This window comes from Streptomyces sp. NPDC001348 (assembly GCF_053597535.1).
This window is the reverse complement of sequence record NZ_JBSFIK010000026.1, coordinates 83,537-125,776: the sequence shown is the minus strand read 5'-3', so window position 1 is coordinate 125,776 and position 42,240 is coordinate 83,537. Positions and strand designations below refer to the sequence as shown.

Sequence of the window (42,240 nt, the reverse complement as noted above, 5' to 3'; positions counted from 1 at the left end):
GCGCTGCAGGGTGAGGGCCGCGACTCGTTCGCGGGTGAAGCGCCGGGCGTTGTCCAGGCAGACCGCCGCCCTCGCCACCAGGTCCTCGGCGAGGGACAGGTCGTCCTCGTCGAAGCTCTCGGGGGTCTCCCGAAGGCGGGTGAACCACACCACGCCGAGGGTCGTGCCCCTGGCCTTCACCGGGACGAGGATCCATGAGTGGGTGCCGAGCCGCCGGACCTTCGCCTGCCGCTCGGGGGTCTGGTCGATGTAGCTGCGGATCGGCGGGGCCGCGTTGGTCCGGTACAGCGCGGACCGGCCGGTGGCCAGGCACAGGGCGGCCGGCGAGTTCGCGAGGTACACGTCCGCCTCGCCGGCGGCCTCCTGGGCCGTGGTGACCCCCTCGGACAACGTCAGTTCCGCGATGCGTCGCAGTTGCGCTGGGCCGGCCAGCGGCCCGGGAGCGGGTTCCTCGCCCCGCAGTATGAGCTCCAGCAGATCCACGCGGGCCTTGTCGGTGAACCTGGGTACGGACACCTCGGTGAGCTCGCGTGCGGTCTGTGCCATGTCGAGGGTGCTGCCGATGTGCAGGCTCGCGTCGTTCAGCAAGGAGAGCCGCTCGCGGACACGGCGCCTCTCGGTCACATCACCCACGAGAGCACAGACCCCGAGTGTGTGGCCCTCCGCGTCTCGCAGCGGCGTCGCCGAGACGCTGAACACACGGGATCCGAGCCCGGTCAGGGCGGTGCCCTTGAGCTCGCTGACCTGCTCCTCCCCCGTGGCCATGGCCAGCCGCATCCGCTCCTCCCACTCCACGGCGTCGGGGCCGGCGAGGACCTCCGTCAACCGGCGCCCGCGTCGTGCCTCGTCCGGCAGGCCGCTGAGGCGGTGCATCGCGGCACTGTGCCACACGCTGCGCAGATCGGTGTCGTACACCGTGAGGGCCAGGGGCGAGTCCTGCAGGACCCAGCCGGACAGCGACTGCCGCAGGCGCTCCGTTTCCGGCCCTGAAGGCGGAGCGATGAGCAGGACGGTGCCGGACTCTCCGCCGGGACCGTCCGGCCCCGGGGCGAGGGGGTGGCGGGTGACGGCCACGGCCAGCCGGTGCCCGTCCTTGTGGCGCACGCGGTGCTCCTGGTGCCGCCCGCCGTGCTCCGCGGCCCCCTCGCCCCCGGCGGGCTCCCCGCCCGCGAGCACGGAGGCGTCCAGGAGCTCCGCGACGGACCGGCCGCACGCCTCGGCGCTGGTGTGACCGAGTAGGCGTTCCGCTCCGGGCGTCCACCCGATGACCAGGCCCCGCCGGTCGATCACGACCACTCCGATCGACGGATCGACATCCATGCAGTCAAGAGTCGCGCCGGAAATGTTCATAATCAACCAGAATGGCCACCAGTGGCGTGATGGGTACACGCCGCTTCGCTCCATGTGAGCTCGGTGCGGGCCAACGTGATGAGGGCGGCCCCGACGGCACGGGCCTGTTCGGTGATCAGCCGATCGCAGGTACGTCCCGTCACGAACCGCAGTGTCTGGTCCGGATCGAGGGCGAACCACGCACCGACGGTGCGCAGGCCGTGCGGGGTCAGCCGCCAGAGCTTGTCGGCGTCCTTCACCACGGCGTCGTCCAGGTCGAGGGCGTCCCGGCGGGTGTCGTGCCCGTCGATGATGGCGACGATCCGCTCGATGTCCCGCGCCGGGTGGCCGACATCGGCGAGGATGCGGGCGGCGATGGCGGCGCCCTCGGTCTCGTGCCTGCGTATCGTCTCGTGCCCGGTGGTTCCGGACCGCCCCGCGATGGCGGGCAGGATGTCCGCGGGGTCCACCGTCTTCCAGCCGGTGTCGTGCAGGAGGACGGCGGGCAGGACGACCTCCTCCCGTGCGCCCGGGAGGGTGTCCACCAGCGCGGCCGCCAGCGCGAAGGCGTACAGCGAATGGGCGTCGTTGTCGCGCACGTCCAGGTAGGGAAGGGCGCGGTCCCAGATCTCCCGCCGGACGCCGGTCAAGGGCACGCGTGAGAGAAGCGTGTGGCCCGGGGGGATCTCCGAGGAGGCGAGTGGAAGCGTCGACAGCGGCTCGCGGGAGGGACTGTCGGAAGTCATGACGTCTCCTGTTCGTAGGCGCGGTCAGCCGGTCAGCCGGTCAGTCGAGAAGGGTGACCGTGCCGGCCGTGCCGTCCACACGGATCCGCCGGCCGGACGCGATGCGGGTGGACGCCGAACCCGTCCCTGTGACGGCGGGCAGGGAGTACTCGCGGCAGACGATGGCGGCGTGTGACATGACTCCCCCGATGTCGGTGACGGTCGCGCGGACCTTCCCGAAGGCCGCCGCCCAGCTCGGCGCCGTGACCGGCGCGACCAGGATGTCCCCTTCCTGGAGGAGGTCCAGCTCGTCAGGGCTGCGGATCACCCGGGCCGTGCCCTCGGCGACGCCAGGAGAGGCGGCCATGCCGGTCAGGTCGCCCAGGTCGCCGGGGGCTGCCAGCCATGACCGGACCCGCTCACTGGTGATGCCCCACAGCATGACGCTGAACGGCTCGGTGATCGCTCGCGGTGGCTCGTTCAGCGCCGGTTCGGGGTTCTGCCGGGCGAGCGTGGCCACGATCCGGCGTCGCCGTTCCACCTCCGGTGGCCAGAGGCCGGGACCGACCGGTTCGACGCCGATCGCCCAGCTGGACGCGTGGTCGAACAGCGCGGTCCGGACTTCGTCACGCGTGAGGTAGAACATGTCATCGGCGCCGGGCCAGAACCCCGCCCGGTGCAGCAGGGCGGACAGCTCCCTGGCCTTGCGCCAGAAGACGCCCATCGTCCAGTGCTCGATGTAGAAGTTGTGGTTCTCCACATAGGGGTAGACCTGGCGGGCGAGGCCCAGTTTCGCCTCGAAGTCGGCACGCGCCGGGGAGTCGAGCAGGGCCGCGTACTCGCCGGTGACCCGCTCGCGCTCGGCGGCGAGTTCGGCGAGGCGCCGGTCGATGGCCTCGCCCCGCCGCAGGCGCAGGATGTAGTCGCGGACGTACCCCAGGGGAAGCGAGGGTGTGTCCCTCCAGTACCGGTCGTCGCTGTAGAGACCGTTGCCCGAGGTGAAGTTGAACCAGGGATCGCGGGCGGCGTTCCAGGCGTCGAGCCATTCCCGGCCGCCCGGATCGCGGCTGAGGAGGTCCAGGGTGTGCTCCCCCGGATCGGGCACGGTCAGTGCCTTGTCGACGCCCAGCCGGACAGCGAGTCTCGCCAGCTTCCTGAGCTCGTCGTCCGGGCGGAACAGCTCCATCTCCACGCCCGTGACCATCGCCGCGATGCCCTGGTCCGGGATGTCCGGGAACCACTGCTTGCAGAACTGGAAGAAATCCAGGTAGGCCGCGTAACCGAGGTTCAGGAACTCGAAGTGGTACTGCCAGGCGTGGTGGCACAGGGCGAGGAGCCGGTCGTACCCGTCGAGCAGGGCATCGGCGGCACCCAGGCCACTGCCCGCTTCGATGTCCTCGTACGGCTGGACCTCCGGCAGTTCGCCGAAGCTGATCGACTCCAGTTCACGGATGGTGCCGAGGACCTTGCCCTTCCAGTTCTCCAGCAGGCTGTCCCAGTTCGCGTAGTAGTAGCCGGCGCGTTCCAGGAACTGCGGCACGCGGGCGGGGATCCGGCTGTCCGGCGCGGCCACCGGGCTCAGGTAGACGTAGCCCTGGTGGATGCGGAACATGACGCCGTACGCGGGCGGTACGGCGAAGTGGCGGGTGTTGAACTGGCCCAGTCCCTTGAACGCGAGCTCGGTGACGACCGTCTCGAACGGCTTGACCACGGTGGGCCAGTGCTGGCTGTCGCGGAACCAGAAGCGTCCCTCCTCGGCCGAGCGCCGCCGGGGCTGGAAGACCATGTAGTACGGGTACAGCTCCTCCCAGCCCTCCGCGCCGGCGGGGGTGGGCATCGTGTAGGGGCTTGGGAACGCCGTGCGTGAGGCCGTTGTCATGACGCTGTTCCTTCTTCGCCGGCGGGCAGCCTCCCGGGGCCGAGCAGGGTGCCGACGATGCTGGAGACGCCCGCGCCCCGGCCGATCGGAGCAGGTGTCCCCAGCCGGCTGGACCACACCGTCTCGGGCCGAGTCTGGAGCAGTACCACGCCCGCGGAGGCCCGCCGGTGGCGGCCGATGGCCCACTCGATGTCCTGAGCGAAGCCGTAGTACCGCTCGACGGTCTTGGCCAGGCGGGCGACCTCGACGACCTCCGTCGGATCCAGGCAGGGGATCCGCCGGCGGCCCTCCTCGACATCCCGCCGGACGAGCCCGTGCCCGTCGGAGGCGGGGACCAGTTCCTGGTGCTTCGGCGACACGGTCGTCCGTACCGTCGTGAGCAGCACCTTGTCCACCAGGTAGGCGTCCGGGGTCACCTGGCCGGACACCATGAGCTGCCCCAGCCCCCAGATCGCCTCCACGACGATCTTCGAGGGGTCACCGACGGCCGGATTGACGGTCACGGCGGCGCCGGAGGTACGGGCGTCGACCATCTGCTGCACCCCGACCGCCATGCGCAGCCCTCCTTGGCGCATCCCGTGGATCGCGCGGTAGACGATCGCGCGGTCCGTCCACAGGCTCGCCCAGCAGCGCCGAACGGCGTCGAGGACGGCGTCGGCGCCCCGGATCCAAAGGAACGTGTCGTGCTGACCGGCCCAGCTCGCGTCCGGCGAGTCCTCCTGCTCGGCGCTCGACCGGACGGCCACCGCGGCGTCCGGGCAGTCGACGGACCGGCAGAATTCCTCGTACGCGGCCGTCACCGCCGACGCGACCGGAAAGGGCACAGGCGCCTCCGCCACCATGCGGCGGATCTCGGCCCCGCGCGCCGCCGCGGCACCCGGATCGGCATCGAGCCCAGCGACGGCGGCGTCGAGGGCCCAGCGCAGCCCGTCACCGTCGAGCAGCGCCTCGAAGGCGTCCGTGGTCACCACGAAACCGGGCGGCACGGGAGCACCGGCCCTGGTCATCACGGCCAGCGCGGCACACTTGCCGCCAAGCCTGTCGGTCCCGGACCGGGCGTAGGCGTCGAACGCGACGGTGTATGGAGGGCTCACGGCTCTTCACCCCGCTGCCACGGATCGCGTGCCGTCGGCATCTGCCATGCCCACTGCGCTGAAGGCATGGCCCTGAACGCCAGCCTAGGGCGCCCGTCGCTCTCCCGCACCAGACCGTGCCCGGGCGGTGCGGGGTCAACCCCACGCGGACCGCCTACGACGGAAGCCCACGGCATGCACTGGTGCATGCCGTGGGCTTCCTCTGTCTCACCGGTCGGCGAGACCGCCGGTCAGTACACCGGCTTGTCCGGTTCGATCTGGTTGACCCAGCCGATGACGCCGCCGCCGACGTGGACGGCGTCCGAGAAGCCCGCCGACTTCAGGACGGCGAGGACCTCCGCACTGCGGACGCCCGTCTTGCAGTGCAGGACGATCTTCTTGTCCTGCGGAAGGCCCTCGAGGGCGGTGCCCATGAGGAACTCGTTCTTCGGGATCAGCCGGGCGCCCGGGATGGAGACGATCTCGTACTCGTTGGGCTCGCGGACATCGATGATCTCGATGCTCTCGCCCTCGTCGATCCACTCCTTGAGCTGCTTCGGAGTGATCGTGGAGCCGGCGGCCGCCGCCTGGGCCTCCTCGGAGACGACGCCGCAGAAGGCCTCGTAGTCGATGAGCTCGGTGACGGTCGGGTTCTCGCCGCAGACGGCGCAGTTCGGGTCCTTGCGGACCTTGACCTGGCGGTACTGCATCTCCAGGGCGTCGTAGATCATCAGGCGGCCGACCAGCGGCTCGCCGATGCCCGCGAGGAGCTTGATGGCCTCGTTGACCTGGATGGAGCCGATGGACGCGCACAGCACGCCCAGGACGCCGCCCTCGGCGCAGGAGGGGACCATGCCGGGGGGCGGGGGCTCCGGGTAGAGGCAGCGGTAGCAGGGGCCGTGCTCGGACCAGAAGACCGAGGCCTGACCGTCGAAGCGGTAGATGGAACCCCAGACGTACGGCTTGTTCAGCAGCACGCACGCGTCGTTGACCAGGTAGCGGGTCGCGAAGTTGTCCGTGCCGTCGACGATCAGGTCGTACTGGCTGAAGATGTCCATCACGTTGTCGGCCTCGAGCCGCTCCTGGTGAAGGATCACGTTCACGTACGGGTTGATGCCCTTGACACTGTCACGCGCGGACTCGGCCTTGGAGCGTCCGATGTCGGACTGGCTGTGGATGATCTGGCGCTGCAGGTTCGACTCGTCGACCTCGTCGAACTCCACGATGCCGAGCGTGCCGACGCCCGCGGCGGCCAGGTACATCAGCGCCGGCGAGCCCAGGCCGCCGGCGCCCACACAGAGCACCTTGGCGTTCTTCAGCCGCTTCTGCCCGTCCATCCCGACGTCCGGGATGATCAGGTGGCGGGAGTACCGGCGGACCTCGTCTACGGTGAGCTCAGAAGCGGGCTCGACCAGGGGTGGCAGCGACACGGGGACTCCGTTGGTCGGTCAAACAGTACGGTTGTTCTTCCCGTAACACTGCCACGGCCTTTTTCATTCCGAGACACCCGTTCCGACACGCGAGACGATTTCGTCCCAGTAACCGGGCATGCCCTGCCAGGGGTCGGCGCGGCCGCCGCGGTCCGTGCGATCGGTGAACCAGATCGTCGCCGCGCCCTGCCAGCGGGCGATGCGCAGCGCCTCGTCCAGGTGGCCGCGGGGCACACCGTGCACGAAGTGGCAGAAGCGGTCCGGCGGGTAGTCGGCGGTCCACTCGGCGACCTGCGACCAGCGGTAGTCGCTCCAGGCTCCGGAGAAGGTCACCAGCTGGTCGGCGTTCTCGGCGTAGCCCGGATACGGATGGGTGCCGTGGCCGAGGACGATGTGCGCGTCGTCGCGGATCACACGGAGGGTGGTGACCGTGCGGCGGACCCCGCCGAGCGCGGCGCGTTCGGCGGGGCAGCGGTCCAGCAGGAAACCGTCGGTCCGGTACCAGTCGAGGAAGCGGTGCGCGTCGGCGATCAGCTCGCCGAAGGCGCGGGCGCCGTACGCGAGGTCCAGGTGACCGAGGACGCGGACTCCGGCGTTGCGCAGCCGGCCCGCCGCCTGCAGGCAGTCCGGGTCGGGGCGGACGCCGGGGCCCTGGGCCACGTCGAGGACGACCCAGTCCAGGGGCGTGCCGGGCCGGGTCAGTCCGGCCCACTCGGTCCGGGCGACGAGGGGGTGGGCGTAGCCGGGCACGCCCAGGCCGGTGCGGACGCCGGTGCTCGCCGTGCCCGGCCTGGTGCCGGTCACATGCGGCATGCCGCCTCCATCCAGATGTCGGCCAGGGACTCCTCGAGGTTGATCCGCGGCCGCCAGCCGAGCCGGTCCCGTGCGGTCCGCACGTCGGCCTGCTGCCAGCTGCCGCAGCCGTCCGGGTACGGGTACGCGACCGGGGAGTGGTCGCCGTCGGGGCGGGGGTGGCCGATGGGGGCCCGGAGCGGTCCGGGCGGCCCGTCGAGTTCGTGCAGGGCGCCGCCGTACCCGGCCACCCGGGCCAGGACGGAGGCGGCGTCCCTCAGCCGCACGGCGCGACCGGAGCCGATGTTGATGACTCCCTGCGCGGCGGACAGCGAGGCGGCGTGGACGGCGCGGGCGACGTCGCGTACGTCGACGAAGTCCCGCTGCACACCGAGGCCGCCGAGCTTGAGCTCGCCGTCGCCGGACTGCATGGCGCGGCGCATCGCCTCGGCGAGGCGGCCGAGCGGGGAACCGGCCGGCGTACCGGGGCCGACGGGCGAGAAGACGCGGAGCACGACGGCGTCGAGGCCGGAGCCGAGGACCAGTTCGGTGGCCGCGAGCTTGCTGACGCCGTACGGGCCGCCGGGGCGGGGCACGGCGTCCTCGGCGGTCGAGGAGCCGGGCTGGCTGGGGCCGTACTCGGAGCCGCATCCGATCTGCACCAGCCGGGCCACGCAGCCGCTGCGCCGCATGGCTTCGCAGACCGTGGCGACGGCGACGGTGTTGTGCCGGGTGAGCTCGCGGGCACCGCCGCGGGTGGCGCCCGCGCAGTTGATGACGACGCCCGGGTGAACCGCGTCGAGGAAGCGGGTGAGGGCACCGGGGCTGCCCGTGGCGAGGTCGAAGCGGACGTCGGCGTCGTCGCCGCGGCCGAGTGCGGTGAGCTGGACGGCCGGGTCGGCGAGCAGGCGGTCGGCGACGAAGCGGCCGAGGTAGCCGTTGGCTCCGATCAGCAGGACTCTCATCGGGCGGCTCCCGGGGTGCGTGCTCCGGATGCTCCGGTGGCTCCGGACGCTCCGGGTCGGGAGGTGGTCATCTGGTGTTCTCCTTCAAGGGGGTGGTGCGGTTGCCTCCGGCGGTGGGCCGGCGCCTGCGGCTGGGTGGTCAGAGCACTGGACGGCCTCCATGGGGCGGGAGCCGGTCGTGGGTCCGTCATGTCCGGTGTCGGGTCCCGTCTGCCGTCGGGTTCTCCGTCCGGCCCGTCGGGTCTTCCGTCCGGCTCGTCGGGTGTTCCGTCCGGCCCGTCGGGTGTTCCGTCCGGCCCGTCGGGTGTTCCGTCCGGCCCGTCGGGTCGTCCGCCGGTGCGTGGGCCGAGGCCCGGGTCAGGGTGCGGCCTGCGTGGACCAGCAGGACCAGGGCCGCGATCGCGCAGGCGAGAGTGGGTACGCCGCCCGGGCCCCAGGTGTCCACGAGGGACTCGACGGGGGCGGCCAGGAAGGGGCGTCCGGTCAGGCGGCCCGCGAGGACCAGGACGGGGGCCGCGGCCTCGGTCGCGGCCGCGACGGCCAGGGCGAGGGCCGGGGCGTGGCGGTGGCGGTGGACGGCGAGCAGGCGGGCCGGCAGGAGGAGAGCGCCCAGGGCGAGGGCCTGGGGGTGGTTGGCCGGCTGGTGCAGGGCTGCGCCGCAGAGGGCGAGCAGCGCCGCGAGGGCGGCGAGGTAGAGGACGAGCGTGCCGAACAGCAGCGGTCGCGCGGCGGCGGAGAACTCCTCCAGGCCCCGGCTGGCCGCGAGTCTGCGGCGGGCCCGCACGGTGAACAGGTGGGCGCACCAGGCCGCCGGGGCGCAGCTCAGGACGAGGGCCAGGACGGGTGCGGTGGCCAGGAGCCAGGGGCCGTCCGCCGTGCCGTTCGGCAGCCCGTCGGGGCCGCCGTCGAGGGCGGCCCGGAGCAGCCCGTCGCCGAGCAGGGCGTAGGCCAGCAGCCAGGCGGTCGACAGACGTGTGCCGGTCGCCGTGCGCCACGCGCGCGTGCCGGCCGGTGTGCTCAGCGGGCCCCGGCGCAGGGCCGCGCGTAAGGCGAGGAGCACGGCGAGGAGTCCGGCGGCGGCGACCAGGAGACGCGGCCGGTCAGGGGTGAGCTGCAGTCCTGTCACCAGCGCCGCGCCGAGGGCGCCGGGCAGGAGGGTGAGCAGCGCCCAGCCTAGGCGGGCCCGGGGAGGGGTGGTGGCGCCTGCGGGCGGAAGGGTTTCGCCGTCGCGGGACACGCGCGCGAACATCTCCTCGGCGAGGGAGAAGACGTCCCGGTGCCGGAAACGTGCGGCGGTCCGGTCGGTGACGCCGTGTGCCTCGAGGCCCGCCGCGATCTCCAGCGGGTCCACGGCCCCTTCGCACAGCTCCCGGTGACGGTGCATCAGCGTCTTGACCGGGTCGGCGGCCCCCCGGCGACGGGCCGGCCCGCGGCTGCCCTCGTCCTCGGCGCCGCCGTGGGCCCATGCTCCGGGGCCGTCGGGGACTGCTGGGTGGTCCAGTTCCTCCAGGCTGCTCATCGCGCCCCCTCCGTCGCCGCCGGCCCGGTGGCCTGTGCCAGCGCGCGGCCGTCGGGCCGTCCCGGGCCGCCACGGCCGCCGTCACGGGCCGCGGGGTCGGGCCGGCGGACGGGCACGTGGGCCTCGGCGGGGACGGCGAACGGGAGGGGGTCACCGGTCCTGTCGAGCACCATGCGGCGCACGGGGCAGTGCGCGACGATCTCCAGGTAGATGCGGTGGAACGCCGCGATGTTCTGCTCGACGGTGAACAGTTCGAGTGCGCGGGCGCGGGCCGCGGCGCCCAGGCGCGCACGACGCTCGGGGTCGCGGAGCAATGCCACGCATGCCTCGGCGAGCGCCCGCGGATTGCGTGGGGGGACGACGAGTCCGGTGCCGCCGACGGCCTCGACCACCGCGCCGACGTCCGTGGACACCGTGGCCCGGCCGCAGAGCATGGCCTCGACCAGGCTGATCGGGAAGCCCTCGACGACGCTGGAGAGGACGACGACGGTGCCCGCCGCGTAGGCGTCGGCGAGGGTGGGCGCCTCCGGAGCGCCGATCTCCTCGAAGGAGACCGGGTTCTCGCCGACCGCGTGGGCGCCCGTCGCCTCGTCCGGGAAGAGCTGGGCGGCGAGCACCTTGCAGTGGCCCAGGTATTCCCGGGCCTCGTGTCCGGTCGCCGCGCCCACGATGCGCAGCCGTGCCTCGGGCTCGGTCCTGCGCACCTCGGCGAAGGCGTGCAGCAGCGACACGAGGTCCTTGGCGGGGTCCACCCTGCCGACCCAGACCAGCGTGTCGGGGTCGGCGCGGTCCGGGGACTCGCCGGCCTCCGCGAAGCGGGACGCCTCCAGCCCCGGGTAGACGGTGCGGATCCGGGCGCGGTCCGCGCCGCAGCGCTCCTGCCAGCGGCGGGCGTGTGCGTTGCCGGGCGTGATGATCGCGGCCCGCCGGTAGACCTCGGTGGCGAGCAGCCGGTGGAAGGCGGCGAGCAGGGATCGTACGGCCGGGGCCGCGGTGCCGGGGCCGGCGGCCAGGTAGTGGGAGCGCAGCTGTACGCCGTACTCGGTGACCAGCAGCGGCACCTCGCAGAAGTGACCGGCGAGGAGTCCGGTCAGGGCCGCCGGGCCGCCGGTCGCCGCGTGGCACAGGTCGACCGAGCCGAGGCTGTCGTCCGCGTACCAGTCGAGGGAGAGGGGGCGCAGGATGCGCTCGAGACGGGCGGCGACAGTGAGCAGTTCGGGAACGCGGGCCTCGCGCGCCGCACGCTGGGCGCCGGGCGCGCGACAGGCGCGCTCGAGGGCGCGCACGGCGGTTTCGGAGCGCAGCGCGCCGGGTAAACCGCCCTGCTCGCGGGCCAGTTCGGCGAGTTCGAACAGAGCATTGCCGAAACGGTCCGTCAGGTGAGTCGAGGCGGCAGAGGCGGCAGAGGCGGCAACGGAGATCCCGTCGGAGGCCGTGCCCAGGGCCGCACCGGAGGCAGTGCCCGGGGCGGCGTCGGAGGCGGCGTCCGGCCCGGCGCAGACGGCCGCGGCGAGTTCGCCGTAGCACTCGGTGAAGCGCCGGCGCGCGCGCCTGCCGTATGCCACCCCGTCGCCCTCGGCGGTCCACAGCGGTGCGGTGCGCACCCGGCTGACGTGCGGTGGAAGCGGGACCCACCCCTCGTCCTCCTGCCGCCGGCTGCGACTGAGCGCGTAGATGTCGAACTCGTGCTGCCCGAGCCCGCGCACGAGCCGGTCGCACCAGAGTCCGGCGTCACCGCCCACATACGGGTAGCCACCCTCCGTCAGCAGTCCGATGCGCACGTGTGCACCCCCGATCTCACGTCTGGCCGGCCGCCGTCGTCCCGGCGGCTCGCAGCGGGACGAACGTATGCGGACAAGCCGGTGGCGCGACGGACGGTTGTCCATCGCGCCACCAAAAGGGGTGAACGGGCGTAACTTTCCCGTGCGGGTCGCGTTCTGTCGCGCTAGGAGATCGGCCGGACGCGTTCGGTCATGCCGCGGCCGGTTCCCGGCGGGCGGCCCGCCGCTCGGCCGCGACCTCGGGGTCGAGGGCGGGTACGGCGGCCAGCAACTGCTCGGTGTACGGGTCCTGCGGGTTGCCGTACACCTCGTCGGCGGGTCCGGACTCCACGATCCGCCCGCGGCGCATCACCGTGACCCGGTCGCTCACCTGCCGTACCACGGCGAGGTCGTGCGCCACGAAGACCAGCGCGAGTCCGAGTTCCCGCTGCAGCTCACCGAGCAGGGCCACCACCTGGGCCTGGGTGGTGACGTCCAGGGCGGAGACGGGTTCGTCGCAGACGATGACGCGCGGGTCGGCCGCGAGCGCCCGCGCGATGCCCACGCGCTGGCGCTGGCCGCCGCTGAACTCGTGCGGGTAGCGGTCGTAGTGCGCCCCTTCGAGCCCCACGCGTTCCAGCAGTTCCGTCACCCGCCCGCGGATACGCTCCTCGTCCCGGTCCCCCCGCGCGCGCAGCGGGTCGGCGATGGACTCGCCCACGCTGCGGCGGGGGTTGAGGGAGGAGACGGGGTCCTGGAAGACCATCTGCACGGCCGGGTTCACACCACGAACCGCACGGCCCTCGAAGCGGACCTCGCCCGCCGTCGGTTCCAGCAGTCCCACGAGCATGCGCCCGAGGGTCGTCTTGCCGCTGCCGCTCTCACCGACGACGCCCAGGGTCTCGCCCCGGCGGACGGTCAGGGACACGTCGTCGACGGCCGTGACGGCACCCTTGCCCCGGCCGAACTCGCGCCGCAGGCCGGTCGCCTCCAGCACGACCTCCTCGGTCGCCCGCGAGGCGGCGCGCGGCGCGTCCACACGGGGCACCGCGCCGAGCAGCTCCCTGGTGTACGGCTCGGCGGGCGCGGTCAGGACGGAGCCGACCGAACCGTGCTCGACCGCCTTGCCGTGCCGCATGACCAGCACCTCGTCGGCGCTCTCGGCGGCCACGCCGACGTCGTGGGTGACGAGGAGCAGGCCCATGCCGGTCTCCTGGCGCAGGCTGTGCAGCAGGTCGAGGATCTGGGCCTGGACGGTCACGTCGAGGGCGGTGGTCGGCTCGTCGGCGATGAGCAGCTCCGGCTCGCACGCCAGTGCCATGGCGATCAGGGCGCGCTGGCGCATTCCGCCGCTGAACTCGTGCGGGCGGGAACGGGACCGCCGTGACGCGTCCGGGATGCCGACCCGGTCCAGCACCTCGACGGCACGCGCGCGTGCCGCCCGCCGTGACGCGCGCGTGTGCACGCGGTACACCTCGGCGATCTGGTCGCCGACCGCGTAGTACGGGTCGAGCGAGGACAGCGGGTCCTGGAAGACCATGGCGGCCTTCGCCCCGCGCAGCCGCCGCAGTTCCTCGTCCGAGGCCTGCTGCACATCGGTACCGGCCACCCGCACCGAGCCGCCGACCCGGGCTCCCGTGCCCCGGTGCAGGCCCAGCAGGGCGCCCGCGACCGTGGACTTGCCGGATCCGGACTCGCCGACCAGGGCGACGGCGGCACCGGGCTGCAGCCGGAACGAGAGCCCGTCCACGGCCCTGAGGGACCCGAACGCGACGGTCAGGTCCGTCACTTCCACCAGGCTCATGCGAGCACCACCCGTCGGTCGGCCACCGCGTACAGCACGTCCGCGACGGCGTTGGCGAGGACCACGAAGAAGCCGACGACCAGGACCATGCCGACGACCACCGGCAGGTCGACGACGTTCACCGCGTGCACCAGCTCCTGGCCGATGCCGGGCAGGCCGAAGAGGGTCTCGGTGAGGACCGCGCCACCGATCGCCGAGCCGACGTTGTTGGCGTTCAGCGCGATGACGGGCGCCAGCGCACCGCGCAGCGCGTGCCGTCCGACGATCGACCGCTCCCCCACGCCGTAGGCGCGGAAGGTGCGGATGTGGTCCTCGGCGAGCGTCTCCAGCATCGCCGCCCTGGTCAGGCGGGCGAACGCGGCGGCCTCGATCAACGCGAGCGACAGCCAGGGCAGCAGCAGGTTCCACGCCCACTGCTCGGGGTCGTCGGTGAGGTTCACGTACTGCGGGAAGGGCAGCAGCTGGAGTTCGCCGCAGACGACGATCATCAGGATCAGGCCGATGACGAAGACCGGCGTGGCCCAGCCCGCCAGCGTGAGCGCGGTCAGCACCCGTTCGGTGAGCCTGCCGCGCCGCCAGGCGGAGAGGACGCCGGTGCCGACGCCGAGGACGAGCCAGATCACCATCGCGCCGGCGACCAGCGACAGGCTGACCGGGAGCTTCGTCAGGATGATGTCGGTGACCTGCTGGTCGGTCTGGTACGACAGCCCCAGGCAGGGCGCCGGGCAGTGCGCCACCGACGTTCCAGTCGAATAGTCCTGGCCCGCGACGAGGCCCACCAGGAAGTGCCAGTACCGCAGGTACAGCGGGTCGTCGAGCCGGAGCTGCTGGGCGACCTGGTGCACCTGTTCCGGCGAGCAGCGCGGGCCGCAGGTGATCTGGGCGACGTTGCCGGGGGTGGCGTAGAAGACGACGTAGACGATCACCGAGATGGCGAGCAGGGTGACCAGTGCGCCCACGGTGCGGCGCAGCACGAAGCCTGCGATGCCGTTCATGCCTTCCCCTCCCGTTTCCGGCCGGTGCCGACGCGCAGGCGGGAGGCCGCGCGCGGGTCGAGGGCGGTGCGCACGCCGTCGCCGAGGACGGTGAGGGCGAGGACGGTGACGAACAGCGCGCCCGCGGGCAGCAGCAGGTACTGGGGCGCCGCCTGGTACCAGACGTCGGCGGCGGTGAGCATCTGCCCCCAGGACGGTGTCGGCGGCTTGACGCCCACTCCGAGGAAGGACAGGGCCGCCTCGATGGAGATGTTCGTGGGGACGAGCAGCGCCGCGTAGGTGATCACGGGGGCGGCGAGACCCGGCAGGAGTTCGCGTCGGGCGATGTGCCAGGTGCCCCAGCCGCTCAGCCGGGCGGCGGAGACGTGGTCGAGCCCCTTCAGCGTGAGTGTCTGGGCGCGCACGATCTTCGCGGTGTTGCCCCAGGCGATGAGGCCGATGACCAGCGTGACCAGGACGGGCCGCGGGAAGCTCGACGGGACGATCGCGAGCAGCGCCAGGGACATGATCATCAGCGGCATGGAGACGATGATGTCGGTGGCCCGGCTCAGCAGTTGGTCGACCCAGCGGTTGCCGAGCGCGGCGGCCACCCCGATGGTGACGCCGAGGGCGATCTGCACGACCGTCGCCGCCAGCGCGACCCCGAGGGACACCCGCGCGCCGTACACCAGCCGTGCGAACAGGTCGCGACCGGTCTGCGGCTCCACGCCGAGCCAGTGGTCGGCGCCGGCGCCGCCGAACGTGCCGACGGGCACGCCACCGCGCGCGGAGTCGATGAGGGAGGGGTGGTACGTGGTGGGGTCCTGGCCCTCCAGGGCGGTGAGCAGCGGCGCGGCGAGCGCGACCAGGACGAGCAGGGCGACGACGGCCGCCGCGACGAGGGCGGCGCGCTGCTGCCGCAGCCGCCGCCAGAACTGACGGGCCCCCGAGGCCGCCGGGGCGGACGCGTCCGCCCCGGCGGCCTCGACGGCGACGAGTGCCTCGCTCACGGTGCTACTTCACCGCGACCTGGGAGATGTCCAGGACGCCGGTCCAGTCGCTGATCACGACGTTCTTGACGTCCTTGCCGACCAGGCGCTTGTAGACGGGGTGGAACAGCGGCACGACGAGGGCCTGCTCGCCGATCTTCTTGTCCAGCGCGCCCCATCGCTCGGCGGCGGCCCGGAGGTCGGTCAGCTTGTTGATCGCGTCGATCTCGTCGTCGACCGACTTGTCGTTCAGCTGCCCGGTGTTGAAGTTGGCGCCGTCCTTGACGATCTGGCGGCCGTCGAAGATCGGGGCGAGGAAGGGACCGCCGGAGGGCCAGTCGGCACCCCAGTGGGCGAGGAAGAGACCGGGCTCCGCCTTCACGCTGTGGATCCTGTCCCGGTAGTCGTTGTCCTCCAGGCCCTGCAGCTTGACCGTGATGCCGGCCTTCTTCAGCGCGTCCTGGACGGCGGTCGCGATCTCCGGGCTGGTCTCGAAGTCCTTGCTGTTGGAGTGCGTGAGGGTGATGGTGAGCCCGGACTTGTAGCCGGCCTCCTTCAGCAGCTCCCTGGCCTTCGCCGGGTCGCCGGTCCTTCCTGCCGGGAAGGGGTCGTACGGCGTGTGGCCGAAGGACTTCTGGTCCGGCAGGAAGGTGGTCGCGGGCTCGGCCAGCGCCGAACCGCCCGCGGCGTTGATGACGGAGGACCGGTCGATGGCGTAGGCGACCGCCTGGCGCACCTTGGCGTTGTCGAAGGGCTTCACCTTCGGGTTGAACGCGAGGTAGTCGGTGTAGCCGAAGTGGCCGGTGCCCACGCGCGCGGCCAGTTCCCTGTCGCCGGTCACCTTGGCGAGTTCGGCCGGGCCGAGGTTGGTGTCGGTGGTGACCGCGGTGGCGTCCGCGCCCTGGGACGCGGACAGCCGCTGGTTGATCACGGAGGAGTCCAGCCCGGACCGTACGTCGACGGTGTCGGGGTATGCCTTGCGCTCGGCGTCGACGGCCGTCGACCAGTACTTGTTGCGCTCCAGGACCAGGTGTTCGCCGTCGTTCTCGTTCTTGACGACCTTGTACGGGCCCGAGGAGATCGGGTGGCTCTCGTACTTGGTGCCGGTGTCCTTGCTCTTCGGGACCGGCGTGAACTGGGTCTGCGTGGCCAGGTACGGGAACTCGCCCTCGGGCTTGTTCAGATGGAAGACGATGGTGCGGCTGTCCGGCGTCTCGATGGCGGACAGGCCCTTCTTGTCCTTGTACGGCCCCTGGTAGTCCGCCGCGCCGACCAGCCAGTCCCTCAGGTAGGGCGCGCCGCCGGAGAGTTCGGGGGCGAAGGAACGCTCGACGCCGTACTTGATGTCGGCCGAGGTGATGGGGGTGCCGTCCTCGTACTTGAGGCCCTTCTTCAGGGTGTACGTCCACACGGTCGCGTCCTTGTTCGGGCGTCCGGTGTCGGTGGCCAGGTCGGGGACGACCTTGGCGCCGGCCGCGCCATTCTCGCGGTTGCGGGTGGTGAGCGTACGGAAGACGAGGGACGGGACGTTGCCGCCGCCGGAGGTGTAGAGGCGGGCGGGGTCGAAGTCCGTCTGCGGCTGGGAGTTGAGGACCGTGAGGGTGCCGCCCTTGTGGGGCGTGGAGTCACCGCCGGAGGCCTTGGCATCGTTGTCCTTCGGCCCGCACGCGGCGGCGCCCGCTGCCACGACCAGGCTGACGGATGCCGCGGCCAGGCGGCGGGCTCTGATGGACGGTTGACGCATCGGAATGACGACCTCTCGGATGATGAGACAGATGGACGAGGGGTGAGACGAAAATGAACAGACGTCTGCCCCGGCGCCGGGTCGTCGAAAAAACCGTGACCGGGTCACGGAGAGGTAAGGGAACGTCGCGACGCGAACGCCAGGAGGCGGCGTCAGCGACAGTGGATGTCGGCCACGCAGAGCGCGGTCACGCCGATGAGCGCCAGCTCGAAGGCGGCGCTGCTGTCGACGGCATGACTGGACCACATGCGCAGAAATATGAACGAACTTTCGGCGCGTGTCAATGTGACGTAAGCGCTCTCCGTCAACGCTTGGGAAACGGCCACGGGTTGGGCAGGCAGTGGATCCCGTCGTGGTTCAGGAACTTGGTCTGCTGCTGCATCACCGGGGCCAGTTCACCGTCCTTGTCGCAGGTGACGTGGCCGTAGCCGAGCCGGTGGCCGACCTCGTGGTTGATGAGCATCTGGCGGTAGGGGTGGATCTCGTCGCCGTAGGTCTTCGAGCCCTGCGCCCAGCGGTAGGCATTGATCATCACGCGTTCGGTGGCGGCCGAGTCGCAGGACACGTTGTCCTCGGTCGTGTCCAGGCCCGACTTGGCGCACCACTCGGCGGTGGTCCCCGGGCTGGCGAGCGTGATCACGAAGTCGGGCTTGCCGGAGGAGACCCGCTCGAAGGTGCGGGCGCCGTCGTGGGCCCAACTGCGGTCGTCGTTGAGGGTCTTCTGCACGGCCTCGGCGAAGAGCCCGCCGTCCAGACCGAGTCCCTGCTCGACGTCCACGCGGTAGGTGTACTTCCGCCCCTTGCCAGGGGCCTTGTCCGCACCGGGGACCGGGGCGAACTTCCCCGGGCCCTTCAGGGTGGCGCTCAGCGGGTACTTCTCGTCCATCTTCTGCGCGTACGTCAGCGTCGCCACGCCCGGGGCTCCGGAGGACCCGCGCGAGGCGGAGTCGCCGGCGCCGCGGGTTCCGTCGGCGGCGGTCCCGGACCGTGCGGCGGAGCCGTTCCGGCCGTCGGCGACCTGCCCGGCCACGATCACCGCGAGCACGGTGGTCACGGCGGCCGCCGCGATACCGGCGAACGTGCGCCCCTTGGTTCCCTTCGCCTGCTTGGGCTCACCGGCCGGCGACATGACGCCGTCCGCGCCGGCGGTCTCGGCGGCGGGGCCGTACGCATCGGCGCGCTGCCTGGCGACTCCCGGCCGGGGTGCGAAGCCGTCGCCGCCCTCGTCGAAGGCGTCCAGGTACTCCTTCCGGGGCCCACCGGGACCCCCTTGCCTCGGCACGCCGGTCCCGGGCCCGGGCGCGCCGGGACGCACGGGCCGCCTGCGGAAGTCGCCCCAGCCGCCGCCGGGTTCCCGCTGCTCGGGGTGACCGCCACGGGCCTGGGGGCCGTCGTGGCCGGCGGGGCCGCCGGGAGCCCGGGGCGCGCCACCGGCCGGAGCTCCGTCCGCCGGACGCGGCACACCACGGGCAGGCGTGCCGTCGGCCGGACGCGGAGTCCCCTTCACCGGAGTGCCGTTGTCCGCGCGCGGACCCCCCTGAGCGGGCCCGCCACCCGGCATCCGCGGCACACCACGGGCAGGCGTGCCGTCAGGGCGACGCGGCAGACCACGGGCAGGCGTGCCGTCGGAGAGTCGGGGAGCCCCCTTCTCGGGTGTGCCCTCGGGTACGCGCGGCCCGCCGTATGCCGGTCCCCCGCCCAGCGGGGCACGGCGCTGTCCGGGCAGCGGCACGGGCGCGGTGTCCGGGCGGGCACCCGGCATCGCCGGCCGGGCCGTGCCCGGCTCGTGCCGGTCCGGCGTCGGCCCGGGGCCGCGGTCGTTCCCGGCGGAGGTCTGTGCGGTTGTCTCCGCGGAGTCACCGTTGGGTGCCTTCCCGCGGCGGCTGTGGCGTCCCACCTCGCCCCTCAGCCCCCCGCACCCGTGACGGCGCCGTCGTCCCCGGAGTCCGCACCGGCGGCACCCGGGGCTCCCGAGTCCGTGCCCGAGCCCGCGGCGGCGTCCCGCGCCGGTCCCAGGTCCCCGACCTCGGCGAGGAGTTCCCGGACCGCCGCGCCCACCGTCTCCGGGTACTCCATCATCGCCACGTGCCCGGCGTCCGGGAGCGACAGCAGACGGGAGTCGCGGAAGGCGCGGGCCGCCTTCTGGGCCATGCGGTAGCCGACCAGCTGGTCACGGCCGCCGTAGATCAGCAGCGTCGGGGCGAGGACCCGCTCGGCCTGGCGCCACAGTCCGTGCTGGCCGCCGAGCGTGTAGGCGTTCACGATGCCGCGCGCGGAGCGTGTCATGGCGTCCCAGAAGTACGGCAGCCGCAGCCGCCGCTCGAGCTCCTCCACGGCGTGCCGGAACGCCTCGGGCGACACCCGCCCGGGGTCCCCGTAGCACAGGGCCATGACGCCGCGGACGCGCTGCTCGGCCGTCCACTCCTTGGTGAACCGGGTGAAGAGCGCGGCGATGCCGGGCACGCCCAGCAGCCCCGTCGGCACCGCCGTCCGTTGCACACGCAGTTCGGGGAGGGCGGGCGAGACCAGGGTGAGGGTCCGTACGAGATCGGGCCGGACGGCGGCCACGCGCGTGGCGACCGCGCCGCCCAGGGAGTTACCGAAGAGGTGGACGGGACCGCGCCCGGCGGCGTCGAGATGACGGATCACCGCACGCGCGTGTGCGGTGACGGAGTAGTCGCCGTCGTCCGGTGGCGGGGAGTCCCCGAAGCCCGGGAGGTCGACCGCCTCGCCGTCGAGGACGCCGTCGAGCTCGAGCATCAACGCCGACCAGTTCTGCGAGGAACCGCCGAGCCCGTGGACGTAGAGCGCGGGCGGCAGCCCCTCGCGCGCGGGCGGCCGGGACCGGACCGTCAGCGTGACCCCCGGCAGCCTCACCGTCCTGAGCCGCTCGCCCTCCGCGACCCTGACGGGCGACACCCTGGGAAGGACGCTCGCGGCCGGGACGGACGGCAACTCGGTCGAAGACATGCAGCAATGTTACGAGACGATCACGTAGTGGTTCATGTGTTCGCCGTCACAGAGTGGAACGCTCCTCTCCGGTCAGTCACTGGTGAGCCGCACGACGATCGGCGGCACACGGCATAGCGTCCGCATCGGGTGTCTCCTACGCTCATACACAGGGCACCCGCATGTGGCCCCCTGCCGATTCCAGGGACGTTCGAGGAAGGGAGCCCACCATGGCCTACGACCCCACCGATCCCGAGACGTTCGAGGACCGCGAGGACGGGAACGGCCTCACGGAGATCGACGTCGAGGCCCCCGAGGGCGACGCCGCCGAGCAGCACGCGGACATCGCCCCCGCTCACGACGACCCCCTCGCCGATGTGGACCCGGACCGCGCGAACGAGGCGGATCTCGTCGAACAGGCGCGGGTCGTCTCCCTCGACGAGGACGACTACCGCTGACCGGCGGCCGGCCGTCGGCGCCCCGATCCCCGGCGACCTGCCCCGTTTGCGACCCTTCGTACGCCTTTCGGCGGCGTCCGGTACGTGAAATTCTGCGCTCTCACCGCGCACAGCACGGTTACCGAAAAGTACGATGGCCGCGCGGCGCACACCGCATGTGGACGTGATTTTGGAGGCGGCGTGACAGCCATCGAGCAGACAGAGGCGGCACGCCCGCGGGGCACTCGCCTGCCGCGCCGTGCCCGCCGGAACCAGCTCCTGGGTGCCGCCCAGGAGGTCTTCGTGGCGCAGGGGTACCACGCGGCCGCCATGGACGACATCGCCGAGCGCGCCGGGGTCAGCAAGCCGGTGCTCTACCAGCACTTCCCGGGCAAGCTCGACCTCTATCTCGCCCTGCTGGACCAGCACTGCGAGTCGCTGATCCAGTCCGTGCGGAACGCGCTGGCGTCGACGACCGACAACAAGCAGCGCGTCCGGGCGACGATGGACGCCTACTTCGCGTACGTGGAGGACGACGGCGGCGCCTTCCGCCTGGTCTTCGAGTCGGACCTGACGAACGAGCCCGCGGTGCGCGAGCGCGTCGACAAGGTGACGAACGAGTGCGCCGAGGCGATCTGCGACGTGATCGCCGAGGACACCGGCCTGTCGCGGCCCGAGTCGATGCTGCTGGCCTCCGGCCTCGGTGGCCTCGCCCAGGTGGTGGCGCGCTCCTGGCTGCACAGCGACCGCAGCGTCCCGCGCGACCAGGCGGTCCAGCTGCTGACCTCGCTGGCCTGGCGGGGCATCGCGGGCTTCCCGCTGCACGGCACCGAGCACCACTAGGACCACACCAGGACCGGATGCCCCTCGGGCACCACACGCTTCACGGCGTTTGTTCCCGCGCGCTGTTCGCTCCTGGCGTTCTCGCGCGGAGCATGCGGGTCCCCTCACCGGGCTAATGTGTGCTGGTACGGCGCGGAAGGTCGCGCACTCACTGACCGTCGGAGGGACATAGCCGTGGAGGTCAAGATCGGCGTGCAGCACGCGCCCCGCGAGATCGTTCTGGAGAGCGGTCGGAGCGCGGAGGAGGTCGAGCGCGTGGTGGCCGAGGCGCTGGCCGGGAAGACGCAGCTGCTGAGCCTCGAGGACGAGAAGGGTCGCAGGATCCTGGTCCCGGCGGACCGCCTCGCGTACGTGGAGCTCGGCGAGCCGACGGTCCGCAAGGTGGGTTTCGGCCCCCTGTAGTCCGTACGCGGGAGACGTCCCACGCACAGTGTGAAGGGGCCCGGCGGCGAGCAGCCGCCGGGCCCCTTCATCATGTCCGCGCACGGACCCACGATGCCCGCACAGGACCCTCACAGGGAGGATTGCATTCCGCAGGTCACGGGTATGACGGGCTACGACCGTGAAGCGCAGCCGGCCACGTGGGAGGGACCCCGTAATGATCTTGGAAGCTCTCGGCTCCGCCCTGATCGGTCTGGGGCTCGCCTGGGCCGCGGCGCACCGACTGGCCCACCGGCTGCCCGCCCGCGCCCTGGTGTTCGGCACGGGCGTCGCCGGAGCCCTTTTCGGTGACTTCGTCACGCACAGCGCGCTGGGCACCGGCGCCGTCCTGCCGAGCCTGCTCGGTGCGGCGGTCGTCTCGGCTGCCTCGCTCTCGCTGCTGCTGCGGCCGACGGGCCGCCTGCGCCGACGATCGGTGACCGCGTAGCCCGCGACCGGCAGGGGCGCGGCCACGGCACGGCCGGGACCGCCCCCCGACGGAGCGCTACGCGGCCAGGCCCAGCGCCGCCATCCGCTTGGTGTGGCCCTCGGTGATGCGGGAGAACATCTTGCCGACCTCGGCGAGGTCGAAGCCGTCCGCGACACCGCCGACCAGCATCGTGGACAGTGCGTCCCGGTCGGCGACGACCCGCTGGGACTGCGACAGGGCCTCGCCCATCAGACGCCTCGCCCACAGGGCGAGCCGGCCGCCGACGCGTGGGTCCGCGTCGATCGCGGCGCGCACCTTCTCCACCGCGAAGCCGGCGTGCCCGGTGTCGTCGAGAACGGCCAGAACCAGCTCACGGGTGTCGGAGTCGAGACGGGCCGCGACCTCGCGGTAGAAGTCGCTGGCGATCGAGTCGCCGACGTACGCCTTGACCAGGCCCTCCAGCCAGTCCGAGGGCGCGGTCTGCTTGTGGAAGCCGTCCAGTGCCGCGACGAACGGCTCCATGGCCAGGGTCGGCTCCGCGCCGATCTCCGTGAGCCGGTCCCGCAGCCGCTCGAAGTGGTGGAACTCCGCCGACGCCATCTTCGCCAGCTCAGCCTTGTCCTCCAGGGTGGGCGCCAGCTTGGCGTCCTCCGCGAGCCGCTCGAACGCCGCGAGCTCTCCGTAGGCGAGCGCGCCGAGCAGATCCACGACCGCGGCGCGGTACTGCGGTTCGGCGGAGGCCTTGGCCCAGTCCTGGGCGGCGACCCCGGTGTGTTCGGCGGTGGCGTTGTCAGGCTTGTCAGAGCTCGTCATGAAGCGCACAATAACCCGCTCATCGCCCGGAGGAAGCCCCTGGTCAACCAGTGTGACCACGATGACGTGACGGAATCGGCCATCGCATGTGCGCGATTCCGGGGTATGGTGGTAATGCGCCTGCTGGATACGCCGATTCGTTTCGGCGTACCTCGACAGGCCGCACGCATGAGGATGCCCGGTCGGTGGCCCGATCGGCTCCGACCCGACAGCCCTCCCGGCCGTACAGCTCGACGCTTACGACAACCGGAGGGACCCTCAAGCGGTTCGAGCGCTAGAGCGTCGGCAGAGGTCCCGTGCCACGGCTTGCCCATGGCGGTTCGCCCGTACGGCAGCCGACGTCCCCGGCACGGTCCGACACGACCCCCGCGCTCGCCTCGCGCCGCACACACAGAAGAGGCAGCACGCTGACTACGACGTTTCGAGAACTCGGAATCCTTCCCGAGACCGCCGAGGCCCTGGAGGCCGTCGGCATCACCACTCCCTTCCCCATCCAGGAGATGACGCTCCCCGTGGCCCTCTCGGGCACGGACGTCATCGGCCAGGCCAAGACCGGCACCGGAAAGACGCTGGGCTTCGGCCTTCCGCTCCTCGAGCGGGTGACCGTCCCCGCCGACGTCGAGGCCGGGCGCGCCCGGCCCGAGGCGCTCACCGACGCCCCGCAGGCGCTCGTCGTCGTCCCCACCCGCGAGCTGTGCACTCAGGTCACCAACGACCTGCTGACCGCGGGCAAGGTGCGCAACGTGCGGGTCACCGCCATCTACGGCGGCCGGGCCTACGAGCCCCAGGTGGAGGCCCTCAAGAAGGGCGTCGACGTGGTCGTCGGCACCCCGGGCCGGCTGCTGGACCTGGCCGGGCAGCGCAAGCTCGACCTGAAGCACATCAAGAGCCTGGTCCTCGACGAGGCCGACGAGATGCTCGACCTGGGCTTCCTGCCCGACGTCGAGAAGATCATCAACATGCTCCCGGCCAAGCGCCAGACCATGCTCTTCTCGGCCACCATGCCGGGCGCGGTCATCGGCCTCGCGCGCCGCTACATGTCCCAGCCCACCCACATCCGCGCCACCGCGCCGGACGACACGGGTGCGACCGTCGCGAACACCAAGCAGTTCGTCTACCGCGCGCACTCCATGGACAAGCCGGAGATGATCGCCCGCATCCTGCAGGCCGAGGGCCGCGGACTGGCGATGATCTTCTGCCGCACCAAGCGCACCGCGGCCGACATCGCCGAACAGCTGCAGCACCGCGGGTTCGCCTCCGGCGCGGTCCACGGCGACCTCGGCCAGGGCGCCCGCGAGCAGGCGCTGCGCGCCTTCCGCAACGGCAAGGTGGACGTCCTCGTCTGCACCGACGTCGCCGCGCGCGGCATCGACGTCGAGGGCGTCACCCACGTCATCAACTACCAGTCGCCCGAGGACGAGAAGACGTACCTGCACCGCATCGGCCGTACGGGCCGCGCGGGCGCCAAGGGTACGGCGATCACGTTCGTCGACTGGGACGACATCCCCCGCTGGCAGCTGATCAACAAGGCGCTGGAGCTCGGCTTCAACGACCCGCTGGAGACGTACTCGAGCTCCCCGCACCTGTTCTCGGACCTCGGGATCCCCGAGGGCACCAAGGGCACCCTGCCGCGTTCGGAGCGTACGCGCGCCGGGCTGGACGCGGAGGAGCTGGAGGACCTGGGCGAGACCGGCGGCCGCGGTGGACGTGGTCGCGGTGGCCGGGGCGGTCGCGGTGACTCCCGCGACGGCCAGGCCCGCACGGCCGAGCGCGAGCGTGCGGCCCGTACGCCGCGCCGACGCCGCCGCACGCGCGGTGGCGCCGCGCTGGAGTCCGCGCCCGGCGCGGCGCCGGCCGAGTCCGCGTCGCCGGCCGCCGAGGCGGTCCCGGCGGAGGAGACGACCGCGCCGCGCACGCTGCGCCGTCGCCGCCGTACGCGCGGCGGGGCTGCGGCGGAGACCGCGCCGGCCGTCGAGACCGTGGTGGCCGAGGCCGCCCCGGCCGCGGAGGCCGCCGTTGCGACGGCGGAGGGCGAGGCCACGGCCGACGCCGCCGAGAAGCCGCGCCGCCGTCGCACCCGCAAGCCGGCGGAACCGGCCGTGGCACCGGCCCAGGAGGCAGCCGCGGCTGAGGCCGAGGCGACCCCGGTCGTGGAGACGCCGGAGGAGAAGCCGCGTCGTCGGACCCGCAAGACGGCGGCTTCCGCCGAGGCCGCGGCCGACACGGTCGAGGCCACGGAGGCCAAGCCCACCGCGCGTCGCACCCGCAAGACGGCAGCCCCCGCCGAAACCGCGACCGACACCGCCGAAGCCCCGGAGACCAAGCCCACGGCACGCCGCACCCGCAAGACGGCAGCTTCCGCCGAGGCCGCGGTCGACACGGCGGAAGCCGCCGAGGCCAAGCCCAAGGTTCGCCGCACCCGCAAGACCGCGGCGACCACCCCCGAGGCACCCGCGGAAGCCGAAGCCGAGGCCAAGCCTAAGGTTCGCCGCACCCGCAAGACGGCGGCTTCCGCCGAGGCCGCGGCCGACACGGTCGAGGCCACGGAGGCCAAGCCCACCGCACGCCGCACCCGCAAGACGGCAGCCCCCGCCGAAACCGCGACCGACACCGCCGAAGCCGCCGAGGCCAAGCCCAAGGTTCGCCGCACCCGCAAGACCGCGGCGACCACCCCCGAGGCACCCGCGGAAGCCGAAGCCGAGGCCAAGCCCAAGGTTCGCCGCACCCGCAAGACGGCGGCTTCCGCCGAGGCTGCGGCCGACACGGTCGAGGCCACGGAGGCCAAGCCCACCGCACGCCGCACCCGCAAGACGGCAGCCCCCGCCGAGGCCGCGGCCGACACGGCGGAAGCCACCGAGGCCAAGCCCAAGGTTCGCCGCACCCGCAAGACCGCGGCGACCACCCCCGAGGCACCCGCGGAAGCCGAAGCCGAGGCCAAGCCCACCGCACGCCGCACCCGCAAGACCGCGGCCGTCGCCGAGATCCCGGCACAGGCCAGCGAGGAGCCGGAGGTCAAGCCGCGGCGCCGTACGCGCAAGACGGCCGCGGCGGCGGTCGACGCGGCCGAGGCCACGGAGCCGAAGCCCCGCCGGACCCGTAAGGCGGCGGCGGCCGTGGAGGCCCCGGAAGCCTGACCGGCCCGCGGAGGGCAAGCGACGCAGTGACCGACGGCCCGGCCCACCTCGTGTGGGCCGGGCCGTCGGCGTACCGCCTTGCTCCCGCTCCCGATAGCCTCTGCGCATGAGCCGGCCGACCACCTTCACTCCGCCCCCCGGCGCCCGCGCGTACGCGCTGCGCACCGCCCGCGGTGAGTTCGCCGTCGTCGACATGCCCGTGGTCGCCGGTGTCGAGCCGAGGGGGGCCGCCCTGCTGGTTCCCGGGTTCACCGGCAGCAAGGAGGACTTCAACCAGCTGCAGGTGCCGCTCGCGGAGCGCGGCTACCGGACCGTCGCCGTCGACGGCCGCGGCCAGTTCGAGTCCGACGGGCCGGAACACGAGGAGTCCGCCTACGCCCAGGAGGAGTTGGCGCGGGACGTGCTGGCGCAGAGCGAGGCGCTCGGTACGCCGGTGCACCTGCTGGGGCACTCCCTGGGCGGGCAGATCTCCCGCGCGGCCGTCCTCGTCGACCACTCCCCCTTCCGTTCGCTCACCCTGATGGCGTCGGGGCCGGCGCACATCTCCGTCAGCCAGCAGCAACGCGTGAAGCTGCTCCGGGACGCGCTCGCCGTGATGACGATGGCGCAGGTGTGGGACGCCCTCCAGGCCATGGAGCTGCCGGAGGAGGCCGAGGCCGGGGCGCTCGACGGCGGTCTCGACGACCGGGCGGACCTGCGGCGGCGCTGGCTGGGCAACAAGCCCGCGCAGCTCATCGCCACCGGCCGCCAGCTGTGCACCGAGCCCGACCGGGTCGCCGAACTGGCCGCCGTGCCCCTGCCCTGCCATGTGCTGTCCGGTGCGGTCGACGACACCTGGCCGGTGCCCCTCCTGGACGAGATGGCCGTACGGCTCGGCGCCCGCCGCACGGTCATCGAGGGCGCGGAACACTCCCCCAACACCGACCGGCCGCTCGCGACGGCCCGGGCGATCGCCGACTTCTGGGACGGGTCCGGCTCCTCCGCCTAGTACTGCGTCCGCAGGTGCTCCCAGAAGCCGTCCCGCAGGGCGCGGCGCAGGTCGGCCTGGCCGCGCAGGGAGTACTGGAGGATGCCCTCGGCCTCGACGAGGAGGTCCTGGTCCACGGAGCCGGGCAGGTAGGGATGGCCGGGCAGCAGCTCGACCAGGGCGTCCCGGCCCCGGGCGGCGAGCCACTTCGCCGCGATCTGGGCGCCGGCGAAGCGGACGGCGTCGCGGGTGGGCCGGGCCGCGGCCGACGTGTCGTGGGCGAGCGCCGTGCGCCGGGAGACGTACGGCTTGAAGAACTCGAGGTCGAAGGTGCGCTGGCTGTCGACCTCCCAGAGCAGCGGCTCGGCCTGGTTGCGGCCCTCCGGGGCCTCGATGCCCCAGAGGTGGACGCGGGCGCCGTACCCCTGCGCCGCCTCCACGGCCGACACCAGGTCCTCGTCGCCGCCGAGGAGGACCGCGTCGCTGATCGCCCGGTGCCGGGCGAGGGACTCCAGGTCGGAGCGGATGAGCGAGTCGACGCCCTTCTGCTGGTTGTTGGCGTTGAGGTTGCCCAGGCGCACCTTGACGTCGGGCAGTTCGGCGATGGACTGCTGCTCGGCGGTGTGGATGCGGCGCCGGGCGCCGTCGTACCAGTAGACGCGCAGCAGCCTGCTGTCCGCGAAGACGCTGCGGGCGCGGTCGATCAGCGCGTCGATCAGGCCCTCGGCGTCGAGGTCGAAGGCGCGACGGTCCTCGGTTCCGGCCACCAGCCGGCCGGCGGCCGCGTAGAGGTAGCCCGCGTCGACGAAGATCGCATGGGTCGAGGGCGTTTTCGCCACTTCGACCAGCATGCGCTGGAGCAGTTCGTTCGTGCGGTCGATGCAGGCTTGCAGGGCCGCGAGGTCGTCGTTCATCGACTCCATTGTCCCGGCGGTCACGCTGCGAACACAACCGGTCCCGGTCAGTCTCGTGAACCCGACCCCTACCCGTCAGTAGTTAGACGTTCGAAAAATTTCTTTAGCGTAGGGAATGTTTGTAACACACAGCCCGTTGAATACGTATGTCACGACGACACCAGTAGTTCTCCGCAGGAGGATGACCAGACGAAGGGAGAAGCCATGCGCTTCGAGATCATGCGACTCGACGAGGTCGACGGCACCACCGTGGACAGCACCGTCGTGGACGCCGCCTCCGTCAACCGGATCGTGCAGCAGGCCGCCGCCATCGGGCAGCGACTGTGGATCCGACCGGCCGAGACCCCGGCCTCATAACAGACGCGGATCACCGCAGAAGCTTCGGAGCCCCCGTACGGCAGCGTTGCCGTACGGGGGCTCTGCGCATCGGCGGCCTCATGCGAGGCTCAGGCGCCCCTGATCACCTGCGTGACACCGTTGATGATCTGCTGCACCGCGATCGCGGACAGCATCATGCCCGCGAGCCGCGTCACCAGGACCACACCGCCGTCCTTGATGACCCGGATGATCAGCAGCGAGTAGCGCATCACCAGCCACAGCACGACGTGGATCGCGAGGATCGCGGACCACACGGACACCTGGGCGGCGACACCGCCGGCCTTCTGCACGGCCAGGATCACGGACACGATGGCCCCGGGACCCGCCAGCAGCGGCATGCCCAGCGGAACGAGGGCGACGTTGACGTCCTTGGTCTGCTTCGGCTCGTCCGTCTTGCCGGTGAGCAGGTCCAGCGCGATCAGCAGGAGCAGCAGCCCGCCGGCGATCATCAGCGCGGGGACGGAGACGTGCAGGTAGTTCAGGATCTGGTGGCCGAGGACACCGAACACGGCGATGACTCCGCCGGCCACACAGACCGCCTGGAAGGCCATCCGCTTCTGCACCTTGGCGGGGCGTCCGGCGGTCAGGGCCAGGAAGATCGGGGTGATCCCAGGGGGATCCATGATGACGAAAAGGGTCAGGAACAGGGAGCCGAAGACGGCGACGTCGAACATGGGTGAGGAACAGGCCTTGCTGGAAGAAGGAGGAAAGGGGTGGGGAGGAAGGGGGGAAGGGAGACGAACGTGAGGGGGTGGGGCGAGCTCAGGCTCCGCCGGTGCCCGGCACCGGGAACGCCCCCGTGGCACGCCGTGTGATCTCCCCGTACACCTCGGGGTCCGTCGTGTACTCGCCCAGCGCCACCGTCTTGCGGCTGCCGTGGTAGTCCGACGACCCCGTGACCAGCAGCCCCAGTTCCTTCGCCAGCCCGCGCAGCCGCGCCCGGGCGTCGGCGTCGTGGTCCATGTGGTCGACCTCGATGCCGTCCAGGCCGGCCGCGGCCATGTCGGCGATCCGGGTCTCGGGCACCGTGCGGCCCCGCTTGGCGGCGGCCGGGTGGGCGAAGACGCAGACTCCGCCCGCGCCCTTGACCAGGCGGATCGCCTCGAAGGGGTCGGTCTCGTGCTTCTCCACGAACGCCCGGCCGCCGTCGGCCAGCCACTGGTCGGTGAACGCGTCGCTCACCGTGGGCACGACACCCAGCTCGACGAGCGCGGAGGCGACGTGCGGGCGGCCGACCGAGCCGTTCCCGGCGATGCGCTCCACCTGCTCCCAGGTGACCGGCACGCCCAGCTCGTTCAGCTTGGCGACCATGCCCTTGGCCCGGGGCACCCGGTCGTCCCGGACCAGCTCGCGCTCGGCGAGCAGGGCGGGCTCCTCGGGGTCGAAGAGGTAGGCCAGCATGTGCATGGAGACGCCGTCGACCCGGCAGGACAGCTCGGCGCCGGTGACCAGGGTGAGGCCGGCAGGCAGTGCGGCGATCGCCTCGGCGTGGCCGCGGGTGGTGTCGTGGTCGGTCAGCGCGACGACGTCCAGGCCGGCCGCGGCGGCGTTCCCCACCAGTTCGGCCGGGGTGTCCGTACCGTCGGAGGCCGTGGAGTGGCAGTGCAGATCGATGCGCACGACGCGGACTCCAGGCAGGGACGGTTCGGAAGGGGACACCTAAGGATAGCGGCCGGTAAGGGGTGCCCTGTCACACCCGCAGCCCCGCTGCGCCCCCTACAGTCAGCTCTCAGGGTTCCAGCAGCCGCGGGGACAGCGCCCCGCACGGCACCAGGTCCAGCTCCGCCCCGGCGTCCCGCAGATCGGTCAGCACCAGCTCGTCGTACATCAGCAGTCCGGTCGTCTCCGGCCACACCACCGCCCACAGCCACAGCCCGAGCGCCTCGCCCGCGAAGACGGCGCGGTCGTCGGGGGTGCGGTAGACGTGCCAGAGGGGGGTCGGGCGGCCGGCGGCGAGGACCTTGGCCTGGGGTGGTTTCTCGACGTTCATGTACGGCCCCGGGTCGGGGGCGTCGATGCCCGCGTAGCGTGCGCCGAGGCCGACGCCGAGTTCCTCGGCGACCAGGATGAGCTCACCGACGCCACCGAGGGGGCCGGGTCCGGAGCAGGCCACCGCGGTGGCCCGGCCGCCACTGCGGTCGTCGCCCGCGTACCGCACCCCCGTGAACAGCCAGCCGACCGGCAGTGGCCACGGCATCCACACCGGCACCTGCGTGCGGCGCACGACCACACCGAGGGCCTCGACGCTGGGCGGGATCACGGGCTGCAGGGGATGCACCGACCCGTGCACATCGCACTGCCAGGCGTCGGCGAAGAGACCGGGAGCCCTGACCCGGCCACCGCACTTCGGGCAACTGGGTTCGCCCCTCATGAGGCTCCACGGTCCTACCCCTGTTGCCTCACGTCAAGGACGATCACCCGTCCGCCGCGAATCGCCTGACCGGGAAGAGTTAGGTGCATCTTGCATTAATTAGCCACCCTAATCTAGTATGTGTAAATACCAACTATCTGATGGGAGAGAGGCATGGACACCCTCGATGCGGGAGCCGGCGGGCTCCTGCGGCAACCCAAGGCGGTCTGGGCGACGGCCGGCGCGTCCGTCGTCGCCTTCATGGGAATCGGCCTGGTCGACCCGATCCTGCCGTCCATCGCCCAGGGCCTGAACGCCACCGCCGGCCAGGTCTCCCTGCTCTTCACCTCGTACTTCCTGATCACCGCCGTGGCGATGCTGCTCACCGGCTTCGTCTCCAGCCGCATCGGCGGCCGTAGGACCCTGCTGCTCGGCCTGGCCTTCGTGGTGGTCTTCGCCGCCCTCGCCGGCACCTCGGGCTCGGTCGCCGAGCTCGTCGGCTTCCGGGCCGGCTGGGGACTGGGCAACGCCCTGTTCGTGTCGACGGCCCTCGCGGTCATCGTCGGAGCGGCGGCCGGGGGCAGCGCCGCGGCGATCCTGCTGTACGAGTCCGCCCTCGGCCTCGGCATGGCCTGCGGTCCGCTGCTGGGCGCGGCCCTCGGCAACGCCAGCTGGCGCTACCCCTTCTTCGGCACGGCCGCGCTGATGGCGATCGGCTTCCTGTGCATCACGGCGTTCCTGAAGGAACAGCCGAAGCCCGCCCGGAAGACCTCGCTCCTCGATCCGCTCAAGGCACTCGGCCACGGCGGCCTGGCCACGGCCGCGGCCTCGGCCTTCTTCTACAACTACACGTTCTTCACCGTGCTGGCCTTCACGCCGTTCGTGCTGAACATGACCCCGTACCGCTCGGGCGCGGTGTTCTTCGCCTGGGGCGTGCTGCTCGCCGTCTTCTCGGTGCTCGTGGCACCGCGCCTGCAGGAACGGTTCGGCTCCCTGAAGGTGCTGGGCGGCTCGCTGGTGCTGCTCGCGGCGGACGTGCTCGTCCTCGGCTACGGCGGCCACACCGCCGCCGTCGTCTGCACGATCCTGTCCGGCGCCTTCATCGGCCTGAACAACACGGTGTACACCGAGCTGGCCCTCGGCGTGTCGGACGCGCCGCGCCCGGTGGCGAGCGCCGGCTACAACTTCGTACGGTGGTTCGCGGCCGCGGCGGCGCCCTACTTCGCGCCGAAGATCGAGGAGTGGACCGACATCCACATCCCGTTCGTGGCCGCGGCGGTCACCGCGGTGCTGGCCGCACTGGTCGTCCTCGTACGGCGTGGCGCCCTCACTCACGAAACGGAGGAGCTGCAGCCCCGGCACGCCACCGAGGACGGCGTCACGGTCTTCGCCAACTGACCGTCCACCGAAGGAGCTTGGTGAGCTTGCTCACTCCAGCGGGACGGACCTGCGGGAAGGATCCCTCAGGTCCGTCCCGTTCGTCAGCCAGCGCTCCTGGAGGGCCTGGGCACCGTGCACCCGCTTCCAGGCGGCCTCGTTCGGGGTCATCGGCAGCAGCGGCAGGAACCGCACCGGGTCCATGGGCTCGTCGAGTCGCAGGTCCTCGACCAGACCGCCCGGCTCGCCGACCAGCACCGAGGTGAACGGAGCGCCGGGCCACAGCGGCTCGCCCACGTCCAGGGAGGCACCAGGGGCCACCACCACGCCCTCCACCTGCGGGGACGCGGCGAGTACGGCCAGCGGGCGGAGCACCTTGCCGGTTTCCGCCAGGCCTGCGCGGACGGACAGGACCAGCTCGGCGCGGGGGCCCTTCACGGGGTCGGCGAGCATCGCCGTGGGGTCCGTCATGGGGTGCGCGGACATGCCCAGCGTGGCGTAGCGGACGACGTCACCCTCCTGGAAGCGGAGCACCTCGATGCGGTCCGTGCCGAGGAAGGTGACCGCGGCGCGCGCGTCCGGTTCACCCAGCGCGGTGCTCAACCGTGCCTCCACCAGAGGAAGAACATCAACCATGCGGTGAGCATAGAACTCGTCAGCAGCGGGCAAAGCGGCGCCTTGACACTTCGGGCGACTGATACTCTGAGCCGGTGGTTCGGGGCAGCACGCAGAAGCGTGGCTATCGGGTCCCGACGCCGACGAGACTCCCTTACGAGGGACCGGCCGGAGGAGGTGGGGCTGTCATGGATCGAAGTCGACCGTGCAGTACCACTCGCTCTTCCGGCTGTTGATTCTGTTCCTGGCTGGCTGCCGCCCTCACGTTCGCGTCGTCGTTCTGTCGTCGTTCGGCCGTCGTTCGGAAGAGCACTTCATTCGCTTTGCCTGATCTGCCTGATCTCCATCAGTTCTGCATCAGTAGCGAAGTCGCCACCGCGACGGTGCGGTGCTCCCCGCTTTGTGGACGTGCCAAACATCCGCAGTGAAAACGTCCTCATTCCGGGTAGTTCCATCCGCCGCCGGCGGTCTTTCGTTGCTCGCCCGCGAAGGAGCCTGCCCATGTCGATGATCCGCGACCTGCGTGCCGTCGTCCGCCCCTCCCGCGTCTCGCTGCGCAAGGACGCCGGCGTGTACGACACCACCCGTGACCCCGCCACGCCGTCGGCCGTCGTCGACTGCGCCGTCTACCGCGACGGTTCGCGGGTGGACTTCGGCAAGTCGCCCACCCCGCAGGAGGCGATGCGCCAGGTGCGGCGCGACGGGGGCTTCGTGTGGATCGGGCTGCACGAGCCGACCGAGGCCGAATTCGCCGGTATCGCAGCGGAGTTCGGGCTGCACCCGCTGGCCGTCGAGGACGCCGTGCAGGCGCACCAGCGGCCGAAGCTGGAGCGCTACGACGACTCGCTCTTCACCGTCTTCAAGACCATCCACTACGTCGAGCACGACCGGCTCACCGGTGACAGCGAGGTCGTGGAGACCGGCGAGGTCATGTGCTTCACCGGCCGGGACTTCTTCATCACCGTCCGGCACGGCGGTCAGGGCTCGCTGCGGGCCCTGCGGCACCGGCTGCAGGACGACCCCGAACTGCTCGCCAAGGGCCCCTCGGCGGTGCTGCACGCCATCGCCGACCACGTCGTCGACGGGTACATCGCGGTGGCCGACGCCGTGCAGGACGACATCGACGAGGTGGAGACCGAGGTCTTCTCGCCCGGCCGCAAGGGCGGGGTGTCGCGAGGTGTGGACTCGGCCCGGATCTACCAGCTCAAGCGCGAGGTACTGGAGTTCAAGCGCGCGGTGTCGCCGCTGCTGCGGCCCCTGCAGCTGCTGAGCGAGCGGCCGATGCGACTGATCGACCCCGACATCCAGAAGTACTTCCGGGACGTCGCCGACCACCTCGCCCGCGTCCAGGAGCAGGTGCTGGGCTTCGACGAACTGCTGAACTCCATCCTGCAGGCCAACCTCGCGCAGGCGTCCGTCGCGCAGAACGAGGACATGCGGAAGATCACGGCCTGGGCCGCGATCATCGCCGTACCGACGATGGTGTGCGGGGTGTACGGCATGAACTTCAAGTACATGCCCGAGCTGCACTGGAAGTACGGCTACCCGGTGATCATGGGCATCACGGTGGTCATCTGCCTCGGCATCCACCGCACCCTTAAGCGCAACGGCTGGCTGTAGGAACGGCCTGGATAGGCTGGGCGCATGACAAGTGCGGAGCTGCTCGACCGGGCCCTCGTCGAGGAGGCCACCAAGAAGTCCGGCCTCGTCTGGGTCAAGGGCGCCGGCGCCCCCGCCGCGCGTGCGCTGTGGCACGTGTGGCACGAGGGTGCGGTGTGCCTGGTCGGCGACGGGCCCGGGGAGCAGCCGCTGCCCGGTCTGACCGACGGCGGCTCGGCCGAGGTCACCGTGCGCAGCAAGGACAAGGGCGGCCGGCTGGTCACCTGGACGGCCACCGTGTCCGAGCTCGCGCCCGGCTCCGAGGCGTGGGAGGCGGCGGTCGCCGAGCTCAAGGGCAAGCGGCTGAACGCGCCGGACGGCGAGGCGATGACGCGGCGCTGGCTCAGCGAGTGCCGGGTGCTCCGCCTGGTGCCGGGTGGGGCGTCCCTGCCGTTGCCGTCCGGCAGCCTGGCCGAGCCACCGGTGCCCACGCCCGCGACGACGCGTCGGCCGATCCCGGCGGGGCTGCCGCGGCTGCTCGCGCGGCGGCGCAAGGGGAAGTAGGGGGCCGAGCGCGGTTCGGCACCGCCGGCGACCACCGTGGTGGCTGAGCGCCGTCGCGGCGGGAGTTTCCGACCGGCGGTCGGACGGACCTGGCCGGCGGAGGTTCCCGGCCGCCGGTCGGACAGACCTGGCCTGCGGGAGTTTCCGGGCCGCCGGTCGGACAGACCTGGCCTGCGGGAGTTTCCGGGCCGCCGGTCGGACAGACCTGGCCTGCGGAGGTTTCCGACCGGCGGTCGGACGGGCTCAGCCCTCGTGGCCCCCGGCCCGGGCAAGTCCGCCGCGCCGGCGATCAGCCCGACGGCGGTGCCCGGCGGGGCCGAACCCACTGCCACCCGCCCGGCAGCCCGCCGGCAGGCCCCCGCACCCCTACGACGTCGGCAGCTGCCTGCCGTAGTCCACCGTCTCCCCCTTGGCCGGTTTCGCGACCGAGAAGTCCTTGCCCCAGTCCGAGAAGCGGAGCGTCCCCGCTCCACCGCCGCGGACCAGGCGGAGCGGATACGGCTTGCCCTCCAGGGAGACGTCCAGCGTGCCGCCGGAGCCCTTGTCGCCGGTGATGCGGACGGTACGGACGCCGGACTGCTCGTAGTGGCCGTCCTTGACCAGCGTGCCGTGCAGCGCCAGCAGTCCCTCGAGGAGGAGGTCCTTGTCCGTGAAGCCGCTGAACTTCTTGTACGCGGGGTCGCGCGTCGGCACCCTGACGTACTTGCCGTCGAGCTTGCCCACGGCCCCCGCGTTGCCGTCGCTGCCGTCGGCGTGGTCCCAGAAGTCCGCGTTCGCCTTCAGGTACAGCTGCTCGCCGACCCGCAGCAACCGGAAGGCCGCCCCCTTCGACGTGACCGACCCGGTGCCGCCGTCGTCCTTCAGCCGCATGTCGAGCGTGTACGTGCGCCCGCTGGTGACCACGGTCCCCGACAGCCGCACCGTTCCCGCGGCCCTGGCCGCCGTCAGCGCTTGGGACTGGATCCGGTCCGGGGCCAGCTTGCCCACCCCGTTGGTGCCCGCGTCCGGATCCTCGCTGCTGCACCCCGCGAGCGCCGCCCCTGTCACGACCAGTGCGCACGTCGCGCTCAGCAGCGCGGCCCGGCGGGTTCGGCCGTGGGGAATCGCAGTCACAGGTGGGGCTGCCTTTCTGACGGGTCCTGAGCGGCGTACGGCAGCGTACCGGGGCGCCGGACCGCGGGCGGAGCCGGTCCGTCCGGACGGCTCGCCAGAGCACCCGCCATCGGGACGGGCTAGCCTGAAGCCCACCCGAGCGGGCAATTCGGGAAAGGAGCGCCCTGAGCGCTACAGCCCCAAGCAGGCCGTACGAGAAGGAAGCACAACCATGGCAGCCGGCGCCCCCCGGATCTTCGTCTCGCACCTCGCCGGTGTCCCCGTCTTCGACCCGACCGGCGACCAGGTGGGCCGCGTCCGCGACCTGGTCGTCATGCTGCGCGTCGGAAGACGCCCCCCGAGGCTGCTCGGCCTGGTCGTCGAACTGGCCACCCGGCGCCGTATCTTCCTGCCCATGACCCGGGTCACCGGCATCGAGTCCGGACAGGTCATCACCACCGGGGTGCTCAACGTGCGCCGCTTCGAACAGCGGCCCACCGAGCGCCTGGTCTTCGGGGAACTGCTCGACCGCCGCGTCACCCTCGTCCAGGCCGGCGAGGAGGTGACCGTCCTGGACCTGTCGGTGCAGCAGCTCCCGGCCCGCCGGGACTGGGAGATCGACCGTGTCTTCGTGCGCCGGGGCAGGAAGGGCAGTGCCTTCCGCCGGGCCAAGGGGGAGACCCTGACCGTCGAGTGGTCCGCCGTGACCGGGTTCTCGCTGGAGGAGCACGGGCAGGGCGCCGAGAGCCTGCTCGCCACCTTCGAGCAGCTGCGCCCCGCCGACCTGGCCAACGTGCTGCACCACCTCTCCGCCAAGCGGCGTGCCGAGGTGGCCGCCGCCCTCGACGACGACCGGCTCGCCGACGTCCTCGAGGAACTCCCGGAGGACGACCAGATCGAGATCCTCGGCAAGCTGAAGGAGGAGCGCGCCGCGGACGTCCTGGAGGCCATGGACCCCGACGACGCCGCCGACCTGCTCGCCGAGCTGCCCGAGGAGGACAAGGAGCGGCTGCTCAGCCTGATGCAGCCCGGGGACGCGGCCGACATGCGGCGTCTGATGTCGTACGAGGAGCACACCGCGGGCGGTCTGATGACCACCGAGCCGATCGTGCTGCGGCCGGACGCCACCGTCGCCGACGCCCTCGCCCGGGTCCGCAACCCCGACCTGTCCCCCGCGCTCGCCGCCCAGGTCTACGTCTGCCGCCCGCCCGACGAGACGCCGACCGGCAAGTACCTGGGGACGGTCCACTTCCAGCGCCTGTTGCGCGATCCCCCGTACACGCTGGTCAGCTCGCTCGTCGACGACGACCTGCAACCGCTCGACCCGGACGCCGCGCTGCCGGTCGTCGCCGGGTTCTTCGCCACGTACGACATGGTCGCGGCGCCCGTGGTCGACGAGTCCGGGGCGCTGCTGGGGGCGGTCACCGTGGACGACGTACTGGACCACATGCTGCCCGAGGACTGGCGGGAGACGGAGTTCCACCTCGACGCGGAGGACACGGAAGGCACGGTGGCGGACGAGGGGGCTGGTGTCCATGGCTCCTGAGCGTGAGAGCGGCGCCCGCGACCGCACCCCGGCGGGGGCGACGGCCGCCACCCGGCCGCGTACGCCCCGCCTCGACCAGCCGCGCGCGCCCCGGCACCGGTTCCTGCCCGAATGGGACCCGGAGGCCTTCGGACGGCTGTCGGAGAAGATCGCCCGGTTCCTGGGCACGGGCCGCTTCATCGTCTGGATGACGGTCGTCATCATCCTGTGGGTGGTGTGGAACGTGTCCGCGCCGGCCGCCCTGCGCTTCGACAACTACCCGTTCATCTTCCTGACCCTGATGCTGTCGCTGCAGGCCTCGTACGCGGCGCCGCTGATCCTGCTCGCGCAGAACCGGCAGGACGACCGGGACCGGGTCAACCTCGAACAGGACCGCAAGCAGAACGAGCGGTCCATCGCCGACACCGAGTACCTGACCCGCGAGATCGCCTCGCTGCGGATGGGCCTGGGCGAGGTGGCCACCCGCGACTGGATCCGCTCCGAGCTCCAGGACCTGCTCAAGGAGCTGGAGGAGCGGCGGCACCATGACGGGCACGTGACGATTCCGGTGGTTCCGGCAGTTCCGGCAGAGCGGACGGAACGGTCGCCGGGACGTGACGCAGACGACCGCTGACGGGCTACCCGGAGGCCCCTCGGGGCGCCGTACCATCGTCGTATGGCTACGGAAGACGCGGTGCGCGAGGCACTGGCGACGGTGAACGACCCCGAGATCAACCGCCCCATCACCGAACTGGGGATGGTCAAATCGGTGGAGATCGGCGCGGACGGGGCGGTCGCGGTCACCGTGTACCTGACGGTCTCCGGCTGCCCGATGCGCGAGACGATCACGCAGCGGGTCACCGAGGCGGTCTCCCGGGTCGAGGGCGTCACCCGTGTCGACGTCACGCTCGACGTGATGAGCGACGAGCAGCGCAAGGAACTGGCGAACGCCCTGCGCGGCGGCCAGACCGAGCGCGAGGTCCCCTTCGCCAAGCCCGGCAACCTGACCCGGGTGTACGCGGTCGCCTCCGGCAAGGGCGGCGTCGGCAAGTCCTCGGTGACGGTGAACCTGGCGGCGGCGATGGCGGCCGACGGTCTCAAGGTGGGTGTCGTCGACGCCGACATCTACGGCCACTCGGTGCCGCGCATGCTGGGCGCCGACGGCCGCCCGACCCAGGTCGAGAACATGATCATGCCGCCGTCCGCGAACGGCGTGAAGGTCATCTCCATCGGCATGTTCACCCCGGGCAACGCCCCGGTCGTCTGGCGCGGCCCGATGCTCCACCGCGCCCTGCAGCAGTTCCTCGCGGACGTCTACTGGGGCGACCTCGACGTCCTGCTCCTGGACCTGCCGCCCGGCACCGGCGACATCGCCATCTCCGTGGCCCAGCTGATCCCGAACGCCGAGATCCTGGTCGTGACGACCCCGCAGCAGGCGGCGGCCGAGGTGGCCGAGCGGGCGGGTTCCATCGCCGTCCAGACCCATCAGAAGATCGTCGGCGTCGTCGAGAACATGTCCGGCCTGCCCTGCCCGCACTGCGGGGAGATGGTCGACGTCTTCGGCACGGGCGGCGGCCAGCTGGTCGCGGACGGCCTCACCCGGACGACGGGCACCACGGTGCCGGTCCTCGGCAACATCCCCATCGACGTCCGCCTCCGCGAAGGTGGCGACGAGGGCAAGCCGGTGGTCCTCACCGACCCGGACTCCCCGGCGGGCTCCGCGCTGCGGGCCATCGCGGGCAAGCTGGGCGGCCGGCAGCGGGGCCTGTCGGGGCTGTCGCTGGGGATCACCCCGAAGAACAAGTTCTGAGGTTCCTGAAACGCCGCTGACGGCAGCCAGCCAAGGGGCGCGGGGTCCGCGTCCGACATGCGGCTCCGCCGCGTGGGCGCGACCGGCCACCGAAAACCAGCAGCCGCACCCGACGGCACCAGGCCCTACGTCGAAGGGGCGCCGAAACCCACCGGCGCCCCTTTGTCACGCGTACGCGGAAACATCCTTGATCACGGCGAAGCCCAAGCCGTACGCGCTCATGCCCCTGCCGTACGCCCCGAGGTGCACCCCCTGCTGCGTCGTTCCGGCGAGCACCCAGCCGAACTCGGACTCACGGTAGTGGAACTGCGCCGGCACGCCGTCCACGGGCAGGGACAGCGTCGACCACTCGGGGCCGTCCAGGTCGTCCGCCAGGGCCCACGCCGTCTCCGTCTGCTGCTCGAGCCAGTCGTCGCGCAGGCTGTGGTCCAGGTGGCCGGGCCAGGTGCAGGACAGCAGGCCCACGCCGGCCAGCCAGGCCGCGGAGGAGACCGACGTCGCTTCCAGCAGCCCCGTGCCGTCGGCGCTCCTGCGGGGCGGGTTCGCGGCCACGGTGATCACGACCGCGAACTTCTCCCTCGGCTCGTCCGCGGAGGCGGCGACGTGCTCGTTGCGTACGGAGGGTTCGTCGCCGTGCCCTATCGACCCGTGTGTGACGGCGCCGTCGGCCGCCGTACCGACCTGCATCAGCTGGCGCGGCCCGGTGAACGCCTCGTCGAGGCCGTACCACGGGAAGGGCGCCAGCAGGTAGCCGTCGACCGTGTGCCGGGCGGAGGGGGCCTGCTGTCCGCCCTCCGCGGCCGACGCCTGCGCGACTGACCGACTTGTCGTCTCCATCTGCCCGGACGCCTCCTAGCTCTCGTCGGGCCGGGACGGCCCGCCCCCGTTCGGGCGTACTCGCCCGGCCCGCACAACAACTCGGCAGCATATCCACACCGCTGAGAGCGGCAGCGAAGCCGCCCGGCGCGTGCGTCCGCACGGGCGGCCGGTTCAGCGCGGGGGCGCGATGCTCAGGTGGCGTCCGCGTCGAAGAGCGGACGGTCGTCCTTGCCCGGGTCCTCGGGCTTCTTGGTCATGTCGACACGGCCGCCGGAGGAACCGGAGGCGCCGGCACCGGACGAGGAGGAGGCCTCGGTCTCGCGGCCGTTCACCGCGTCCGTGACCTCGGCCATCTCCTTCTTCAGGTCGAAGCCGTTGCGGATCTCCTTCAGCCCCAGCTCGTCGCTGTCCAGCTGCTTGCGGATGAACGTCTTGGGGTTGAGGTCCTCGAAGTCGAAGTCCTTGAACTCGGGGCCCAGCTCCTGCCGGATGTCCTGCTTGGCGCTCTCGGAGAACTCGCGGATCTTCCGGATCGTACGCGTGATGTCCTGGATGACCTTCGGGAGCTTGTCCGGACCGAAGACGAGCACGGCGAGCACGACGATCGTCACCAGCTCGAGTGGTCCTATGTCATTGAACACCTGAAGCTCCTCGCGATGTCCTCGGTCCTCGGCCCTCAGCGGTCTGCGGTGCGGGTCTTCCGTGGTCCGGGCCGGACCCACGGTACCCGGCGATGCCGTGGGACGGGTACTGTCCCCGGGACTCCGACCGGGTGCGGACGGCCGGTTTTCCCGGTTGTTTGCCTTGTCGGGCCCCGGGTGCGGTCCGGGCCGTGAACTTTCCGTCAGTCGCCGCCGGACGACCCCAGGACGAGCGGGACCTCCCGCGTACGGCCGCCGCGCCGGACGGTGAGGCGAAGGCGGTCGCCGGGACGGTGGGCGCGAGTCCTGACGATCAGCTCCTCCCCGGAGTGGACGGCCGTGCCGTCGACCTCCGTGATGACGTCCCCCGCTTTGAGGCCGGCCCGGTAGCCGGGGCCGCCCACGGTGACCGGGGGACCGCCGTCCCCGCCCTTGGCACCGATGCGGGCGCCGTCGCCGGAGTACTCCATGTCGAGGGTCACGCCGATCACCGGGTGGGTCGCCTTCCCCGTGTTGATCAGTTCCTCCGCGACGCGCCTGGCCTGGTTGACGGGGATGGCGAAACCGAGGCCTATGGAGCCGGCCTGGCCGCTCCCGGAGTCCGAACCGCTGTCGGCGGAGCGGATGGCCGAGTTGATGCCGACGACACGGGCCAGGGAGTCGAGCAGGGGCCCGCCGGAGTTGCCCGGGTTGATCGGGGCGTCGGTCTGCAACGCGTCGACGTACGACACGTCGCTGCCGTCCCCGCTCTCGCCGCCCGCCGTGATGGGCCGCTCCTTGGCGCTGATGATGCCCGAGGTGACGGTGTTCGCGAGGTCGAAGGGCGCGCCGATGGCGACGACGGGATCCCCCACCTGGACGTTGTCGGAGTTGCCGAGCGGCAGCGGCCGCAGTCCGCGTACGCCGCTGACCTGGACGACGGCCAGGTCGTAGCCGGTGTCCCGGCCGACGATCCGGGCCTTGGCGGTGTCGCCGCTGCTGAACGCCACCGTGATCTCGCCGTCGGCCGCGGCGGCCTGGACCACGTGGTTGTTGGTGAGGATGTGGCCCCGGGTGTCGAGGACGAAGCCGGTGCCGGTGTCCTGCTCGTCGCCGCCCTTCACATGCAGCGTGACGACGCTGGGCAGGGCGCGGGCGGCGATCCCCGCCACGCTGTCCGCGGGCCGTCCGGAGGGCTCCTTGCCGGCCTGCGGCAGCCGTACGGTCCCCGGACCACCCTCGCGCTCCAGGGACGCGCCCACGACACCGCCGACACCGCCGGACACGAGGGCGAGCAGCACCGCCCCGCCCGCGAGCAGCCGCCCGGTCCGCCCGCGTCGCTGCCGCGCCGTGGGCACGGCGGCACCGGTCTGCTGGAACGGGGCGTGGGCCGGGGACGGGGCGGCCCAGGGGTCGTAGCGGTGCCAGGGGTCGGCGGGCGGCGCCTCCGGAGGAAGGACGGTGGCCGCGGGGGGCGCGGCAGGCGACGGCCCGGCGGGCGGCACCTCCGGAGGAAGGACGGTGGCCGCGGGGGGCGCGGCAGGCGACGGCCCGGCGGGCGGCACCTCCGGAGGAAGGACGGTGGCCGCGGGGGGCGCGGC

At 72.1% G+C, this 42,240-nt stretch carries 39 protein-coding genes; 13 read left to right on the top strand and 26 right to left on the bottom strand.

Annotated features, from left to right (window positions below):
* The 16 genes from ACWC21_RS25865 to ACWC21_RS25790 form a co-directional block, all read right to left on the bottom strand.
* Window positions 1-1,320 (bottom strand): PAS domain-containing protein (locus ACWC21_RS25865; RefSeq protein ID WP_450885204.1); only part of this gene is annotated, 1,320 nt, incomplete at its 3' end.
* A gap of 32 nt (window positions 1,321-1,352) precedes the next feature.
* On the bottom strand, window positions 1,353-2,075 hold the full coding sequence (locus tag ACWC21_RS25860; protein ID WP_450885203.1) for an HD domain-containing protein: 723 nt from the start codon (window positions 2,073-2,075) through the stop codon (window positions 1,353-1,355).
* Window positions 2,076-2,115: 40 nt separating this feature from the next.
* Complete coding sequence (locus tag ACWC21_RS25855; RefSeq protein ID WP_450885202.1) at window positions 2,116-3,933, bottom strand: PEP-utilizing enzyme; 1,818 nt, start codon at window positions 3,931-3,933, stop codon at window positions 2,116-2,118.
* The gene (locus ACWC21_RS25850; RefSeq protein ID WP_450885201.1) at window positions 3,930-5,027 is read right to left on the bottom strand and encodes a PEP/pyruvate-binding domain-containing protein; all 1,098 of its coding nucleotides are present in this window, start codon (window positions 5,025-5,027) and stop codon (window positions 3,930-3,932) included. The genes ACWC21_RS25855 and ACWC21_RS25850 overlap by 4 nt, the downstream gene beginning before the upstream one ends.
* Window positions 5,028-5,257: 230 nt before the next feature.
* Window positions 5,258-6,436, bottom strand: coding sequence for an adenylyltransferase/sulfurtransferase MoeZ (gene moeZ / locus ACWC21_RS25845; protein ID WP_450885200.1), 1,179 nt, complete (start codon window positions 6,434-6,436; stop codon window positions 5,258-5,260).
* 63 nt (window positions 6,437-6,499) lie between these two features.
* Window positions 6,500-7,249: a spherulation-specific family 4 protein gene (locus ACWC21_RS25840; protein WP_450885199.1), complete on the bottom strand. Its 750-nt coding sequence runs from the start codon at window positions 7,247-7,249 to the stop codon at window positions 6,500-6,502.
* A complete protein-coding gene (locus tag ACWC21_RS25835) occupies window positions 7,237-8,193 on the bottom strand; it encodes an NAD-dependent epimerase/dehydratase family protein (RefSeq protein WP_450885198.1) in 957 nt (318 codons plus the stop codon). The genes ACWC21_RS25840 and ACWC21_RS25835 overlap by 13 nt, the downstream gene beginning before the upstream one ends.
* Window positions 8,194-8,380: 187 nt before the next feature.
* Window positions 8,381-9,712 (bottom strand): hypothetical protein, encoded by a 1,332-nt coding sequence (locus tag ACWC21_RS25830; protein ID WP_450885197.1) that lies wholly within the window; start codon window positions 9,710-9,712, stop codon window positions 8,381-8,383.
* Window positions 9,709-11,493 carry a DUF3492 domain-containing protein gene (locus tag ACWC21_RS25825; protein WP_450885196.1) on the bottom strand — a complete coding sequence of 595 codons (1,785 nt, stop codon included), beginning with the start codon at window positions 11,491-11,493 and terminating at the stop codon, window positions 9,709-9,711. Before ACWC21_RS25825 ends, ACWC21_RS25830 begins: the two co-directional genes overlap by 4 nt.
* 190 nt (window positions 11,494-11,683) lie before the next feature.
* Window positions 11,684-13,276 (bottom strand): dipeptide ABC transporter ATP-binding protein, encoded by a 1,593-nt coding sequence (locus ACWC21_RS25820; RefSeq protein ID WP_450885195.1) that lies wholly within the window; start codon window positions 13,274-13,276, stop codon window positions 11,684-11,686.
* Window positions 13,273-14,271 carry an ABC transporter permease gene (locus ACWC21_RS25815; RefSeq protein WP_450885194.1) on the bottom strand — a complete coding sequence of 333 codons (999 nt, stop codon included), beginning with the start codon at window positions 14,269-14,271 and terminating at the stop codon, window positions 13,273-13,275. The genes ACWC21_RS25820 and ACWC21_RS25815 overlap by 4 nt, the downstream gene beginning before the upstream one ends.
* Window positions 14,268-15,260 carry an ABC transporter permease gene (locus tag ACWC21_RS25810; RefSeq protein ID WP_450885193.1) on the bottom strand — a complete coding sequence of 331 codons (993 nt, stop codon included), beginning with the start codon at window positions 15,258-15,260 and terminating at the stop codon, window positions 14,268-14,270. The genes ACWC21_RS25815 and ACWC21_RS25810 overlap by 4 nt, the downstream gene beginning before the upstream one ends.
* A 4-nt stretch (window positions 15,261-15,264) precedes the next feature.
* On the bottom strand, window positions 15,265-16,983 hold the full coding sequence (locus ACWC21_RS25805; protein ID WP_450885192.1) for an ABC transporter substrate-binding protein: 1,719 nt from the start codon (window positions 16,981-16,983) through the stop codon (window positions 15,265-15,267).
* Window positions 16,984-17,135: 152 nt separating this feature from the next.
* Entirely contained in the window at window positions 17,136-17,231 is a 96-nt protein-coding gene (locus tag ACWC21_RS25800) for an Ms4533A family Cys-rich leader peptide (protein ID WP_450885191.1), read from the bottom strand.
* A 56-nt stretch (window positions 17,232-17,287) separates the two neighbouring features.
* Complete coding sequence (locus ACWC21_RS25795; protein ID WP_450885190.1) at window positions 17,288-18,880, bottom strand: DUF3152 domain-containing protein; 1,593 nt, start codon at window positions 18,878-18,880, stop codon at window positions 17,288-17,290.
* Between the two features lie 8 nt (window positions 18,881-18,888).
* Window positions 18,889-19,953, bottom strand: a complete 1,065-nt coding sequence (locus ACWC21_RS25790; RefSeq protein WP_450885189.1) for an alpha/beta fold hydrolase — start codon at window positions 19,951-19,953, stop codon at window positions 18,889-18,891.
* A gap of 209 nt (window positions 19,954-20,162) precedes the next feature.
* Between ACWC21_RS25790 and ACWC21_RS25785 the strand changes: the two genes are divergently transcribed.
* The 4 genes from ACWC21_RS25785 (at window position 20,163) to ACWC21_RS25770 (ending at window position 22,080) form a co-directional block, all read left to right on the top strand.
* Window positions 20,163-20,390, top strand: coding sequence for a hypothetical protein (locus ACWC21_RS25785; protein ID WP_450885188.1), 228 nt, complete (start codon window positions 20,163-20,165; stop codon window positions 20,388-20,390).
* Between the two features lie 180 nt (window positions 20,391-20,570).
* Complete coding sequence (locus ACWC21_RS25780) at window positions 20,571-21,212, top strand: TetR/AcrR family transcriptional regulator (RefSeq protein WP_450885187.1); 642 nt, start codon at window positions 20,571-20,573, stop codon at window positions 21,210-21,212.
* A 174-nt stretch (window positions 21,213-21,386) separates the two neighbouring features.
* Window positions 21,387-21,614, top strand: coding sequence for a DUF3107 domain-containing protein (locus tag ACWC21_RS25775; protein WP_450885186.1), 228 nt, complete (start codon window positions 21,387-21,389; stop codon window positions 21,612-21,614).
* A 196-nt stretch (window positions 21,615-21,810) separates the two neighbouring features.
* The gene (locus tag ACWC21_RS25770) at window positions 21,811-22,080 is read left to right on the top strand and encodes a hypothetical protein (RefSeq protein WP_450885185.1); all 270 of its coding nucleotides are present in this window, start codon (window positions 21,811-21,813) and stop codon (window positions 22,078-22,080) included.
* A 57-nt stretch (window positions 22,081-22,137) separates the two neighbouring features.
* Here the strand turns inward: ACWC21_RS25770 and ACWC21_RS25765 are convergent, their stop codons facing one another.
* A complete protein-coding gene (locus tag ACWC21_RS25765) occupies window positions 22,138-22,884 on the bottom strand; it encodes a ferritin-like fold-containing protein (RefSeq protein WP_450885184.1) in 747 nt (248 codons plus the stop codon).
* Window positions 22,885-23,375: 491 nt separating this feature from the next.
* On the opposite strand from ACWC21_RS25765, the gene ACWC21_RS25760 reads away from it, so the two are divergent.
* A complete protein-coding gene (locus ACWC21_RS25760) occupies window positions 23,376-26,009 on the top strand; it encodes a DEAD/DEAH box helicase (RefSeq protein WP_450885183.1) in 2,634 nt (877 codons plus the stop codon).
* Window positions 26,010-26,115: 106 nt separating this feature from the next.
* Entirely contained in the window at window positions 26,116-26,997 is an 882-nt protein-coding gene (locus tag ACWC21_RS25755) for an alpha/beta fold hydrolase (RefSeq protein WP_450885182.1), read from the top strand.
* Here the strand turns inward: ACWC21_RS25755 and ACWC21_RS25750 are convergent.
* Window positions 26,994-27,899, bottom strand: coding sequence for an NYN domain-containing protein (locus ACWC21_RS25750; RefSeq protein ID WP_450885211.1), 906 nt, complete (start codon window positions 27,897-27,899; stop codon window positions 26,994-26,996). The genes ACWC21_RS25755 and ACWC21_RS25750 overlap by 4 nt on opposite strands.
* A 195-nt stretch (window positions 27,900-28,094) precedes the next feature.
* Here ACWC21_RS25750 and ACWC21_RS25745 point away from each other — a divergent pair, with 195 nt between their 5' ends.
* Window positions 28,095-28,247, top strand: coding sequence for a hypothetical protein (locus tag ACWC21_RS25745; RefSeq protein WP_330337947.1), 153 nt, complete (start codon window positions 28,095-28,097; stop codon window positions 28,245-28,247).
* A gap of 89 nt (window positions 28,248-28,336) precedes the next feature.
* Here ACWC21_RS25745 and ACWC21_RS25740 read toward each other — a convergent pair whose 3' ends face one another.
* The 3 genes from ACWC21_RS25740 to ACWC21_RS25730 all read right to left on the bottom strand — a co-directional run bounded on the left by ACWC21_RS25740 (window position 28,337) and on the right by ACWC21_RS25730 (window position 30,639).
* Complete coding sequence (locus ACWC21_RS25740) at window positions 28,337-28,942, bottom strand: MarC family protein (protein WP_450885181.1); 606 nt, start codon at window positions 28,940-28,942, stop codon at window positions 28,337-28,339.
* A gap of 88 nt (window positions 28,943-29,030) precedes the next feature.
* Window positions 29,031-29,888, bottom strand: coding sequence for a PHP domain-containing protein (locus ACWC21_RS25735; RefSeq protein ID WP_450885180.1), 858 nt, complete (start codon window positions 29,886-29,888; stop codon window positions 29,031-29,033).
* Window positions 29,889-29,997: 109 nt separating this feature from the next.
* Window positions 29,998-30,639, bottom strand: coding sequence for a DUF6758 family protein (locus ACWC21_RS25730; RefSeq protein ID WP_450885179.1), 642 nt, complete (start codon window positions 30,637-30,639; stop codon window positions 29,998-30,000).
* Between the two features lie 153 nt (window positions 30,640-30,792).
* On the opposite strand from ACWC21_RS25730, the gene ACWC21_RS25725 reads away from it, so the two are divergent.
* Window positions 30,793-32,016: an MFS transporter gene (locus ACWC21_RS25725; protein WP_450885178.1), complete on the top strand. Its 1,224-nt coding sequence runs from the start codon at window positions 30,793-30,795 to the stop codon at window positions 32,014-32,016.
* Between the two features lie 30 nt (window positions 32,017-32,046).
* Here ACWC21_RS25725 and ACWC21_RS25720 read toward each other — a convergent pair whose 3' ends face one another.
* Window positions 32,047-32,631: a suppressor of fused domain protein gene (locus ACWC21_RS25720; protein ID WP_450885177.1), complete on the bottom strand. Its 585-nt coding sequence runs from the start codon at window positions 32,629-32,631 to the stop codon at window positions 32,047-32,049.
* A gap of 480 nt (window positions 32,632-33,111) precedes the next feature.
* Between ACWC21_RS25720 and ACWC21_RS25715 the strand changes: the two genes are divergently transcribed.
* Both ACWC21_RS25715 and ACWC21_RS25710 read left to right on the top strand, forming a co-directional pair.
* A complete protein-coding gene (locus ACWC21_RS25715) occupies window positions 33,112-34,230 on the top strand; it encodes a magnesium and cobalt transport protein CorA (RefSeq protein ID WP_450885176.1) in 1,119 nt (372 codons plus the stop codon).
* Window positions 34,231-34,254: 24 nt separating this feature from the next.
* Window positions 34,255-34,773 (top strand): hypothetical protein, encoded by a 519-nt coding sequence (locus ACWC21_RS25710; protein WP_450885175.1) that lies wholly within the window; start codon window positions 34,255-34,257, stop codon window positions 34,771-34,773.
* 366 nt (window positions 34,774-35,139) lie between these two features.
* Here ACWC21_RS25710 and ACWC21_RS25705 read toward each other — a convergent pair whose 3' ends face one another.
* A complete protein-coding gene (locus tag ACWC21_RS25705; protein WP_450885174.1) occupies window positions 35,140-35,886 on the bottom strand; it encodes a hypothetical protein in 747 nt (248 codons plus the stop codon).
* A 211-nt stretch (window positions 35,887-36,097) separates the two neighbouring features.
* Between ACWC21_RS25705 and ACWC21_RS25700 the strand changes: the two genes are divergently transcribed.
* From ACWC21_RS25700 to ACWC21_RS25690, 3 genes are read left to right on the top strand one after another with little or no spacing between them, the layout of a single operon-like run.
* A complete protein-coding gene (locus ACWC21_RS25700; protein ID WP_450885173.1) occupies window positions 36,098-37,411 on the top strand; it encodes a magnesium transporter MgtE N-terminal domain-containing protein in 1,314 nt (437 codons plus the stop codon).
* Window positions 37,401-38,024, top strand: a complete 624-nt coding sequence (locus ACWC21_RS25695; protein ID WP_450885172.1) for a DUF1003 domain-containing protein — start codon at window positions 37,401-37,403, stop codon at window positions 38,022-38,024. The genes ACWC21_RS25700 and ACWC21_RS25695 overlap by 11 nt, the downstream gene beginning before the upstream one ends.
* Window positions 38,025-38,066: 42 nt before the next feature.
* Window positions 38,067-39,200 (top strand): Mrp/NBP35 family ATP-binding protein, encoded by a 1,134-nt coding sequence (locus ACWC21_RS25690; protein WP_450885171.1) that lies wholly within the window; start codon window positions 38,067-38,069, stop codon window positions 39,198-39,200.
* A gap of 165 nt (window positions 39,201-39,365) precedes the next feature.
* Here the strand turns inward: ACWC21_RS25690 and ACWC21_RS25685 are convergent, their stop codons facing one another.
* The 3 genes from ACWC21_RS25685 to ACWC21_RS25675 all read right to left on the bottom strand — a co-directional run.
* Window positions 39,366-40,037 (bottom strand): hypothetical protein, encoded by a 672-nt coding sequence (locus tag ACWC21_RS25685; RefSeq protein ID WP_450885170.1) that lies wholly within the window; start codon window positions 40,035-40,037, stop codon window positions 39,366-39,368.
* Between the two features lie 173 nt (window positions 40,038-40,210).
* Window positions 40,211-40,660 (bottom strand): sec-independent translocase, encoded by a 450-nt coding sequence (locus tag ACWC21_RS25680; protein WP_450885169.1) that lies wholly within the window; start codon window positions 40,658-40,660, stop codon window positions 40,211-40,213.
* 203 nt (window positions 40,661-40,863) lie between these two features.
* On the bottom strand, window positions 40,864-42,240 hold a 1,377-nt coding region (locus ACWC21_RS25675; protein WP_450885168.1), incomplete at its 5' end, for a S1C family serine protease.

What these genes read in the sequence shown, in the direction of transcription:
- ACWC21_RS25720 (WP_450885177.1), bottom strand. Translation starts at nt 32,631, where the DNA reads ATGGTTGATGTTCTTCCTCTGGTGGAGGCACGGTTGAGCACCGCGCTG.
- ACWC21_RS25730 (WP_450885179.1), bottom strand. Translation starts at nt 30,639, where the DNA reads ATGAGGGGCGAACCCAGTTGCCCGAAGTGCGGTGGCCGGGTCAGGGCT.
- ACWC21_RS25820 (WP_450885195.1), bottom strand. Translation starts at nt 13,276, where the DNA reads ATGAGCCTGGTGGAAGTGACGGACCTGACCGTCGCGTTCGGGTCCCTC.
- ACWC21_RS25805 (WP_450885192.1), bottom strand. Translation starts at nt 16,983, where the DNA reads ATGCGTCAACCGTCCATCAGAGCCCGCCGCCTGGCCGCGGCATCCGTC.
- ACWC21_RS25835 (WP_450885198.1), bottom strand. Translation starts at nt 8,193, where the DNA reads ATGAGAGTCCTGCTGATCGGAGCCAACGGCTACCTCGGCCGCTTCGTC.
- ACWC21_RS25855 (WP_450885202.1), bottom strand. Translation starts at nt 3,933, where the DNA reads ATGACAACGGCCTCACGCACGGCGTTCCCAAGCCCCTACACGATGCCC.
- ACWC21_RS25785 (WP_450885188.1), top strand. Translation starts at nt 20,163, where the DNA reads ATGGCCTACGACCCCACCGATCCCGAGACGTTCGAGGACCGCGAGGAC.
- ACWC21_RS25685 (WP_450885170.1), bottom strand. Translation starts at nt 40,037, where the DNA reads ATGGAGACGACAAGTCGGTCAGTCGCGCAGGCGTCGGCCGCGGAGGGC.
- ACWC21_RS25700 (WP_450885173.1), top strand. Translation starts at nt 36,098, where the DNA reads ATGGCAGCCGGCGCCCCCCGGATCTTCGTCTCGCACCTCGCCGGTGTC.
- ACWC21_RS25760 (WP_450885183.1), top strand. Translation starts at nt 23,376, where the DNA reads ATGACGCTCCCCGTGGCCCTCTCGGGCACGGACGTCATCGGCCAGGCC.
- ACWC21_RS25715 (WP_450885176.1), top strand. Translation starts at nt 33,112, where the DNA reads ATGTCGATGATCCGCGACCTGCGTGCCGTCGTCCGCCCCTCCCGCGTC.
- ACWC21_RS25710 (WP_450885175.1), top strand. Translation starts at nt 34,255, where the DNA reads ATGACAAGTGCGGAGCTGCTCGACCGGGCCCTCGTCGAGGAGGCCACC.
- ACWC21_RS25840 (WP_450885199.1), bottom strand. Translation starts at nt 7,249, where the DNA reads ATGCCGCATGTGACCGGCACCAGGCCGGGCACGGCGAGCACCGGCGTC.
- ACWC21_RS25755 (WP_450885182.1), top strand. Translation starts at nt 26,116, where the DNA reads ATGAGCCGGCCGACCACCTTCACTCCGCCCCCCGGCGCCCGCGCGTAC.
- ACWC21_RS25800 (WP_450885191.1), bottom strand. Translation starts at nt 17,231, where the DNA reads ATGTGGTCCAGTCATGCCGTCGACAGCAGCGCCGCCTTCGAGCTGGCG.
- ACWC21_RS25725 (WP_450885178.1), top strand. Translation starts at nt 30,793, where the DNA reads ATGGACACCCTCGATGCGGGAGCCGGCGGGCTCCTGCGGCAACCCAAG.
- ACWC21_RS25830 (WP_450885197.1), bottom strand. Translation starts at nt 9,712, where the DNA reads ATGAGCAGCCTGGAGGAACTGGACCACCCAGCAGTCCCCGACGGCCCC.
- ACWC21_RS25750 (WP_450885211.1), bottom strand. Translation starts at nt 27,899, where the DNA reads ATGGAGTCGATGAACGACGACCTCGCGGCCCTGCAAGCCTGCATCGAC.
- ACWC21_RS25860 (WP_450885203.1), bottom strand. Translation starts at nt 2,075, where the DNA reads ATGACTTCCGACAGTCCCTCCCGCGAGCCGCTGTCGACGCTTCCACTC.
- ACWC21_RS25695 (WP_450885172.1), top strand. Translation starts at nt 37,401, where the DNA reads ATGGCTCCTGAGCGTGAGAGCGGCGCCCGCGACCGCACCCCGGCGGGG.
- ACWC21_RS25690 (WP_450885171.1), top strand. Translation starts at nt 38,067, where the DNA reads ATGGCTACGGAAGACGCGGTGCGCGAGGCACTGGCGACGGTGAACGAC.
- ACWC21_RS25815 (WP_450885194.1), bottom strand. Translation starts at nt 14,271, where the DNA reads ATGAACGGCATCGCAGGCTTCGTGCTGCGCCGCACCGTGGGCGCACTG.
- ACWC21_RS25740 (WP_450885181.1), bottom strand. Translation starts at nt 28,942, where the DNA reads ATGTTCGACGTCGCCGTCTTCGGCTCCCTGTTCCTGACCCTTTTCGTC.
- ACWC21_RS25745 (WP_330337947.1), top strand. Translation starts at nt 28,095, where the DNA reads ATGCGCTTCGAGATCATGCGACTCGACGAGGTCGACGGCACCACCGTG.
- ACWC21_RS25770 (WP_450885185.1), top strand. Translation starts at nt 21,811, where the DNA reads ATGATCTTGGAAGCTCTCGGCTCCGCCCTGATCGGTCTGGGGCTCGCC.
- ACWC21_RS25790 (WP_450885189.1), bottom strand. Translation starts at nt 19,953, where the DNA reads ATGTCTTCGACCGAGTTGCCGTCCGTCCCGGCCGCGAGCGTCCTTCCC.